Source organism: Coleofasciculus sp. (assembly GCF_046565525.1).
In the GTDB taxonomy this organism is placed as follows: Bacteria; Cyanobacteriota; Cyanobacteriia; order Cyanobacteriales; family Coleofasciculaceae; genus Coleofasciculus.
This window is the reverse complement of sequence record NZ_JBKHUP010000038.1, coordinates 1-57,671: the sequence shown is the minus strand read 5'-3', so window position 1 is coordinate 57,671 and position 57,671 is coordinate 1. Positions and strand designations below refer to the sequence as shown.

Genomic DNA, 57,671 nt, shown 5'->3' with positions numbered 1-57,671 from the left:
TGAAGCCAAACAGAATAACTTTATTGAAGGGTGGGGGCAATGCCTTGCGGAGTTAATTGCCGCACAGAAGATGAACCAGAATGAAACACAACCTGTCTATGGCATTGTTACCGATGGAGAATTATGGCAACTGGGGCGGCTTGTATTAGATACTTTTACCAAAGAGAAAACCCGAATCGCGATTACAGATTTAGATAAACTATTTGGCGCGATCGCGTTTCTATTAACGGCATTGAAACCGTAGGGGCGCACGGCGTGCGCCCTGAGATTAACGGCGTGCACCCTGACATTAACGGCGTACACCCTGACATTAACGGCGTGCACCCTGAGATTTACGGCGTGCACCCTGACATTAACGGCGTGCACCCTGAGATTTACGGCGTGCACCCTGGTACTAGATTGACACAGCTAAAATGGTGGATTAGATATGTCGATTTTATGGGCGCATGCCATGCGCCCCTACGGTTTCGGGGCGCAAGATTAATTGATCAAATAAGGTGTGCCGAGCCAATACCCTGACATTTTCAGCGATTAAACCGTGACGAAATTCGCCGCCGTGAGCGTGGTTGTATCCACCCCATTCAGGATAGCCAGAACATCACTACCAACCAGGATTTCATCGCCACTAAAGGTGAGAGAACCTAAGTCCAAACCACCAGAAAGACCAATCAAATCTGTAGTAACCTGGAAGTCACTAATCGTATCAGTACCTTCCCCAGGGGCGAAGACAAAGGTATCGCCACCCTTACCACCGGTTAACAAGTCATCCCCGGCACCGCCTGTGAGGATGTCAGCACCTTTGCCACCATCAAGAATATCGTTACCTGCACCGCCGTTGAGAATGTCATCGCCGCCAGCACCGATATTCAGATCATCTCCCAGTAGCAAGTCATCACCATTACCACCATTGACGACATCCCCACCCCTGCCACCGATTAAGGTATCATTGCCTGCCAAACCGTCGAGGGTATCTGCACCATTGCCACCGTTGAGAAAGTCATCCCCGGCGTCACCGCTGAGGGCATCAACGCCATTACCGCCGTCGATAATTAGTCCAGCAACGGCAGTCACTCCTACCGTCACCGCACCCGTACTACTTTCGATGCCATCGCTGAGGGTATAGTTAAAGCTAGCATCCCCGGTGAAACTATTATCTGGGCTGAAGATGATAAAGTCATCGCTAAAATCACCCACAGTACCATTATCATTGAGGGTGACAGTGCCGCCTACTGCGTCGCTAACCCCAGTGATGCGTAAATCCGAAGCTGGGTTATCGGCATCGGTGTCATTGGCGAGGAGGGTGCTGACGTCAATGGTGAGGGGGGTATTTTGAGCTGTGGTAACGCTGTCGGCATTGGCAACAGGAGCTAGTTCATATTGAAAATCATCATAGCCAATACCACCGCCATCAGTGATGGTGTTGATACTAATGCGGGTAATGTTACTAAATGAGGATAAATCGATAAGATCTGGGTTCAAGCCATTTCCATCGGTGACGAGATTAACGGTTTCAATCGATCCATCAGCCGTATAGACAGTAATCAGAGCTGCCGTACCATTGGTATCGTCACCTATTACCCTAAAGGAGAGATTATTAACGGGTTGCTCAAAGTCTAGGTAAAGGTTTTGGTTCGCATCAAGATTGCCACTTAGATTTGTTACACCGATGAGGTTTGGACTAGAGGTGTTGAAAAGAGGAGCTAAGCTGAGTGTCTAGACATTATAGCCTGATTCCGTTGAAAATGTTACTCCGTCGTACTGATCACTGACAACTGCACCAGCAGATAAATCGTCAAAATTGATTACTGTCGGCATGACTTATCACCTTTATCGTTAGTTTTTATTGTTTTGGAGTTGAACCGTTAGAACTACTCTAGCCAGATTACAGAACGAAAAAAACACATAAAGTTAGCTATTGCTCCTGCCCTAATCTTCACCAAATTTTCCCCACAAATTCATGGAGTCTTTACAAAAACGGGTTGACGTTTGACTGGGCTTTATTTATGAACAAGCATTGATTACATAATTTCTTTTTTTTGTCAATATATTAAATTAGCTAATTTTACCGTTCAAGTTAGCGACTTTAGGCGGGAGCCATGTGATATCCTAATATCTATTCAGGTAACAACCTTTTGACGGTATGTGGCGTCAAGTCAGCGTGAATGGTGTAGGGGCGGGTTTCACCACTATCTTTTCGGTTGCAACCATAAGTAACTAAACCCGCCCCGACTCAGGTTTCTAGACTTCCCATGACAAGTCAGATGCCCCTGAGTGAAGCAAAGGGTCAAAATTATCCCATTGGCTAGGGGCGGGTTTAGTCTTTAGTAATTCGCCATCTTCAACTAGAGGGATGGTTCAAATTATCCCATTGGCTAGGGGCGGGTTTAGTCTCATCGGGGTTAACAACGAAAAGATAGTCGTAAAACCCGCCCCTACAGTCAAATTTTACCTGTGAACTGTCGTTTTTTTCCTCAACACTGTTTCAATGGGTTGTGATATGCATTCTACTCAAGAGCTATTTGATTTCGCCCTGGAATCCATCAAAAATAAAACTCAAACCGAACTGAACTATATCCAGAAAATCTTACTCTGGGAAGTCCTGAATAATCCCCAAAAAAGCTATCGGGAAATTGCCGAAGAGCAAAATTATTCGGAGCGATATATTAGCCATACTATTGCGCCGCAATTATGGGAAAAGCTTACTTATGTCTGGGGAGAAAAAATTGGCAAAAAAAATTGTTACGTTCAGTTATCTAACCGACTCGCACAAAAAAAGCAACTCTACCCGTCTGAGTTAAGCCCAAACCAACAAGGGATTTCCTGCCAATTGCCCGGTAGCCCCATTCCCTTAGAGTCTCCGTTTTATATCGAACGCTCTCCCATCGAATCCAAGTGTTATCAAGAAATTCTCAAACCTGGTGGATTCCTGCGAATTACCTCTGCAAAAAAGATGGGAAAAACCTCTCTAGCGCAACGAATTATCAACCGGGCTAAACAGTACAACTTTCCCACAGTATACATCAGCTTAAACTTAGTCGAGAGTCAACTATTCAGTTCCACCGCAAAATTCTGGCGCTGGTTTTGTGCCAACCTGACTCGACAGCTTGAGTTAGCGTCTCAACTCGATGACTACTGGGATGAAGATATGGGCAGTTTAGTCAGTTGTACTGCCTATGTCCAAGACTATATCCTGCCAGCCATCGATTCTCCGATACTCCTGGTATTAGATGATGTGAACCAGTTGTTTAACTTTCCCTCCTTAAGCCATGACTTTTTAGCCGTGTTGCGTAGCTGGCATGAGCAAATAAACTACAATGTAATTTGGCAAAACCTGAGACTGGTACTCGTTAAGTCAACCGATTGTTATATTGCCTTAGATGTGAATAAATCACCGTTTACTGTCGGGTTATCCTTAAGTTTACCCAGGTTTACCGCTGATCAGGTTGAAGAATTAGCCCGACAGTATGGAGTTCAGTTATCATCAACGGAATTAGCCGAACTGATGAGTTTATTCGGCGGATTTCCCTATTTAGTGAATTTAGCGCTTTATCATAGCGTGTTTGACGATATCCCGTTAAGGGAATTATTCAGCACAGCCACCAGTGAAACCGGAATTTTCAGCCAATATTTGCACGAAGAATTAAACTATCTGCAAAACTATCCTGAGTTAGAGACAGGTTTTAAGCAAGTTTTGAGGGCGCAAGCACCTGTGGAATTAGAGCAAGTACTAGGATTTAAGTTAAAGAGTTTAGGTTTGGTGGATCTCAATGAAACCACGGCTACGGTGAGTTGTCAGTTGTATCAAGAGTATTTTAGCTATGCGACTCAATTGATCATTGGTTAGGGCGTCGGTTAATAAACCGGGTTATGAAAATGAAATGCTGATAGGAGAGTTGTTATTTTTACGAGAAACCCGGTTTCGGGGAATAATTGAATTAGTGAATGGGGCGAAAGCCTCCAATCTCTACTCTAAACAACTCGTTCATTGCCGCCGTCAATGGGAATATTCGCCGCTGTTGTTTTACTGAATAAATTTCCACAGAGTTCTACGGCTAATTCGGCGACATCATGGCTAGTTATTTCAACGTTGAGCAGATTATTGGTTTTATATTCGTCTACCGTTAAACCATAAGCAGCCGCACGAGACTTTAATACCTCTTCTGTCCAAATTCCGGTATCAAAAACGGCATTCGGATGTACAGAATTGATCCGAATTTTATCTTGACTCCATTCCAAAGCCGCCACCCGTGTCAATTGATTTAACGCCGCTTTAGACGCCGAATAAGCGGCTGCACCCACTCCAGGTGCATAGACATTTTTCGAGCCAATAACGACAACTCGACCGCCTTTGGGGGCTAATTTTAAAAAAGGATGACATTCTCTCATTAAAATTAAGTTAGCATCCAAATTAATAGTGATCACCTTTCGCCATTCCTGGGTCGATAAATCTTTAATCGGACACCCCCCTGGAAAGATGCCCGCATTGAGGATTAAGATATCTAAACCCCCAAATTTACGAATCGCTTTTTCTAGACTTTGAGTAATAGCGGTTTCATCGGTGACATCACAAGTTATGCCGATAAAGTCAGGACGATTATACAGGGTTTCAATATCCTTATTTATATCTAAACCCACAACAGCAGCACCTCGTTTTAAGAGAGAGTCTACACAGGCTTTACCAATACCCGACGCGGCTCCTGTAACTAAGGCAATTTCGCCAGTGAAGGCGGGTTCTTTTCCTCCTTTCTTTAATTTGGCTTGTTCTAACTCCCAATATTCGACGGCAAAGATATCTTGGGCGGATAGGGGTTTATATTCCTCTAAGTTGGTCGCCGTTTCGATGACATCAATGGTATGATCATAGATATCAGCGACAATATTTGCCGCTTTAATCGTTTTGCCAATGGTACAGAGTCCTAGTTCTGGATCTAGGATAACTCGGGGAATGGTATCTAATATAGTATGCTCAGGACTAGCATGAGTTTGGAAATAGTCTTGATAGGCTTGACTATAGGCTTCAACATCTTGACCGATTAAAGGCAGACGCTTGGTGCGAATCACATGATCCGGTGTCGCTGGACCTTGTTGAGAAATTACCCCAATATCTTCGCGTTGGGCAAACGCCATATATTTAGGCGATTGATGACTGGATAAAATAACCGGAAATCCGGTTATTGTTGAAAGTTTATGACGTAACTTTGCTAAGGGTGTAGCTAAAGGTTTTTCTTGCCAAACACTACTGGGAGACGGAGAATAAGCGTTATGGTTATGTAAATAGTCTTCCGCTGCACTAACCAGTGAAATCATTCGGTCATAAGACTCTTTAGCGGTATCCCCAAAGGAAAAAATACCATGATTCATCAAAACCATTCCGATAGTATTTTCATCGGCTTCTACTGGAAATTTCTCTCCACACAATCTGGCTAAATCGAATCCCGGCATAATATAGGGAATGATCACAACTTTCTCACCATAAATTTCCTTAATTCTCTGCAAACCGTTGGGAGTATTGGTAATGGTGACAATCGCATCGGCATGGGTATGATCCACATATTTGTGGGGTAAAATGGCATGGAGAATAGTTTCAACAGAAGGAGAAGGGGCTGTAGCAACAGTCATCTGAGTTTTCAGCTCATTGACCATCTGAGAATCAGATAAAGCGGGAAGTTTGGCTAATTTCAACAGATGCGCCATTCTCACGGGAGCAAACCCTTCTTTTTCAATCGTGGCTAAATCCCAACCACTCCCTTTGACATAAAGAATGTCTTCTCCTTCTCCGACTAGGTTTTTTTCGGTGATTTTGACCGAGGTATTGCCGCCTCCATGCAAAACTAAAGATGGATCTTTTCCTAAGAGACGAGATGTATAAACTCGCAGTTCTAAGTCACTTTGATATTGACTGGCTTCTTGAGGATTCCAGAGATTTTTCATCGTTAATCTGTATGTTGGGTTTGACACTCTCTTGTGTAAAAATAGCGGATACGGACACAATAGAGTTCAATCATTATACGGGTTTTCCGGTGTACAATGGCAAGGCGCGATCGCACCTGGGTTATCTGGATTGATCACGATTTCCATCGGTTCATCCATTCGTAGGGGCGCACGGCGTGCGCCCATGATGTCGGTGGTTGTCGCCATGGCGTTTCCTTTGTGTATCCTGGGGAGAAGCGATCGCGCTTAGGTTATCTTCAATTTACCCAGATTATCTGGATTAACCACGGTTTACGTTCATCCAGATTATTGCCTTGGGGTTTTTTGGGTGTAACATCGTCCATGCGATCGCGCCTGGGTTATTTTAAATGTACCTGGGTTATCTGGATTGATCACGATTTCCATCGGTTCATTCATTCGTAGGGGTGCACGCCAGGTAATGGGCGCACGCCATGCGCCCCTACAGTTGGCAACGGGGGTGGATTTAAACGGCGGGTGATTAGAATGGTAAATCTAATTCCATTGATTGATAATTGGGATCATGGTACGGGTTGTCTGCGTCAGATTCCCATCGACGGGGATTGTTGATAATGTAGTTTCGGATGTTGAATAATGATTTTTGATTGCGAATGATATGTTCGTAATAGTTCCGTTGCCAAATGGGAGTTCCAATTGATTGACGCATCAAGTTAATGCGTTTGGTGACAGTGGATTTAAACCCAGCAATAAATGAGGATAAGGAACGAGCTGGGCGATGGATGGGTAAATTGGATAAGGGTGTATCGGGTTGTTTCCCTGTGGGGGAAGTGTATTCAAATTGAGGAAACCCAGGGTTGTTTCCCTTATCGATTGGATCAATGGGATGATTATTTCTTTCTTTTGATGGGGTAATGATGACAATACCGTGGAGATGATTGGGCATAATTATCCATGCATCCAATTGGATTTCTTGGCGTAATTGAGCCGAATACAGCCATTCTTGGGCGACAATCTTACCAATTTGATTTAAACCCATTTTCCCGTTGCGAATTTCGCCAAACCAGCAGTGGCGTTGGTATGTGCAAAGGGTGACAAAATATGCCCCAGGTTGGGCGTAATTGTAACCCTTGAGGCGAATCGAATGGCGATGATAGTAATCTGGGTGAAAATTCATAACCAATTGGCGATCGCAAGATTATTTTACCGGAAAAGCGATGGGTGAAGGCTCCCACGCTCTTTAGCTGGGAGATGAAACCGAGCGAACCGTCTAGGTAGCGAATTTATTCGCCAGTCAAATAATTCGGATAACGTTCTACTATTGTGGTAATGTAAATACAAGTCGCGGGAGGGCATTCCGAGACTATAAACGGACGTGGAGAGGGTGTAAGACCTCATTTGGAGGCAACCTTCAGCGAAGCGTCAACCCCAATCAGCGACCACCCCTAAAAAGGTGGCGTGGTGAGGAATCCCCCGCGCTCTTTAGCCGGGGGAGGATGTCAACTGTCTGTCTGCCCATCCGTCCATCCATCGGTTCATCCATTCGTAGGGGCGCACGGCGTGCGCCCATCCCACGGCGTGCGCCCATCCATAATCTCAGGGGTTGTCGCCGTACCGTTTCCTTTGTGTATGATCGTCGATGCGATCGCGCTTGGGTTATTTTAAATGTACCCCGATGATCGGGATTGACCACGGTTTAATAGGCGCACACCAGGTAAAGGGCGCACGCCACTGGGTAATGGGCGCACAACCTACGCCCCTACGGGTTCCGCACCCGGTTTAAACATTGAACCGAAATAGCATCACATCGCCTTCTTGTACCACATACTCTTTCCCTTCCGCCCGCACTAATCCTTTGTCCTTCGCCGCATTCATTGAACCAGACGCCACTAAATCATCATAAGCAACCGTTTCCGCCCGAATAAAACCCCGCTCAAAATCAGTGTGAATCGCGCCGGCGGCTTGGGGTGCTTTCATTCCTGCTGTAATCGTCCAAGCACGGGTTTCTTTGGGTCCGGTGGTTAGAAAGGTGCGTAATCCTAATAAGTTGTATGTAGCGCGAATTAAGGATTTTAATCCCCCTTCTTCCACGCCTAATGACTCCAAGAAATCTCCCCGTTCATCTTCCGGTAACTCAACTAATTCCGACTCCACTTGCGCCGAAACCACCACGACTTCCGCTGTCTCAGCCGTGGCTACTTGTCGGACTTGTTCCACCCATTCATTCCCAGTCGCTAAATCATCTTCTGACACATTCGCCGCGTATATAATCGGTTTAGCACTGAGTAATCCAAAAGGCTTCACCGCCTCGGCTTCGTCTTCAGTTAAACTGATATTCCGCGCCGATTTGCCTTCATTCAAGCCCGCGCTCAACTTTTCCAAGGCTTCCAGTTCCAACTGCGCCTCTTTACTCGTGCGCGCCTGCTTGCGGGTGCGTTCCATGCGGCGTTCCACTTGGGCTAAATCTGCTAACGCCAGTTCCAGATTAATCACGTCAATGTCGCGCACTGGATCAACGGAACCGGAAACATGGATAATATTCTCATCATCAAAGCAGCGCACAACATGGACAATGGCATCTACTTCCCGGATATTGGCTAAAAATTGGTTACCGAGTCCCTCACCTTTACTCGCCCCCTTCACCAATCCAGCAATATCGACAAACTCAATCCGAGTTGGCACAATTGCGACAGAGGTGGAAATCTTTGCCAGCACGGACAACCGTTCATCTGGTACAGCAACAACCCCGACATTCGGCTCAATCGTACAGAAGGGGAAATTCGCCGCCTCTGCTTTAGCATTGGCGACGAGGGCATTAAATAAGGTAGATTTGCCTACGTTGGGCAATCCCACAATTCCGGCTCTTAACATGTCAGGACAATTTGGAAACGATTAAGGAGTTCTAAACGTGGTTAAAATTATCGGTCGCAAACCCTTGGGTACTCAACCAGTCTATGACATTGGCGTCGAGCGCGACCATAATTTTATGCTCTTCAATGGCTCGGTGGCGTCAAATTGCTTTAACAAGTCCCACTCCACGGCTTATGGATATGTTACCTATCAAACGGCTTATCTGAAAGCCAATCATCCGGTGGAGTACATGACGGCGCTGCTGACGGCTAGTAGTGGGAATCAGGATAAGGTACAGAAGTACATCGCCACCTGTGCGACGATGAACATCGATGTCTTGCAACCGGATATTAACCGATCGCAGGTCGATTTTACCCCAGTCTCTGGCAAAATCTTATTCGGACTCTCGGCGATTCGGAATTTGGGCGAGGGGGCGATTGACAATATCCTCCAGAAACGGGAAAAAAGAGGGGACTTTCAGTCATTAGCCGATTTTTGCGATCGCGTGGATTTGCGGGTGGTGAATCGTCGCACCTTGGAATCCCTGATTTACTCCGGGGCGTTTGATAGCCTAGAACCGAATCGCAAACAACTGATTCAAGACTTAGATGTGCTGATTAGTTGGGCGCAAGATCGAGCGAAGGATCGAGAGAGTGGTCAAATCAATATTTTTGATATGTTAGGAAGCGCTGATAATAACGACAGTGATGGGAATGATGCCTGGAAAGCCGCCCCAAAAACACCGAGGGTTGATGATTTCTCGGCTCAAGAAAAGCTACAGCAAGAAAAAGAATTGCTCGGCTTCTACGTCTCAGATAACCCCCTAAAATCCGTGCGTCAAGTCGCCAATCAGGTACTTATGCCGATTAACCTCAACGAGTTAGGCGAGCAAAGTAAACGCACAATGCTTAGTGCTATTGTCATGTTGGCTGAGGTAAAATTTCACAATACCAAAACAAGCGGCGAACGCATGGCATTTGTGCAAATGGAAGACCTTACAGGTCAAGCTGATGGCGTGATTTTTCCTAAAACTTTTGAGCGGATTAGTTGCTTAATTGAAAAAGATGCCCGTCTAATTGTTTGGGGCAAAGCAGATGAACGAGATGAGAAAATCCAGATGATCATCGAAGACGTCGAACCCATTGAAAAGGCACAAATGATTATCGTGGAACTGACCCCCCAGCACGTAAACAAAAAGACCATGGAATATCTGAAAGCGATTTTGCAAGAACAATCAGGGGAGAGGAAACCGCAAAAAGTGCCAGTTATCGCTAGGGTTGGGGCGTTAAATCAGAGTCAATTTGTGCGCTTTGATCCTAAATACTGGGTACAAGATTATGAAGGTATGGTTGACAGGCTGAAGTCGGCGGGATTTCAAGCTCGAACCAAGGCGCTGACGCCAACTAAATAATCAGGATTTATGCAAATTCCCCCATAGGCGCTACCTGTAGGGGACTCTTCCTGAACATCCGTGTCAACTTACTGTGGATAGGGTTGCTGCGTAAGCCCTGAAGTTGAAACCAATGAGAGCTTGCGCCCCCACCGATGTACCGCATCAGACGGGAAATTGCTATATTTATAATTTTTTTACAACAGAAAGTGCCATCTTTGCAATTCCTTCATATTCTTTCATTTAGGATGATCGACAGATACCAAATGATTAACTGGGAAAAGCAACATGCCCGAATATCAATGGAAGCTGGCTATCGTCGAACGCAACCTGTTGTATTCTAACTGGATAAAGTTGATGCCAGAGGCACAAGAGCGAATGTTAGAGGAAGCTGAAGAATTGATTAGGGAGTTACCGCTATTAGATAAGCAACGATTACTTGCATTTTTGGCAAGTCTTAAAAACTATACCGAAAAACATTTTCACCATAAAATTCAGCAGATTGTTAGCCATCATATCCGAATAAATTCACAAAATATTATCGGGATAACCTTGCTCTCTGGTAGTACCGTATAACGGATAGAATTGGATTGACATCCACCCAAAACCCTGTAGAGACGTAGCATGCTACGTCTCTACTTCCTCAGAGTGTCCCAGTTAGCGGTCGAGACTTTTTCGACACACAGTCTTACACTTGGATGTAAGGAAAGTTTCCTAACCGTCAGTAGTCGCAGAGGGAGTGAAAGACTGTATCCTCAGTCTTACCTATCTCTGGGATTAGTTTCATTAGGGTTATCTACCGTTAACGATTATGCTGTCACCATTTTTCATACTATTCCTCTATACTTCGCTTTGGGTTTGGTTTTTTGGTGGATTTACTGCCAAAAAACCAGATAAAAAAAAGACACCCGAAGAACAGTTGGGAGAATCATTGTCTAAATACCTTTCTTCCTTGGACATTCCTAAAAAGAGTTAACCGATTAAGTTGACAAATCTCCAATACCTTTAGACAGACCCCACCCTAACCCTCCCCTTATAAGGGGAGGAATCAGGGAACTCAAACGGCTTTGGTTTAGGGGGTTAATGTCACAACAGATAGGATAAAAAACTCACTGGACTTGTTAATTCACTCAAAATCAATTTCAACAAGTCGCTGTAGCAAGTCTGCCTCTTGAGTCATTGCCTGACGAATCCGGGCAATCATATACGAGGCAGTATTCTTATTGACTCCAATTTTCTTCGCTAACTGACGCACACTGATCCGTTCCAGAGGATTGAGAACCAGATAAATTGCCAGAACCCATTTTTCTAAGTCAACATGAGTTTTGTGAAATAGAGTCCCAACTGTAACGCTATATGAAGTAAAGCATTCGTTACATTGATATCGGCGTTCTTTTTTTAAGCGTCGAGAATGAGTGGATTGGCAATAGGGGCATTGGGGATACTTACCCCACCGGATTTGTTCGAGACGGGCAAGGTAATTCTCGTTTTTTTGGCTCATCTTTAGTTCCAAAATCTGATGAACCAAAGATGGATGATAAAACTAAAGTAAAGAGGTGTTTTACATCATAGAATGTTGCATAAAAATGCCCAGGCAATCTGCCTAGGCGCTAAATTGACTCACTCTAAAATTTCTGGGACTCAAGTGCGGAATATGGGATTTAAGTACCTGGAGATAAAGTATGTACGCTGTACTAATAAATGTTAAGAATCCTCAAATCCTGACTATTCCCCGTTCCCTATTAAGAGTTCCCTTGTCCTCATGCTCAACTTTAATTGTGTCCGACTAATTCAAGTGTGATGGGGTACTACCGTAAGGTATCTAGCCAAGCCATATTTGCTTCACTCAGGGCGGGTTCTGGCGGCATCGAATAGTCAATCACCAGGTCAAGGGCTGCTTCCTGGTAGGCTTGTTCAAGTAAGGTAGCTAAATCGATCGCAGGTTCAACGTCTACGGCGCTCAGGGGTAATAAAAACACGGGTATTGGCTCCCGCAGATTGAAGGGATAGCGTTCTGCAGCAGGTCTTTCATCGGCTCGACTGACCAGGATTTGATAGTCTGCTTTGCATCCACCTTGGACAGGCATGGGTTCACCGCTTCTGAGCAGATCAATTTCGACCAAATGGGTTTGGCTGCTGAGCAAGGTTTGACGCTTTTTTAGGTACTGCGATCGCCCTTCGCCGGATCGTTTATTCTTGGGTGATAGCACTTCAATAACCGTAATAACCTTGCGAGTAGCCACTTCGCGAATTTCCAAAAAGCGTTCAGTGACTTCTTCGAGCATGGGTACCGTCACGCGCTCAGGCTGGCTCAAAACGGCGGCTGAGGTAGAGGTTGTAGTGCGATTAGGCGTTTGCTGAACCACTGTTGTATCAGGAATACCGACTAAAACAGAATCCAAATAAACCCGCTTATCGACAGCCGCCCGATATTTGGGGTTAAGTACTGGGTTGAGTGTCCTCATTAATCCACTAATTAACCCATAATGGACTTCGGGCCAAATGTCTGGTCGTTCCAGGTAGGGGTTCATGCCAGGAAAATTAGGTTTACCAGTCATATCAAGTCCGGTAGATTCGGTTGTGTATAGTCTTACTTGTAAGTTTTGAGGGGTGTAGGGGCGAGTTTCACTACTATCGTCTCTTTTTGACCCAGATGCAACTAAACCCGCCCCGATTAATCCTTCGCTTCGCTCTAAGACATGGCGCGTGACCCTTCACTTCGCGCATAGGGCATGGTTTTGACTTAAATTTGCCTTTCTTTTACTAACTCCTGGGCTGTATTGGCGAGTTTTCTGGCTAAGGTAGAATCCCCTTGTTTGTCAGCAATAACTGCCATGGCTTGTAGAACCTCCGCATTCGTAACGCCGCGTTCCTGCATTCCTTTGACTTCGTTCTCAACGTCTTGGGCAGAAGGTATAAATTTGTTCACCGCATATCATAGCCAAATAGATTCGGATTAACGTCTCCCAATTCCAAATCATCTAAGCCATACTCGACCCAGCGCCGATCCACCATAGCGGCGACATCAGCGTCTGATTCCAATGGTGCACCCCATTCATGTTCAGTTTCGGGAGGAATTTTAGTCGTTGCATCAATCCCCATGCGTCCGCCTAAGCCAATCTTTTCACTGGCAAAATCTAAGCTATCAAAGGGCGTATTGGGCAGAATAAATACATCTCGCGTGGGGTCTACTTTGGAACTAATTGCCCACACCACTTGACGCGGATCACGGATATTAATATCTTTATCCACAACAATCACAAATTTGGTGTAAGTAAATTGGGGTAAAGCACTCCAAAACGCTAAAGCTGCCCGTCTAGCTTGTCCAGGATAGGCTTTATCAATGGAAATAATCGCGGCTTTGTAACTGAGGGCTTCCATGGGGAGGAAGAAGTCCACAATCTCGGATACCTGTTGTCGTAAAATTGGCGTATAAATCCGATTGAGTGCGATCGCCATCATCGCTTCTTCCTTCGGGGGACGCCCACTGAAGGTGGTGAGATAGATTGGGTTTTGGCGATGAGTCATGCAGTGGAAGTGAACCACCGGGGAATCTTCGACGCCGCCGTAATATCCCATGTGATCGCCAAAGGGTCCATCGGGTAATACTTCCCCCGGTGTGATCGTCCCTTCGAGGACAAACTCTGAGTCGGCGGGGACTTGTAAATCTAGCGTCTTGCACTTTGCCAGTGGCACCCCGGAACCGCCGTAGAGTCCAGCAAACAACCATTCGGAAAGGTCTACGGGAATCGGGGTGGCGGCTGCCATAATGATTAAGGGGTCAACCCCTAGCGCGATCGCAATTTCTAGTTTCTTGCCATTCTGCGCCGCTTTGCGTAGGTGTCTCGCCCCACCTCGTACTGATAACCAATGGACACTCATGGTATTACCCGATTGCAGTTGTAGACGGTATACACCCACATTTGGGATACCCGTTTCACAATCTTTGGTAATCACCAACCCCAAGGTAATAATTTTTCCCGCATCCCCTGGATAGGGACGAATTAGGGGCAGTTTATTTAAATCCAGGGCGTCTCCTTCCACCACCACTTGCTGACAGGCGGGGAAAAAATCTCGTCCCGGTTTGGCTTTGACGACATCAAATAAAATCTTGCCAAACTCCACCGCCTGGGAAATTTTCTTCGGCGGTTTTGGCTGTTGTAGCATTCCCAGCTTTTTCCCCAGTGTTTCCAACTCCTGGGGATGTTCCATCTTCATCGCCCAACACACCCGTTCCTCGGTTCCCATCAGGTTGATGGCGACGGGAAATGATGAACCTTTGACATTCTCAAACAGCAAGCCAGGTCCGCCTGCCTGTAGCATCCGATTGGATATCTCGGCAATTTCTAAATCCGGGTCAACCAACGCCTTAATCCGGCGCAACTGTCCCCGTTCCTCTAAAAGCTGAATGAATGCCCGCAGATCTCTCGCCATAGTTAAGATGTGTAAAGCTTTTTCTTTCTTTTATTATGGACGCATACGCTATCCTCTGTGCGATTTCGTGATATGTCTGATCCGTCCAGCGTGCCATTGGGAACTGATACAGTGACTATTGATCAAATTTGCGATCGCGTTTACCAAATCGTCCTGGATATCCAACAGCAGCATCCGGAACTCCTCAAAGAAAAGTACAGGACTACTCCTTGGCATACCCCGCACAATCAATCTGTCTTCATCAAGAAATTAAAAGCTAGACTGACTCAAGCTGAGGACGAGGAAGCCAAACTGATAAACATACGGCGTTTCCTAGAAATTTTACTCCTTCCCAGCTATTTTACACAACCCAGTTTTGGTGAATTGACTCAAACTCTACAGTCCTCAATTCCCCCACATTCCCCATCGCCGTCGCCGGAATTGGTCAGTTCAGATAGTTCGGAAGCTGTACCTTCTCCGGCTTCAGTGACCAATAATTCCCCAGGTATTGCCATTCTTTTACTAGACGCCGAGAACCTACAACTGGATATTGAAACTGAAAAATTTCTAGCAAAACTCTGTACCTATCCGATTCAAATTAAAGTCGCCTTTGCCAATTGGCGCAGCCTCGGCAAAAAAGACGCAGAATTCCACAGTCGTGGGTATGAACTGATTCACGTTCCACCAGGGAAAGATAGTGCCGATGTGAAAATGGCAACGGTGGGATCGTCAATCTTTATCCATTATCCCAATGCTAGGGAAATATTAGTTTGCTCCTCGGATGGAGTGATGACTCATCTTTATAATACACTTCGGACTCATGGCTTTACTGTTTATTTAGTTCGCAAACAAGGGGATACGATCACCGTTTTAAATAGTGATACGAACCAGACTCAAAGACATTGCCTGAGTCCGCCACCTGAAATTCCGGGTCTGGAAAAATTTATTGAGCAAATCAAAGCGATTATTAGACTTGAACAAACTCGCACCGGAAATCAGTGGGTTAAACTGTCTAAGATTTCTAGTTTATTTCGCCGCCAGTACCAGACAACAATAAGTTGCTTGGTTTCATACCACTGTCCTGGTAAAACGGTTCCAGATTTTTTTCTTGATTACCCGAATGAGTTTGTCTTACACAACTTACCGGAACAGTCAGGGTTGTATGTAACGTTGTTTGAAATGGATTCTTCAGTTATCGCTCCTAATCCGAGTGCCTCGACCGAATCTTTAGATTTAAATAGTTCTTTAAATACAACGATTAAATCCAAGGTTGAGTTAGAACAAAAATTAGTTAAAATAGTCAAAAGACTCATGACTGATTCTGGTCAAACCTCTGTTCCCATTTCCAATGTTGGTAGTGAATTTCGTAAACAGTATAAACAATCCATTACTCAGGTGCTTAAAGACTTGAGTAATGGCGATAAATTTATAAGCTTTTTGCAAAAATCCTCATTACTTAAGCTCAATAAATCTGGGAAATCTCATGAAGTTACAACTTGTAATCTAGCTGAACCAAAAACCGGAAAATCAATTAACTCCACTCAAATATCTATAAGTTCAGTCAAAGAATTAGAGAAGATTATCAAAGGAATAATTGAAACCCTAATTCAGGTATCTGGAACTAAGGATATAGCCGTCAATGACGTAAAGAAAGAGTTTCAGAATCAGTACCAAATGACAGCCGATGCTTGTGTGAAAAAGTTTGAACCAAAGTCGAGTCTGATTAAGTTTTTACGCAACCGTCCAACTATGTTCAATATGGCTTTAATTGACCAGGACTATCGAGTCGCGATCGCAAAAGAGTTAAACTGAAGATAAATCCCATTTTCCTACCCCATCTCCAATGTCTTCAAGAAGTCGGAGATCTAGTTCCTTACCTGTTGGACAATAGGTCTGTCGCGTTATAGTATAAAAGTTACCAGGGTTAATTTTGCGAAATTAGTCTGAGATTTCCAATGACAAGAGTCTATGATTTATTAATCCAAGGCGGTTTAGTAATGCTGCCCATTCTGGGATTATCTATATTAACGATATCCTGTGGGCTAGATCGTGCTTGGTTTTGGTTTCGATTATTAAGCCAAGAAGCTACCCTGGTGAACGATGTGCTAGCGGCGGCACAGTCTAATTTAGAACAGGCTAGAGACATAGCTGAATCGGCTCAAAACTTGCCCATTGGTCGCTTTCTCTATGCACCTCTCAAGCTGAAACAGCCAACACCAGAAACCTTTCGTTTAGCAATGGAAGCCGCTGGTGATAAAGAATTCATCAAAATGCGAAAAGGTGAAAAACTCCTGGAAACTATTGTGGCTGTTGCCCCTTTACTTGGTCTATTAGGAACAGTTACGGGTTTAATTAGTACATTCAATAACCTGAAAATTGGTGGGGGTGGAACAACAGTTGAGGCGACAAAAGTAGCTGGAGGTATCGGTGAAGCGCTAATTACCACAGCAGCGGGTATGATTGTGGCAATTATTGCGCTTTTAGTTCTCCGAACTATCGTCACTTTACACTCTCAGCAAATGGATTACTTTGCGGAAGTTGGGAGTGAGTTAGAACTTATTTATCGCCAGGTTTGGTACGAACCAACCCTCGCCAACCGTTCGTAGTTGCGCTGTCTTCTATAAATGCTGAAATTGCTAACTATAAACCTTTAAGTCAGTAAAATTATGAAATGATGGAATAGATTCTACATGGCTTTGGGTGCAAGCATTTCCCTAGCTTGGGAGAAGCGTTTAAGTAATTTTTGCAATGATAGGCTTCAAAAAATCTAGGATTCATGCACTTTAGAAACAAGTCAAAAAACTCACCAATCCCCGAAGTTAATCTGATTCCTTTAATGGATGTGATGATGTCAGTGCTAACCTTTTTTATTATCACATCAATGAGTTATACAGGTCAGCGCTTAGGGGACATTAATCTACCTGGTTTACCTGGTACGGGAACCGCTAGTGGCGAGTCAAATACTCGCAACACTCTAGTCATTGGCTTGAATCGCCAAGGCGAGATTTTACTAGATAATCAAGTTATTACTATTAATCAGGTGTCTGAAAGAATCCAGTCATACCTAGAACAAAATCAAAATGCTACAGTCGTTTTAAAAGCAGACCGAGATTTACCGTATGAAGATGTCCAAAAACTGTTAAAAGAAATGACAATAATTGGTGGCGATCGCGTTTCCCTAGCAATTGAGCGTCGTTAAAATGAACAATCTGTAGGGGTGACCCGCCTGCATCAACTTAAAACACCATTCTACTCAATTATAATGGGTTACCATAGTCTCAATTATCTGTCCCATAATCATGTTTATTTAAATCGTTAAACAATGCGTTTTAGAACCCAGCGAACTCAATCATCTATACCATCCATTCAGTTAATTCCTATGCTTAATGTGATCATGGGAGTTCTAGCTTTTTTCGTGATGACTTCCATGATGTTAACCACTCAAGAAGGCGTCAATGTTCAACTCCCTAATAATGAAAATAATCCAACTCAGCCGCAGGAAAATCCCGCTCCTTTAATTGTACAATTGAAGTCCCCAGGACAACTGGTCATCAGTAATCAATCGGTCAGCCAAGAGCAATTGTTTGAGCAAATGCAAACCTATTTATCTCAAAATCCTCAAGGGGCTGTCTTCTTACAAGCCGACAGTCAATTGCCCTACGAGCAAGTGATTCAGCTATTAGCTCAAATGCGGAATGTGGGAGGCGATCGCGTTTCCTTGGCTATTGAGAGTAATTGAGTATCTTGTTTTCTACTGGCGAGGATCATCTTCAGCTAAAATAATCACTGTGATCAAATTTTCTTTTTCATCTTTTGCAGGTGTCAAAATCAGATAACGTTCAAATCTATCCTTCTTTATTTTGTAAAGAGTTCCTCCGCCATACTCGCCATCTCCCGTTGGCGATAACGGCTCAAATTCTAAACTTTGCAGTTGTTCATTCAAGGTATTAGCAAGTTCTTGGGGGGATATCGGATGATCTGCTGTTGTTTTTCGTGCTATTGTGAAATCAAAAATTGCTCTTTTAAACTTATCGGCTTCAATAAGAGTATTTAAGTCATCTTCTACATTGAAATCTTTGAGTTTATATTGTAGTTTTAGAGTTTCAATAGCAGTACTTAAAGATGCCATAACTAAAAATTCAGCTCTATCTTCTGTTTTATTTTTGACTAATTCTTTTAGATCATAACTTTCGGATTCTAAATAAATAGAAGTTTTACTGTCTTTGTGAATTAAATGCAAATACTTAGTTTCATTGCCTTTCGTATTTGACACTTCATAAACTCTAAAATTACCCTCATTTTTTAGAGGTTTGGGTTGCTGAAAATCTTGATTAGGCAATAGTTCCTTCTCAAACTTAGACGCTACTTTTTCCAAGTCCTCTTCTATATGCCATATATACGTTGCTTCATCAAACTCTGGTCTAAGTACACCACCAGAGCCTTTCTCTGCCCCTGGATAACGAGGAAATATTGCGAAAAAATTAACCTCTTTTTGGGCGGGTTGGGGTGGGGTATAGTTTTGATCAGACTCGTCTAATGTATCTGAAGTTTTGTCCTGATCAGTCTGAACAACATTTGATGTTTCAGAAGTTTGCTGTTTTTTTGTCTGAGACAATTTAGAACTAACAGACGGTTGGTTAATTGGCTGATTAGAAGACGGATTTGCCGGAGACTCCGGACGATTGATAATGATTTGAGAATTAGTCTGACGCCTCTGAGGAGTTTGGGCAAGAGTGACTGGACTCCTTTGAGGAGTGACTCTAGAAGTCGATTTCGGGGAGGGAGAGGATTTAGGAATGGAAGGAGAAGGTAATTTGGTAATTTTAACCGTTTCCTCTTTTTCAGGGTTCTCAGATTTTCTCAGATCATCGGAAATCGGTAGCATTAGCACAATACCGTGCAACACCAAGGAAATCAGCAACATGGGTCGCAACACTATCTGTGCAGGAGTTGATAAGTTTTTCAGCAACTCAGACGATTTCATAAAAGAAAGCACAGTTAAAAGCAGCAAGGATTTAATTCCAATCGAGTTTCATTGTGACACATCTGAAAGTAGAGACGCGGCAAAAAAACTCGTCTGTCAATAATTGGGTTAGTAGGGGCGGGTTTTACTATTATCTAGTGCAAAAAACTTCCCCGGTAAGTAAACCCGCCCTTTTCCTAAGTGTCATTCATAGAAGAATTGTCTTTCCCACCTTATCTTCCCTTGTTCCCAGAGAAGGGCGGGTTTAGTCAAGTTATCTGATATCGACAAAAGGTTATTGGTAAAACCCACCCCTACAACCGGGCTTCCCCTGTGTCTCTATCCCTTGTTGGATGAGAACTCGGTAGATTCTCAGTCTGCTTAACCCATTTGTCGTATAAATCAGGGCGACGTTCCCGGGTTCTGTGAATCTGTTGGTCTTTGCGCCACTGGTCAATTGCCTGATGATTGCCCGATAATAAAATCTCTGGGACTTGCCAACCGCGAAATTCAGCAGGGCGTGTCCACTGAGGATAATCCAATAATCCGGCTTCAAAACTTTCTGATTTGAGGGATTCCACCTTCCCCACGGTTCCGGGGCGTAATCTCACCACCCCATTAATCAGGGCGAGTGCGGGAATTTCACCGCAGGTTAAGACAAAATCCCCTAAGGACACCTCTTTCGTTACTAAATGTAAAACTCGTTCATCGACACCCTCATAATGCCCACAGATGATCACAATCTGGTCATAACCTGTCGCCAAATCCACCAACAGTGGCTGATTCAGGGGTTGTCCCTGGGGCGTCATCAGAATTACCTCTCGCCGAGGTAATATGGGCAACGACTCCACAGCCGCAAAAATCGGTTCGGGTTTCATTAACATCCCCACGCCACCCCCATAAGGTTCATCGTCAACCCGTCGGTGTTTATCCGTGGCAAAATCACGAGGATTGACCAGGTGCACTTGGGCGATTTGTTTGGTCAATGCCTTACCCAGCAGTCCTGACGCTAGGGGAGAGGAAAAGAAATCAGGAAACAGTGTTACAACATCAAAACGCACAAGGATTGGGTCGTTCTCAAGACAAAAAGGGTCAATCTTATATCATAGTATAAGTAATTATTGGTATAATTTGCCATGATGACTGGGAAACGCCAGACTTCCTCCGCACGGCTGAGTGCCGTGAGTAAGCGTTCTTCCGTGGCTAAACAATTAACGATTTCCATCGAGTCACCGCATTTAGGCGGCTGTAGAGTGCATCTGATGAAAGCCAAGCGCGATGGTGTTTAGTTGTGGTGAAGCTTACCAAGAACAACCTAAATCAGTAGTTGAGCTAGGGTCAAAATCATAATAAAGTAGACAGTCCTAGCCCTAGCGCGATACTCAAATATTGAACTCACCTTATGCTCGAACTCGACAGTATGCTGCAGTTAGACTCTCAATTCCAAGTGACGAAAATGCCTCAATCGACAAAAACCGCAATCATTGTTATTGGTGGTGCGGAAGACAAAGTTCATGGACGGGAGATCCTGCAAACCTTTTTTCGTCGATCGGGTTCAGGTGAGGCGAGAATTGCGATTATTCCATCCGCGTCGCGAGAACCAGCGCTTATTGGCGAGCGCTATCAGCGGATCTTTGAGGATATGGGGGCAAAGGAAATTAAAGTCCTTGATGTGCGCGATCGCGCTCAAGGTTCGGATGCTGAGCTACAAGAGTATGTGGAAACCTGTACGGGTGTATTCATGACTGGTGGGGATCAACTGCGCTTGTGCGGTTTGCTCTCCGATACCCCTTTAATGGAAAAAGTCCGTCAACGGGTACATTTAGGGGAGATTACCTTGGCAGGAACCAGTGCAGGTGCGGCGGTAATGGGTCATCACATGATCGCAGGCGGTGGGAGTGGTGAGTCGCCGAATCGCTCCTTAGTCGATATGGCAACGGGTTTAGGGATTATTCCTGAAGTGATCGTCGATCAGCATTTTCTGAATCGAAATCGCATCGCCCGCTTGATGAGTGCGATCGCCATGCACCCGGATCGCTTAGGGATTGGGATCGATGAAGATACTTGTATTATCTTCGAGCGAGATGGTTGGTTACAGGTCATGGGCAAAGGTACGGTGACGATTATTGATCCCACAGAAGTGTCTCACACCAATCAGGTGGATATTGACAGCACCGAACCCATTAGTCTGCATAACCTCCGGGTGCATATTTTTTGTCATGGCGATCGCTATCATGTCTATAAACGGGCATTAATGCCAGTCAACCCCTAAGACTCAATCCAACGGCTCCCAAGCAGGCTGAAATCGCCAATCGTCCCAGCAAAATGTTCATGATGAACAGTTTGATCCCTTTGAACAGTCGGAAACTAGATAAGATTTCCCATCCACTCAAAGCGGGTAAATCCCGTCTGGGCAAGAGTAAACGATTCCCCCCCTACTACGTGGAGGACTTCTGAGAACCGCGAAAAATGTTGACGAGAAAATGTAAGTAGCGATACTTGGACGCCTACGCCTTAATAGGCGAGATTCAGCGTAGGAGAATGTCACGTAATGTTACAGAAATTCCTAAAATAGATTTTGCACAGTTGCTAGTTTGTGTTTCCTTGCCGACGTTGTGAACCATCCCCGATTTCATCACTATGAGAATTCTAAAAATCCAGACGTTACGCGGTCCCAATTACTGGAGCATTCGACGCCAAAAACTCATTGTCATGCGTCTTGATTTGGAGGAACTCATTGATAAACCCTCCAATGTACTTCCGGGATTCTACAAGGGACTGGTGCAGGCGCTACCGAGCCTGGAAGGGCATTTCTGTTCTCCAGGTGTTCGAGGTGGGTTCTTAAGTCGGGTCAGGGAAGGCACGATGATGGGGCATATTATCGAACATCTGGCGCTCGAACTTCAGGAATTAGCGGGAATGCGCGTCGGGTTTGGTCGGACGCGGGAAACCGGGACAGCCGGAATTTATCAAGTCGTCTTTGAGTACATTGATGAACAGGCCGGTCGCTATGCAGCCAGAGCAGCCGTGCGCTTGTGTCAAAGTATTATCGATACCGGAACCTATCCCCAAGGTGAGTTAAACCAAGACATAAAAGACCTCACCGAACTCGCTCGCGATGCGGCATTAGGACCGAGTACAGAAGCCCTGGTCAAAGAAGCCGACGCCAGAGGCATCCCCTGGCTTCCCTTAAGTGCCAGAGCCATGATTCAGCTTGGCTACGGGGTGCATCAGAAGCGAATACAAGCCACCTTGAGTAATTACTCCGGAATTTTAGGGGTGGAATTAGCCTGTGATAAAGAAGGGACGAAGAAGATTTTGTTCGATGCGGGTGTTCCGGTTCCCCGAGGCACAACGGTGTGTTATTTAGACGAATTAGAGGGCGCGATAGAAGAGTTGGGGGGCTATCCGATTGTGATTAAACCCCTAGATGGTAATCATGGGCGTGGGATTACGATTGACATTCGCACCTGGGACGAAACGGAAAAAGCCTATGACCGCGCCAAGGATATCTCCCGTGCAGTGATTGTCGAGCGCTATTATCCCGGCTTTGACCACCGCGTCTTGGTGATTAACGGGAAAGTTGAAGCCGTCGCCCAGCGGATTCCAGCACGGGTAATTGGGGATGGTAAGTCTACGGTTGAAGAACTGATTGAACAGACGAACCGCGATCCCAATCGGGGAGATGGACATGATAACGTCCTGACGAAAATTGTCGTCGATCATACGAGTTTGAGTGTACTAGAACGTCAGGGTTACAGTTTAGATACAGTCCTCAAAGAAGATGAGGTTTGTTATTTACGGGCAACGGCTAATCTGAGTACGGGGGGTATTGCCATAGACTGCACGGACGATATCCACCCCGAAAACATTTGGTTAGCTGAGCGTGTGGCTAAAATTATTGGTCTGGATATTGCCGGGATTGATATTGTTACGCCCGATATTGCCAAACCCCTACGGGACATTGACGGCGTGGTTGTGGAAGTGAATGCAGCACCGGGATTCCGAATGCATGTTTGTCCCTCTCAAGGCTTACCGCGCAATGTCGCCGCTCCGGTGATGGATATGCTGTTTCCGCCCGGACAACAGAGTCGCGTTCCCATTCTGGCGGTTACAGGGACGAATGGTAAAACCACAACCACTCGCTTGCTTGCCCATATCTATAAGCAAACAGGTCATGTTGTGGGGTATACCACCACCGATGGGATCTACATTGGCGATCATCTGGTGGAAAAAGGAGACACCACCGGACCCCAAAGCGCTCAAGTGATTCTCAAAGATCCGACGGTTGAGGTGGCGGTATTGGAAACAGCACGAGGCGGGATTCTGCGATCGGGTTTAGCCTTTGATGCTTGTGATGTGGGCGTTGTGTTAAATGTCTCGGCGGATCATTTGGGAATTGGTGACATTGATACCCTCGACCAGATGGCGCATCTCAAGAGTGTGGTGGCTGAATCCGTGAGTCCATCTGGCTATGCCATTCTAAATGCCGAAGATCCCCTGGTTACAGCGATGGCACAGCGCGTCAAAGGGCATCTGGCATTTTTCTCCATGAATCCCGACAACGAGGTGGTGCAAGCTCACACCAGGCAGGGGGGTTTGGCGGCTGTGTATGAAAATGGCTATCTGTCATTAATCCGAGGTGAATGGACGCTGCGGATTGAGAAGGCGGAAAATATGCCTGTAACGATGAGAGGAATGGCACCGTTTCAAATTGCTAATGCTTTAGCCGCTAGTCTCGCCGCTTTTGCTCAAGGTGTTCCTATTGAGGCAATTCGTGACGCTTTAACCACATTCCGGGCGTCTGTGGCTCAGACACCGGGACGGATGAATTTATTTAACCTGGGTGATTATCATGCCTTGGTGGATTATGCCCATAATGCCGCTAGTTATGAAGCTGTGGGCGGCTTTGTCCGCAATTGGTCTGGGGAACGGGTTGGCGTCGTCGGTGGACCTGGCGATCGCCGGGATGAGGATTTCATTAACTTAGGACGACTCTCAGCACAAATTTTCGACCGGATCATTATTAAAGAAGATGCGGATCGACGGGGACGTCCTAGTGGTGACGCGGCGGAGTTGATTCGCAAGGGAATTTTGGCGCAAAATCAGGATAGCAATTATGAAATTATTCTTGATGAAACCGAGGCGATTAACACCGCGTTAGACGGAGTGGCGTCCGGTGGTTTGGTGGTGATTTTCCCGGAAAAGGTGAGTGGTACGATTCGCTTGATTGAGGAACGACGCCCTCTCCCAGAGAATGGGTATCAACCCATGGGTGATTCTCAAGTGGATTTAGAGCCATCGGTGGCGAACCCGATTTAAGGGGGTTGGGCAAGGAGATGCTGATGCGATCGCGGATTCCCCTTGCCCAGTTTTTGCGATCGCATCAGCACAAAAATACCCCAAGGTCAATCCCGTCTTAAATCTCCCCGATCGTCACTGGGATCATTGAGCATTTGCGGTGCTACGGCTGGATTGTTTACAGTTTCCTGGGCGTCGCGATCGGCAATATAACCGGGTTTCATCGCTAAATCCTTTGGGTCAACGGTTGGAGTTTGCTCTGGAGCCTTTTCCTGTTCCGGTGATGTGTTATTTGGGTCTGAACTCATTAGGTTGGGTAGAGCGATAGCGTTACCCAACAGGCTAACGATAGCTTTGGGTTTCGTTCCTAGAACCCAACCTACAAAGGTGATTTAGATTTAGCCAGTTAGGGGTTGTGCGTCACCGTGACGGGGAACTGCAGGAGCTTGGCGACCACTTGATCTGGCGCGCCTACAGGCGCGAGTTCAACAGGTTCTTGCAGCCGATAAACGTCACCCTGCGGTGGAAACTGTTTCAAGTTGTCGTTGAGTAGCTGGGCTGTCTTCGTGGTCGATAACACCAAGGGCGGACCGCCACCCGGTGGCTTCTCGATGGTTACAGTGAAATCCAGAAACATCGCCTGCCGGAAAGTCGGCGGCAGAGTCTTGGTGAGTTGAAGCAGGCTGAGCGGCGTCACGTCAATATCAGCCTGACTGATGGTAACTGTACCGAGAACATCACTATCAGCCGAGACCTCGTGACCGATCACCCTGAGCCGGACACCGCCGAGACCTTCACGGAGGTTCCCCTCTACTCGCACCGTGATCCCTCCTTTGAAGTTCAGCGTAACGAGTCCGAGGACGTTAACCTCCAAGGGGACGTTGGTCGCGTAGCAACTGCACGGAATCTCCACACCGATACTGGGCAATAAGCCACCTATACCGAGTACCATGACAATCTCCATTTAATTAGCTTCATTTGGGGATAATAACCGCACAGAGCAATTATTATTTTCCCCTGGTGAATTGTACCAGGTTTTAAAGTGAAAAATTAGGGTTTAAATAAATTTACTTTGATTGATTTTTATATAAAGAAATATTTAATAATTTTGACTTAAATGTGTGTTATGTGCTGCAAAATTTAACTCAGACCAAAATAATGTAAGTAAATTGAAAATATTTATTTTTGTTGAGTTTCTTATTTTTTTCTAAATAGGTCTTGCCAGAGATAAAAAATAAAAGTACGATTCATCCAGTCAAGCATTCTTAGTTCAAAGAGAAATTGTGTGCTATTTTTATCGTTGATCAGAACCGACCAGACATTCTCATACCTCAGCTAAATTGGATTGAGTCTGAGTCTCGCTGGTTTTGGTTTGAAGTAGATTGTTTATACTAGAAACTATTAACCGGATCAGCGTCTCGCAGTTTCTGCATCGCAATTGCCCCAGAAATTACACACATTAATGTGGTTAAGCCAAGAACAAATGCAGCACGGCTCAGGTTCATCGCAATCGGTAAAAGTGTCGCACTTTTGACTAGACTATAGAGACCTAAAGAAATAGCAAGACCTGGAATATAACCAAAACTGGCTAAAATCAAAGCTTCTTGAAAAACTACCTTTAATAAATAGTTGTGGGTATAACCGATCGCTTTTAGTGTGGCGTATTCCGAAAGGTGATCTGAGACATCCGCATAAAGGATTTGGTAGACAATGACTGTGCCAACGGTAAATCCGACGACTGCACCCAGATCGAAAATAAACCCAATGGCTGTACTGGTATTCCAATAGTTTTTTTCAAATTCAATATACTCTTGCTTGGAGAAAACTTTAACGCCATCACTTAAACTGCGCTTCAATTGGTTTAAGACACGGTTGGGATTTGCCTTAGGATTGAGCTTGATTAAGCCAATATCAATTAATCCATCAACGCGATTATTAAAAACTCGTAAGAAGGTGTAGTCACTCATAATTAAGTTGCCGTCGGTGCCAAAGGAGGTGCCAAGTTGGAATAACCCGCCAATTTTCAGGCGATGACCCCTGACTTCAGCAATGACGGTTTCTCCCTGATTGAATTCCTGTGCAATGGGTCCAAATTCTGGTCGAGAGGCTTGATCGAATAAGGCAACGTCTTCTCGTTTAATTTGATTAATATTTTGTTGCACTCCAGGCAAATTTAACACCTGATCCGTGGGATTGATGCCAATGACAAAGATGAGACGAGCGCGACGAGCTTTTAAGTTTTTCCAGACGGCAAAATCAACATAGACAGAACTAACTGATTCGACGCCAGCATATCCTAAGGCTTTATATAAGTGGCGTTGGGAAAAGCTTTCCATGGCAATGGATGCTGTGGAAAGGGGACTCAGCAGGATAATGTCAGCCTCTAAACTCCGATGCAGGCGCACCGCACTGTCAAAAAGGGCATCCCGGAGTCCAAGTTGCAGAAACATCAGCATCACGGCGAAGCCAATTCCCATGAGTGCGACGAAGAATCGCATCTTTTTATAGGTGAGTTGCAACCAAGGCAGAGGGATTTTCAGAATCATTCTCAATATTTGGAGCGTTGGGGAATGTGGGAATGGCTTGATGAATGTAGATTTGTGGCAAAATCCTTAGTCCAGCATGGCGGAATATGAAGATTGAGTAAAGCTGAGTATAAAGATTGCCTTAGACTGTTCAGTTACTTTACCTTATGAATCGCTCACCTCTCACTGTGAAGCCCAAACAATCAAGCATAAGTTGTGGTCAGGCTTTTTGGCGATCCCTTTAAATAAGTTTACATTTATTGATTTTTATACGAAAAATAGGTTGACTTTTATCAAATCATTCGGGTGTAACGTTACATTATGCAACTTTTACAGTTAATAGGCGTTTACATCCATAAATGTAAACGGAATGTAACTTTATAAAGATTATGTAAAGACGATTGCTTTTTCTTGAATCTATCTTTAAATTGACCCTGTGGTTATTCAGTCAAGACGAGAACAATTCTGAATAAGCATTTTTACCAATTACATATACATAGAAAAGGAGGAATCAAGTGGCAATTGCTTCATGGTCAAGACAGATTCTGGGCAAAGCGACACCGATAGTTGGAGCTGCAACGTTAGGTGCGATCGCGCTGGTGGGTGTGCCAGAGTCGGCGCAGGCAGCAGCTGATTGTAGCTTAGGCAAAGATGGCGTGAATTGGGTTAATGAATGTCCAGAGGGACGTGATTATTTCCCCAATAGCTGGGCTTTCATTGATTTGTGGCTGGATGTACCCTTGTTAGAGGAAATTCTGCAACAAGACATTTTTCCTGAGAATTTCACAGGGCATCGTGTCGGCGATAATGCACTAATGCTTTCTGGTCCAGTTGTGGTTGATCGAGAGGAAGGAGAAAATGGGATAATTAAAACTGTACTCAATCATACCTTAACGGGTAGTGATAATTTTTTAGGAGACATCAGCCTTTCAGCATCGGGAACAGGGAAAATTCAAGATCTAGATGGGGACGGCATGGCGGATAGTTTCTTTGATGTTGATTTTTCAATCGATGCGGGATCTTTGTCTCTCTTCGGCAGTACGACAATAGTTGGCGATCGCCAGCTGAAGGGGGTTTCTCCAGACATGGTAGAAAATGGTGCTGTAGAGATTGAATGCCCTCATGCTGATCTGTTTCCCGATGCAGCAATTACCTATTGTGGTGATGGATTACTCTTTACAGAAGTAGATGGCATTGTTTATCAGGTTGGTCAATTAAATGAAACTCACATCGTTCATCCAGTTCCAGAACCTGGAACCGCGATCGCGTCCATCTTTGGACTAGGGGCAATCCTGGGATTTACTAAGAAGCGGCTAGCGAAGCAGGATAAGTAACGGGTAATCGAAAAAATGCGCTCCATCCAGATAAATTGGGGCGCTTAACCTCTGTGATTAACTCCAAAGACTGCATCGTCAGAACTCAGGAATATTTTATGCTGCAAACCTTAACAAAACCCAAAACCAATAGAATTCCTTCACTAAATTCTCTTCGCAAATCTCTCTTTAGTATTTCCCCAGAGGAAGCGACATTTGCTCGTCGTGGATTTCAATGTAACGATGCTCAAACCCAGCAACGGTTAGAAAAAGTGGGGCGTATCTTTTTGCAAGGCTATCATGGCGCGATCGCATACGACTGCTCTAACCTTCTTCTTGCCCAACTCAACACTGTTTCCCTTGAGTGGCGCGGGTTTGCGTTTGAAGGGGCGGCGATGGGTTTAGCGCTGTTGGATGGACTAATTCCCTGGAAACGGAATCGTGTAGAACAGTTTCTCGGAGAGGCTGGGGCAGATCATACCTACATGGTACATGTTGGTGTCGGCTGGGCGATCGCGCGATTACCTTGGTTGAGGGATAATTATTTAGCCAAACTTGACCCGTTGCTGAGTTGGTTAGCCATTGACGGGTACGGCTTTCACCAAGGGTATTTTTACGGACGAGATTTTGTTAACAGGATAGCCATTCCTAAAAAACTCTCAGGGTATGCTGGCAATGTATTTGACCAAGGCTTAGGTCGCAGTATTTGGTTTGTCAATGGGGCAAATGTGACTCGCATTCCCCAAACTATTCAGAATTTTCCCCCAGTTAGACGCGCTGATTTGTGGAGTGGGATTGGTTTAGCTTGTACTTATGCAGGCGGCGTAGACAGTGACGGGATTGCGGCGTTAAAGATAGCGGCTGGAGAGTATCAGCCGGAATTGCTTCAGGGCGCGGCGTTTGCGGCTAAAACTCGGTTGCGAGCGAGGAATTTAACCGCACATACGGAAATGGCTTGTCAGATTTTATGTGGGATATCGGCTGAGGCGGCGGCTGAGATTACAGATATTGCACTCCCAGATTTACCAAAAAGTTCTCCAGCCAAGTTGAAAGGAAAGCCAGGGGATATGTTACCCGCGTATGAAATCTGGCGGCGACGCATTCAAGCTCAATTTAGTTCGTAGTGCGTAGGGTGTGTTAGCGAAGCGTAACGCACCATGGGTTCTGGAAGCGCTAAAGCGCTTACTACAAACTTAAGCGAGTTTCAATTTAAAACAGTGGAATACAACTATGAGAACTTTTAACAAGTTGATTAAACGCCACGCTAAACGTTTAGTGGCAATTGCGATAATTATCGGATTATTTGGCTTGACTCGCTTACCCGCATTGTCAGCAACTGAGCGGAATGTGTTGGCATCTCATTTTAATTTCACTACTACGCCATTACCGGAATTAGCGGGATATCCCCGGAAATATATACGCTCAGTTCATCCCAGTTTAGAACGTCATTCGGGCTGGATTTCGGCTGTGGGTGCAGCAGTAGCGCTGAATGATTTGGATGGGGATGGTTTATCGAATGATAGTTGTTATGTTGATCCGCGTACTGACCAAGCCATTGTTGCTCCTGTACCGGGGACATCTCAACGGTATGAACCGTTTGGATTGCAGCCTGCTTTAGCTTACGATTCCTCGACAATGGCACCGATGGGGTGTTTACCAGGGGATTTGAATGAAGATGGGGTGATGGATGTTCTGGTTTATTATTGGGGACGCACGCCGATTGCGTTTCTGAGCCAAGGTACGTCGTTACAAAGAGGAAATTATGTCCAACGGGAGATCGTTTCAACAAGTGAACGGTGGTACACGAATGCGGCGACGTTTGCGGATTTAGATGGGGATGGACATCAGGATCTGATTATTGGTAATTATTTCCAGGATGGGGCAGAAATTCTGAATGTGAATGGTACGGGTACGGAGGCGATGCAGCATTCGATGACTCGTGCTTATAACGGGGGAAAAAATAGAATTTTGCGTTGGGTGGGGGCAAGTGTAGGAACTCAGCCAACGGTGAATTTTGAAGAGGTTGAGGGAGTATTTGATCCAATTATTGCTCACGGTTGGACGTTAGGGGCTGGTGCGGCGGATTTGGATGGGGATATGTTACCGGAACTCTATTTTGCTAATGATTTTGGTCCGGATCATTTGCTGCATAATCGTTCTCAACCGGGGCAGTTGGAGTTTGCGGTTTTGGATGGGGAGAAAGGCTTGACGACACCTAATTCTAAGGTATTGGGGCGTGATGGCTTTAAAGGGATGGGTGTCGATTTTGGTGATGTGAATGGAGATGGCTTGCTGGATATTTATGTGAGTAATATTGCCGCAGAATATGCCTTGGAAGAAAGTCATTTTTTGTTTACAAGTACTGGCGATACTGATAAGATGAAACAAGGAATCGCTCCCTACGTTGACAGCAGTGAACCCTTGGGTTTATCTCGTAGTGGTTGGGGTTGGGAAACCAAGTTTGGCGATTTTGATAATGATGGGAATTTGGAGGCGCTTCAGGCGACAGGTTTTGCTAAAGGTGAGGTTAATCGCTGGCCCGAATTACAGGAGTTGGCGATGGGAAATGACCAATTATTGAGTCGTCCGAGTAGTTGGTTTCAGTTGCAAGCTGGGGATGATTTAAGTGGTCATCAGCATAATCCGTTTTTTGTGCAAGCCGCCAATGGTCGTTATTATGATTTAGCCCCAGATTTGGGACTGGATAAACCTCAGGTGACGCGGGGAATTGCGACGGCTGATGTGGATGGGGATGGAGATTTGGATTTTGCTATTGCCAATCAATGGGATAAGTCTTATTTCTATCGCAATCAGAGTCAAAAAGTAGGCGAGTTTCTGGGGTTGCATTTGGTGCGAGAGATTCCGGGAATGATTGGGGGAAATTCTCCGGCGATTGGTGCGGCAGCGACGGTTTATTTGCCCGATGGACGGGAATTGGTGGCGCAGGTGGATGGGGGTAATGGGCATTCTGGAGTACGGAGTCCGGAGTTGCATTTTGGGTTGGGTGAAGTGGCTAAGAATACAGTAATTCCGGTTGAGTTGAAGTGGCGAGATAGTAAGGGTGATGTGCATGAGGAACGGTTGGTTTTATCACCGGGTTGGCATCGGGTTGTGTTGGGGGATTGGGCGGAAGTAATGGGTTAACGTTTAAGGATGAGTTTGTGATGAGTCAATATCAGATTTTTTTTAAACGCAGAGGTTCGCAGAGGTTGGCGCAGAGGGACGCAGAGGTTTTGGCATAAAATGTCAGTTCTGTTACAGAGTAAATACAGATATTGTATTGATGATTTAGCTACCGGAAGACACCCGGAAAGTGACGCCTAAGGATGAGTTTGCGATGACTCGACATCAGAATGTAAGTCCTGTAAATGGCTGTCTGAGCCTAGGAATACGAGATTTTAGGTCTGGGAGTGTCAAGTATTGGTTGTGTGAATTTGGAGTGTTGACTTATGAGTTTTGTTGGTAAGACTGCATCGGTTTTTGGGGTTGTTGGGTTGAGCGCGATCGCGACTTTGGGTGTTGTGGAGTCTGCTGAAGCTGGAACAGTTGTTTTAGGTTCTGATTATTGGGTGACTAAAGATAGTTCATCTTTTAATTTTCCTGGTTTTGGTTCAGTTGATTTCGTCGGCAATCCTATTGGAGAATTTAATGGAAACAAAGTAGGAAATGCCGATACAATTGTAGAACGAACACAAGATTGTATTTTTGATGATAATGGTTCATGTGATACTGGTATTAAAGTAGTAGCTCTATCCTTAAAAAGTAAAAATCCTGTAAATGGATTTGATATTTTTGTTAACCTCAATGAGAACGAAGAGTTGCCAATAGGGACATTGACTATCAAGGAGGACAAAACATTTACATCAAATTTCACAGTCAATTTTACGGCAACATTCAAAAACGCAGGTGAAGAAGAGGCTGTAGATTGTCAAGGGGACAACTGTAACTTGCCTGCAAACTTTGGGACAAATTCTGGAGTCTGGAGTCCGATCTTTCCTGGCGGACCAAAAGTTGAGGGTAAAGTTGGAGATCAGGCTGCCAATGTTCACACAGATCTCACAGATGATCAAATGGATTTCTTTGCTGGGGTCAAAGAAATTGTTGATGATAATGGTAATCCTGTTCTCGACGAAAATGGTGATCCTAAGATCGAGATTGTAGTTATTGAACATGATGCGAGTGGAGCTGGTCATCATGACGTGTCACCAGCAGAAAACGTCCCTGAACCCCTTACCATCCTTGGTTCAGCCACGGCTCTAGGTTTTGGTGCATTATTGAAGAAACAATCTTCAAGAAAGCGTAACAAAAAAGATGTGTCTTAAGTCCATCACCTGAGTCCTTAAAGCACTGGGCTATGTAGGAAATTTTACCAAAAATAATTAGTAAATCTGCCTACATAGCACTCACTAAGCAATTGATTGCAAGAATAAGGAGTAAATAGATGAATTTTGTCAGTAAGACTACGTTGGCTAAAAGATGTATCAGTCAGACGGCGTCGGTTTTGGGGGTTGTTGGGTTGAGCGCGATCGCGACTTTGGGTGTTGTAGAGTCTGCTAGTGCAGAATCGTTTCCCGGAATAGGTGACGATAATTTTGAGAGTATATTTGACGCAGAGTTAGAGATTTTGGTGGGTCCATTAGCTGGAACTAAATTTCAGGTTAATAACCTTTTAGATCCTTCACAAGTCGTTGCCAGAAGTTCTCCTTTTGTTGATGGTGGTATAGGCGTTGATGATATTGGCTACTTTGACCTATCACCTGATTCTGGTTTGCCAACTCAGATTAAAGATTCCGATTTTCCCGCTATCCCAGATGGATTCAACGGCACTTTTCAAGAAACAATTCATCTACAAATTACTTCTTTAAATGCTGTTTCTCCCGATGGACAATTTCGTCTACTAGCTGGTAAACCTCTTCAAGATGAGTTTCCAGAATTCTTTCAACCCTCTTTGGGAATGGTAGTTTCCGATGGTAGCACTGGATTTCCTGCACGTAGCTTTTTTGTTCCCTACACATTAATTGCCACTCCTTTTGGGAATTTAATTGCCAACCACAAACAATATGCTAATCCGATTATTGCGGATAAACCTCTGACTCAACTACCACCGATTGGGATAACTTATGAAACGAACAGTCCCGATTTTTTGGTTTGTGCTAATAATCTTGACGGACTTCCTGTGGCTACTTTTAGAGATCTTCGTCATCATGTATCAGATGTATCAACATCACCTCCGCTCTCCCCTCCTGATCTTTCTAATTTAGGTAGTATTTGCCCATCTCGATCTAGTACTTCAGTTCCTGAACCTTCTGGTGCTATGGGATTACTGGCATTAGGATTTTTAGGTAGATTTTATATCCTAAAACAACAGAATAAAGCTTGAAATTACTAGCAAAAAATTAAAATTAATTGTATTGTGTAAAGAGGAGAAATTCAACCAAAATAACTAACATTAAAGCCAGGTGTGTTAGCGATAACGCACCCCACTAAACTCAATCAGGATTTACATGACCACGCATTTGACTCAACTGAACCATCAATCATTGTGATGAATTCAAACACTAACTGGTATAAATCAATCCGTCTCGCCGGATTACGCCGCTTCGCGATCGCGATTACTTTCCTCAACCTATTAGGACATACGGTTTTAGGCTTTGAACAATCCTGGGCGCAACCTTTAATTGCTCTATTCACCGCCTACAGTACGGAACTAATTCTAGAACTAATTGACGCCAAAGTTAACCAACGTCCCCTCCATTTTGCTGGCGGAGTCCAAAATCTGATCGATTTCTTGCTCCCTGCCCATATTACTGGGTTAGCCGTGGCTATGTTACTCTATGCTAATGACCAACTTTTCCCGATTGCCTTGGCGACATCGGTGGCGATTGGTTCAAAAGCGATTTTTCACGCCCCGATTGGTAACCGTAGCCGTCATTTCCTCAACCCTTCTAATTTTGGTATTACCCTAACCCTATTACTCTTCCCCTGGGTGGGTATTGCTCCCCCCTACCAATTCACCGAAAACTTAGATGGAGCGGCGGATTGGATTTTACCGGGAATTATTGTAATTTCGGGTACGTTTCTGAATGCTAAATTCACCCGTCGCCTTCCCCTAATTGGCGCTTGGGTGGGAGGGTTTGTGATTCAAGCCGTGCTAAGAAGTTTAATCTTTGGTACGCCAATTATGGCGGCGTTAATGCCGATTACCAGTGTGGCGTTTGTTCTGTTTACGTTTTATATGGTGACTGATCCGGGGACAAGTCCAATTGCTACCAAAGATCAAGTTTTATTTGGTGGTTCAGTAGCGGCGGGGTATGGGGTGTTGATGTTTTTTCATATTGTGTTTGGCTTTTTCTTCTCTCTCACTACTGTTTGTTTAGTGCGCGGTTTATGGATGTATGCTCAAGCGTGGATAGGGAAGATTTATACAGCGAGAGTAGCGATGCCGACACCGATGACGGTAGGGGAAATTTAAGACCTGTTTTACCATTGGTGCTGGGGGTTGGGTGAAGCATTTGGGAAGAAAGGTTGGTAGCGTTTGGCAAAAGATAATCCCCCAAATGCTTCACCCCTACAAACCAAATAACAATTGACAAATGACGAATGACAAATGACGAATGACAAATGACGAATGACAAATGACGAATGACAAATAATAAAACCATGAATACTATCGCTATTGTCGGCATTGCTTGCCAATACCCTGACGCTAATTCCCCAATCCAACTTTGGGAAAATGCTCTCAGCCAGCGTCAAGCGTTTCGCCAAATCCCATCAAAACGTCTAAATTTAAACGACTATTTCTCCCCTGATCCAAATACCCCCGATCGCACCTATACTAGCCAAGCGGCTGTAATTGAAGGCTATGAGTTTGATCGGGTTAAATTCCGCGTCCCCAGTCATACCTATAATTCCGCTGATTTAGCCCACTGGTTGGCATTAGATATCGCCAGTAAAGCCTTAACCGATGCCGGATTTGCTCAGGGTGAGGGCTTACCCCATGATATGACTGGAGTCTTGGTTGGCAATAGCTTAACTGGGGAATTCTCTAGGGCAAATTTAATGCGCTTGCGCTGGCCCTATGTGCGCCGTGTCCTGGATTCTGCGCTGATTGAACAAAATTGGACAAAGGAGGAGCGTCAGGATTTCCTAGCGGGCTTAGAAGCGAAATATAAACAACCCTTCCCCGAAATTGATGCCGAATCCTTAGCTGGGGGTTTATCGAATACGATTGCTGGACGTATTTGTAATTACTTTAACCTCAAAGGTGGTGGCTATACCCTAGATGGCGCTTGTAGTTCCTCGCTTCTGGCTGTGGCAAATGCTTGTTCGGCTTTAGTGGCTCTTGATTTGGATGTCGCCCTAGCTGGGGGTGTAGACTTAAGTCTCGATCCCTTTGAACTGATTGGTTTTGCCAAAACCGGGGCGTTAACCCCGGATAAAATGCGGATTTATGATACTCATTCCGCCGGATTCCTCCCTGGTGAAGGTTGTGGCTTTATTGTGTTGATGCGCTACCAAGACGCGATCGCACAATGTCGGAAAATCTATGGCACAATTCGAGGTTGGGGCATTTCCTCCGATGGCAGTGGCGGGATTACTCGCCCAGAAGTTGAGGGACAACTTTTGGCATTACAACGCGCCTATCGTAAAGCGGGATTCACTCCCGATACGGTTGCTTACTTCGAGGGACATGGTACAGGAACCCCAGTAGGCGATGCAACAGAATTAACTACAATTTCTCGCGCCATCCAAGAAAGTCAGTCGCAACACGGCAAATCTAGCAAAAATGAAACCTTACCCCCGGCGGTAATTAGTTCAATTAAAGCCAATATTGGACATACCAAAGCGGCGGCGGGTATTGCTGGATTAATTAAGGCAACGATGGCAATTTACCATCAAATCTTACCCCCAACCACGGGTTGTGATCACCCCCATCCCGCGTTAATTCACGATAGGCAAGCAGGGGAAGCAGGGGAAGCAGGGGAAGCAGGGGAAGCAGGGGAAGCAGAAATTAGCGCCGATGTAGGGGCGGGTTTTACTGATAACATGGTGTCAATGTCGGATAACGTGACTAAACCCGCCCTTGGGGAAACCCCAGTTTTGCGGGTATTAAAACAAGGGGAATCATGGTCTGTTGATTATCCCCTAAGAGCGGGTGTAAGTGCTATGGGGTTTGGTGGGATTAATACTCATATCGTATTAGAAGGGATTAGCCGTCATCCGATTGCCGATAACGGGTATAATCCGACATTATTGTCTACTCAAGATGCAGAATTGTTGCTTCTGGGTGGTAAAGATATCTCTGATTTGCACCAGCAGATTACTCATCTTCTCACCCTAGCGCCTCAACTTTCTTATGCAGAAATCACAGATTTGGCGGCTGAATTAGCCAAAACAGTGAATAGTAAAGGAATTAGGGCGGCAATTGTCGCATCAAGCCCCCAGGAATTAACCACTCGCCTAGAAACCCTTTCCACCTGGTTAAACCAAGGGATTACCTCTCGACTGGATCAACAATTGGGACTATTTCTGGGTGCGGGCAATACTCAACCCCGCATTGGGTTCCTGTTTCCCGGACAAGCTTCGCCCACTTATTTTAATGGAGGGGCGTGGAGTCGCCGTTTCCCAGGGGTAAAACAGTTATACGAACAAGCCAATTTACCTGTAGGGGATACTCAGAATACCGCGATCGCACAACCTGCCATTGTCACCGCATCCGTTGCTGGATACCAAACCCTAAACCAATTTAACATCAACGGCGCGATCGCGATCGGTCATAGTTTAGGCGAAATCACCGCTCTGCATTGGGCTGGTGTCTTTGATACCCCAACCCTATTACAACTGGTGAAAATCCGGGGGCAAGCCATGGCAGAATTAGGACATCCCACGGGTAAAATGGCAAGTATTCGTGGCGATAAACGTACCGTCGCCCCCTTAATCAAAGGAAAACAAGTTGCAATCGCGGGATTCAATTCTCCCCAACAAACGATTATATCCGGAGACGCCCAAGCAATCACCACAGTAATTAACCGCGCCACTAATCAGGGAATCAAAGCCATCACCCTACCCGTCTCCCACGCCTTCCACTCTCCCCTCGTCGCCGCCGCCACACCCCCTCTGGCTGATTATCTGGCGACACAAACCCTTCATCCCCTGCAACGTCCAGTTATTTCTACAGTTACGGGTGATAAAATCACACAGGATACCGACGTGCGATCGCTCCTGTGTCATCAGATTACCGCCCCCGTGCGATTTATTGACGCTGTTGATAAAGTATCCGATGAGATTGATTTGTGGCTAGAAGTGGGTTCCGGACAAATTCTGAGTGGACTCATGGGTGATTTTGTCAAGACCCCAACTTTTTCCCTGGATGCCGGTGGCACTTCTCTGAAAGGTTTACTCAACGCCATCGGTGCTACCTTTGCCCTAGGAACCCCAATTAACACCCATGCCCTCTTTGCCCATCGATTCACGCGACCCTTTAAATTAGACTGGCAACCGCAATTCTTTGTCAATCCCTGTGAAACCAATGTAGAGACGTGCCATGGCGCGTCTCAGTGCAGCAATGTAAAGGAAGCAGAGGCTGTAGGGGCGGGTTTTACCGATAACCTGCTGTCGATGTCGGATAACTTGACTAAACCCGCCCTGCTAAGGCAAACAGGGAGAGAAAATACGTCCTCATCTCCCAGACATTCTACCGAAAAACAATCCCCTCTAGAAACTGTCCGCCAATTAGTAGCGGAACGCACAGAACTCCCCATTAGTGCCATAAAAGCAGACAATCACCTGTTACGCGACTTACATCTCAACTCAATTACCGTCAGCCAACTCATCGCCGAAGCCTCTCGCCGTCTCGGTTTATCCGCCCCCGTCGCCCCCACCGACTATGCCAATGCCACAATTGGGGAAATGGCGCAGGCGTTAGAGGATTTGGCACATACTGGCAATCCTGAATCCAATCAGGAGAATCAACAACTTCCCTCTGGAGTAGAGGCTTGGATTCGCACCTTTACGATTGAACTCGTAGAATCTCCCTTACCCCGTCGCCTTCCCCCATCTCCCACCCCTAAAGGAAAATGGCAATGCTTTGCCCCAGCGAATCATCCCTTAGCCTCCAAGTTAGAGGAACCCTTAAATAACTGGGGCGGCGTGGGTGTGATTATCTGTCTTCCTCCCAACCCTGACGAACATCATTTACCCCTACTTCTATCTGGTGCAAAAGCTGTACTGGCGGACAAACAAACCACTCACTTCATTCTCGTGCAACAAAGTGGCGGTGGTGCGGGATTTGTGCGTACCTTACACCAAGAAGTTCCCAACCTTACCACCTGTATCATCGACTTACCCCTAGATCATCCCCAAGCCGCCGCCTGGGTACTTGCTGAAGCGCAAGCGGCTGTGAGTTATAGTGAAGCCCATTATGATACCAGTGGTATTCGTCGCCAACCGATTCTCCAGGTATTACCGCTGACTCAGGAAGATAGAGATGAGGGCGGGTTTAATAACCTAAAGGTGACAACCAATGATAATCGTGAAACCCACCCCGACAAAATTGGCGCGACTGATTTATTATTAGTCACGGGCGGTGGTAAAGGCATCGCCGCCGAAAGTGCCTTATCCCTTGCCAAAGAAACGGGAATACGCCTCGCTATTTTAGGCAGATCCCAACCGGAAACGGATCGCGAACTTGCGGCTAATTTACAACGACTTACTAATGCCGGAATCCCCTTTTGTTATCACGCTACCGATGTAACCAATGGATCAGCCGTGCGGGAAGCGATCGCGCAAATTGAATCAGAGTTTGGTACAATCACCGCCATCTTACACGGTGCGGGTACGAATATTCCCCAACTCCTCAATTCCCTCGACGAAGCCGCCTTAAAACGTACCCTAGCGCCCAAAGTTCAGGGATTGCGAAACATCCTCGCCGCCGTTAATCCCCATCATCTGAAACTCCTAGTTACGTTTGGTTCAATTATTGCCCGTACTGGGTTACCGGGTGAAGCCGATTACGCCCTGGCAAATGAATGGTTAACTCAGCTAACCGAAGACTTTAGTCAACACTATACCAACTGTCGCTGCTTAACGATAGAATGGTCAGTCTGGTCTGGTGTGGGTATGGGAGAACGATTGGGACGAATCGATACCCTGATGCGTCAAGGGATTACCCCAATTCCCCCAGACAAAGGTGTGGAGATTTTACAGCATTTAATTCATCAATCATTAAAGACGCGATCGCTCCCTAATTCAGTCATTGTAGCCGGTCGATTTGGTCAAGCCCCAACCCTCAAATTTAACCAATCCGAACTTCCCTTCCAACGGTTCTTAGAACATCCACGAGTCTATATTCCTGGTGTGGAATTAGTCGTGGATAGTGAACTCTCCCATACCACCGATCCCTATCTTACCGATCACCAAGTCCAAGGGGAATATCTCTTTCCTGCTGTTATGGGATTAGAGGCGATGGCGCAGGTAGCCATGGCGCTGATGGAAACAGAATCACTGCCCATTTTTGAGGAGGTAAAATTCAATCGTCCCATCGTCGTTCCCCCAAACACCCCCGTCACAATTCGTGTTGCTGCCTTAATTCGGGATACCAACCAAATAGAAGTGGTTCTCCGCACAGAAACAACTGGATTTGGCGTTAACCATTTTCAAGCAATCTGTCGATTCAATACCCCAGGAGAATCTTGTAGAGACGTTCCGGTGGAACGTCTTCCGGTGGAACGTATTTCCCTTCAGCCCAAACGGGATTTGTACGGCAGTATTCTCTTCCATGAAGGACGTTTTCAACGCCTAAAAAAATATTATAAACTCAGAGCAAAAGAATGCTGTGCGAAAATTGAATTGAATTCTCAGACCAACTGGTTTAGTCACTATTTACCTGCCCAATTAGTATTAGGTGATCCCGGTGCCAGAGATGCCGTCATTCATGGTATCCAAGCCTGTATTCCCCATCGCACCCTTTTACCCATTGGCGTGGAAAAAATCGTCTTCGGTTCAGTATCTCCAACCGATTCTTGGTTCCTCCAGGCGACGGAGAGAAGGCAACAAGGAGATACCTTTATCTACGACGTAGACGTAACTAACAAAGACGGTGAACTCATCGAACACTGGCAAGGATTACACCTAAAAGCCGTGCATTCCGTAACACCTGATACCTGGGTAGCCCCCCTATTATCTCCCTATATTGAGCGTCGAATCAAAGAACAAATTCCCCATATTTCCCTAGACATCGGTGTACTAGAAGATTCGACACTTGAACGTCAACAGAGGAGCGATCGCGCCATTCAACAACTGATTCAAACAACACTGATGCGGCGTCCTGATGGCAAACCAGAAACTACCGGAAATCAAGCAATATCCATAACCCACGCCGGGAATATCACCCTCGCTTGTGCCAGTTTAAATCCCATCGGTTGTGATATCGAACCCGTTGTCCCCAAAACAACCGCTGTATGGCAAGATTTACTAGGAAAAGAGCGGTTTAATCTAGCTTGTGCGATCGCTAAAGAAAGCCAGGAATCCCTCGATATCACCGCCACCCGAATTTGGAGTGCCAGTGAATGTTTAAAGAAAGCTGGCGCCATGGTAAACTCCCCCCTAGTATTCCTGGAAACCCCTACAGATGGGGAGGTTTGGCTGGAATCTGGGAAAAGTGCGATCGCCACCTTTGTTCTGTGTTTACGAGACATTGAGCAACCCTTAGTCTTTGCCGTATTAGTGCAACCAACGGATCACTCAACATCCCAAAATTTAGAAAAGCGCGATCGCTGGATTAATCATTGGCAACCAATCCCCAATCACGAGATAGTATCTACCATTTACAATGGATGAATCCTGACTCAAACCTGACAAAATCCCTCTGCGTACCTCTGCGTAAACCTCTGCGCCCTCTGCGTTAAAAAAACATCATCTCCCCCCAACATCCAACCATGCGAAACTATGAATACCAACACATCGTCAGCTTTGAAGAAACCAACCTAGTTGGCAACGTCTACTACGCCAACCATATCCGTTGGCAAGGGCGTTGTCGAGAAATGTTCCTCCGAGATCACGCCCCAGAAATCCTCACCCAACTCTGCCAAGACTTAGCCCTCGCCACCGTCAGAGTCTCCTGTGAATACTTCAGTGAACTTTACGCCTTCGACACCGTAGCCATCCGGATGCGTCTCGATTCACTCACTCAAAATCGGATTACCATGCTCTTTGAATACTGGCGAATTACCGACAAGGGAGAAGAACTTATTGCCAAAGGCGAACAACAAACCGCCTCAATGCGACGAGACGGAGACAAACTCGTACCAATCCCCGTACCCACTGAACTCAAAGAAGCCTTAGAACTCTATCGTTAAACAGGATAAAAATTTCGCGATTCTCTTACAACCCTTACCAATGACAAATGACGAATGACGAATAAACAAACAACTGTTGGGCTAATTGCGATCGCGGTTTGGACAACATGGCTAACCCTACTTACTCCCAGTCAGGCATTGAGCCATCTAATCAACCATTGGCAAATCGCCATAACCATGATGTTTGGTTCCATGATTGCAGGTGGAACCAGTCTCGGTGGCGGTGCTGTGGCATTTCCCGTCTTTACCAAACTCCTGCATATCTCCCCCCACGACGCCAGAATATTTTCCCTAGCGATTCAAAGTATTGGCATGAGTGCAGCGACAATCGCCATTTGCTTTACCCGAATTCGCGTCGAGTGGCGGATAATCTTTTGGGGAAGCCTAGGCGGTTTCCTCGGCATTTTTCTCGGTGCTGGTTTTCTCGCCCCGATTATACCTGCACCTGTGCTGAAAATGGTTTTTACGGCAATTCTAACCAGCTTTGCTGTTACCTTATTTACCCTAAATCAAGGAATTAGAACCTGCCATTTAACCTTGCCAATCTGGACAGTTAAAGAACAAAGCGTCTTATTTATAGCCGGATTCCTAGGCGGAATCATGAGCGGTTTAGTCGGCAATGGCATTGACATCTTTACCTTTTCCGTAATGGTACTTCTATTTCGCCTCAGTGAAAAAGTAGCGACGCCAACCTCTGTCATTCTCATGGCGATTAATGCTGTAGCTGGATTTGCCTTACAGGTTTTCGTCTTCAATGACTTTACCAATCCAGTACAAAGTTACTGGCTAGCTGCCATTCCCGTTGTTGTTGTTGGCGCTCCCCTCGGAGCCATGTTTTGCAGTCGCTTACATCGTCAAACCATTGCCAATATTTTGATTGGACTCATCGTTATTGAGATGGTTTCCTCGATTCTGCTGATTCCCTTAAGTCCAATTGTCATTTATTCGAGCTTCATCTCACTGATTATCTTCTCAGCCCTGAATTATTGGATGTATCGTACCCAACGATATGAATTACCCAACCCCCCAATCCATTTGTAAACAGACAGTGCTTACACAGCGAATCTAACTCTAAGTAAAATAGCACTGACTTCAGGCTGGTGGGCAATGCCCACCCTAGGGCAAAATCTGTCACAATATATTAAGTAGACGTTCCCATCAATGCCGTTATGCGCCAAACACACATCAGATTTGATTGGGCGATTAAAAAATTACTGAGAAACAAAGCTAATTATGGTGTTTTGGCAGGTTTCTTGAGTGAGTTATTGGGGAAACCAATCAAGATCCAATCAATACTCGAAGGTGAAAGCAATCAACAAGCGGAGGATGACAAGCTAAATCGAGTCGATATTCTGGCTGAAAATGACCAGGGGGAATTGATTCTCATTGAAGTGCAAAACAATACAGAGCAAGATTATTTCCATCGGATGCTCTATGGCACTGCGAGATTAATTACTGACTTCCTGGAAAAAGGGGAGCCTTATGGGAAGGTCAAAAAAGTTTATTCAGTGAATGTCGTATACTTTTCTCTGGGACAGGGAGATGATTATATTTACAAAGGAAAATTAGATTTTTGTGGTCTTCACTTAGAAGACAGGTTGGGTCTATCAATAAACCAGCAGAAGCTGTTTAATATCCAAGAAGTCTATGAGATTTTTCCAGAGTATTATGTGATTAAAGTCAACAATTTTAACGACATAGCAAAAACAACCTTAGACGAATGGATATATTTCTTGAAAAAGAGCCAAATCAAAGATGAATTTACAGCCCAAGGTTTAGCGGAAGCGAAGGAAAATTTACTCGTCGATAGCTTGAGCGAAGAAGAAAGAGCGAACTACCTGAGATTTATGGAGAATCAGCGTTATGAAATCAGCCTGATAGAAGGTTCGCGTTCAGAGGGAAGATTAGAGGGAATTGAGGAGGGTATAGAGCAAGGCAAACAGCAAGCAAAGATTAACATAGCCAGAATCTTAAAACAAAAAGGGACTGATATTGACACAATCACAGAAGCAACAGGACTTACTAGAGAAGAGATTGAGAAACTGTAGCGCTTCTGTTTAAGAGAATAAAAGGAAACCTCTAGTAGGGGCACGACATGTCGTGTCCCTACAGATAGCGCATTTTGAATAGGTGGATACCTAACGCGCCGCTTTAGCTCTAGATGTCTCCTGCGGCATACTCTCCAGACTGAGGGGTACCATATCGCCGTTAAACGTCAGTCCTAATAACATCGGTTCCTGGGGTTGAATAAATTTGCCCGTGAGTACACACCGCTCTTCTTGCTGCGCGGTAGCCGGAATGCTGACTCTGATATCAGATTCGCAAAAGTTGGGTCGATAATCCCCCGATTTATGCTGGACATAATTCCAGAGGATATCTCGAATCAGGGCTTGATAGCCTTGGTTGCCAGAAAGATCTTTGAGCTTCTCCTTTAACTCCCTCTCCAAGCGGATGCTGGTTACTTCCATGTCAGTGGTTGAAGTCCTAGGAATGGCACGTATCATGTTTTTTTCCTCAACTATGTGGACAGGTTCGTAATACAAGTGTAGTATTTAAAAAGCAGTATTGAAACAAATTACCTTCTGTGAGCCTTCATCTATCCATCTCCACCACTTGCCCTGATACCAGTCGCCTCGGCGATTGGCGCTCAGCAGGTTTGTCGGTGGAGTTTTTTATTCGGGATGGATATCGCTCGATAGAACCAGGTATAGCCCGAATCGGCAACCTATTTAATTTTGACGCCGAGCATTTAACAACCATCAATCCAAAACCGGATCACAAAAGCGGGAGGTACAGGCGCATCCAAGCCGTACCGATATAGGACAAGAAAACCATAACGTTTTTCCAATCCCCCGCTCTGACTCAAACAGCAGCGGGGTTTCTTATCCCAAGGAGTAAAAAGCGTGACGAGTGTAACTGAAAGATTAAGGCGCTCAGTGGTGGTTTTCTCTAAGAACTACCTACCCCTGAGTCGAGTCAACATGAAGCGGGCGGTGACGCTCCTGGTTACTGGGAAAGCCGAACCGCTAGATTGGTGTAATGGTCAAGGATATCCAGTGCATTCACCGAGCTTAGTCCTACTTGTCCCTGAACAGATTCGCTTGACCAAAGCTAATAGCGATCGCGTCTGGAAAGTACCCCCTGTGAATCGCCGTGAAGTCTTACGCCGGGACAAGCATCGTTGCCAATACTGTGGTAGCCCCAAACGGCTCACCCTCGACCACGTTATCCCCCGTTCTAAGGGCGGAAACCATCGTTGGGACAATGTAGTTACTGCCTGCGAACAGTGCAATAGTCGAAAAGGCGATCGCACACCTGAGCAAGCGGGAATGACTCTACTCACCCAGCCTAAAGCGCCCATGCATCCCACTGTGGCTTTTGCCGAACAGTTCTGGCGCGAACAGCACGTACACCTGGAATAATAGGAGATATCAGGTCATGCTGAAACTTACTTATACTGAAAATGGCTTTTACCTGGAGCGTCTAGCGGGTTCTCTAGAGGAATGGGTGACTTGCCGAGTCATGTTGGCGCTGCGAGCCGCATCCAGCCTCTGGGTTGAATCTAGCACTGCTTCGTTTTTACTGCCTGCCGATATGCCTCAGTTGGCTGACTTAGAAAAGGCGGTTCGGCAACAAACAATCGATGACATTTCCCTATCGATTTGCGATGCCGATTTTATCGAAGTCACCCTCAAAGGCAACTGGATGACATCCAATCCTAATGGTGAAGAGGGTGTGTTTGTAGTCAAGTTGAGCGATCGCACCGAGTTTTTTCTCTGCAAGCTGTGGCAGGATTCTCAAACTTATGCCTCTGTTACTAATGAATAACCGAGGGCGCACTACCAACAGTGCGCCTTTTTTGTATTTTTGTATGAGTCTTTTTTGGGCTAAAGTGAAGCTGATAGCCTTGCTAAAGGAATAGAACCGTGAATACCAAAGTACTACTCCCATTCTTGATCACCACCTTGCTGGTGAGTGACTCTTTAGTACCGGAAATCGGGCATGCTGAACCCCCGATTCAAGTCGCCCAATCTATCTGGAAACCCTTCTCCTCAGCCGCAGGCAATTTCACGGTCTTAATGCCCGGTACACCTAGCCAAGAACAGGATACAGTTAACACTCAGTTCGGTTCACTGAACTTAAATGGATTTAGCGTTGAACGTCCTAATGAGGCGATCTATTGGGTAGCTTACTTTGATTTACCTGGGGAGTTGAGCAATAGGATTCAAACCTCTGGTCAAATTAACGAGTTTTTAACTGCAGTCGTGCAGGGATTATCAGAAGGTGTGGAAGGTCAACTATTAAATCAGCAAACGATTACTTTAAATAATTATTCGGGAAAAGAATTTAGAACCCAGCATGGTGAAGGTGTTGTGGGTAGATATCGGGTTTATTTAGTCAATCAACGTGTCTATTTATTAGGAGTTGTCACGTCCAAAGAAAACTATTTACAAAAAAGTATTCAGGGCTTTTTTAATTCCTTCCGACTCGCGGGAGGCGCAACAGGAACAGTCAGTCCTCCTCCCCCTAACCTCAATGCCCAGTTACAACAAGCTGTCTGTAACCAAAACTGGTCACAAGCGATGAATGTTGTCAATCGAATGATCGGTCAGACTGACTCCCAAGAGGTTCGGCAACAGTTATTTGATTATAAACAAAAATTACAAGGCTTTGCCAATTCTAATGCAGTGGTTCCAGCGAGTGAGTTAGCCGATTGTTCTTAGGTTTTAGTTTAACAATTAAGAATCAATGATGAACCAATTTCACTTAATATGCAGCTTATTGATCACGCTTTGAACAATTGCCTCTGGAGATTGGGAAGCGTCAATGTAAATTGCTTCAGAGGGAGTCGGTTCTTCCAATGTTTCAAATTGACTTTGCAGCAGGCTTTCATGCATAAAGTGGTTTTGGCGATGTTTGAGCCGTTCATCAATGAGTTGAAAGCTACCTTGCAGGTAAATAAACTGGACTCGTGAATCTTGAATACCTAAAATTTGACGATAACTTGACTTGAGAGCCGAACAGGCTAATACTGTATTTTCATCTGCCATTAGCCACCGATCCATTGCCGATCGTATCGCCTCTAACCAGGGTTGTCTGTCTTGATCGTTTAGGGGTATGGCTTGTTTCATTTTCTCTTTTGCGGCTTGAGTATGAAAATCATCAGCATCCCGAAATTGCCATCCCAAGCGTTGAGCTAAAGTTTGACCCACCCTAGATTTGCCAGAGCCAGAAACTCCCATCACAATTATAATCATTTCTCAGTTCTAAGAAACCGTGGAGCTAGGTAAAAAGGAGAGTTATTGCGATCGCATACTGTATAATTCACGGATTTATCCAGGTTTTATCGGTAAGCTGACGACAAACTCTGAACCCTGACCTAATTCTGAAATCACCTCAATTTTTCCCTGATGTTTGTGAATAATCTGATACGAGATAGCTAGACCCATTCCCGTTCCTTGTCCCACCGACTTGGTTGTAAAAAATGGATCGAATATTTTAGGTTTAATTTCTGGAGGAATCCCAGAACCTGTATCCCGGATTTTGATTTCAACTTGATTATGATCAACGTGCTGGGTTTGAATAATAATCTGCCGTTTGCTCAATCCTGGCTCACTGCTTAGTTGATCAATAGCATTGTTTATAATATTCATAAAAACTTGATTGAGCTGAGCCGGATAGCATTCAATTAAAGGAATCTGCCCATAGTGTTTAATCACTTTCATATCCAGACTTAGGCGAGAATTTAGAATTAAAATTGTATTATCAATGCCTTCATGAATATCGACTTGTTTCATGTCTGCTTCATCTAGGCGAGAGAAATTTCGTAAGGATAAAATAATTTGGCGGATGCGTTCAGTCCCCACTTGCATGGAATTCATGATTTTGGGAAAATCTTCACAAATAAACTGCCAATCAATTTGATCAAGTTTAGTTTGAATCTCTGCTGAAGGATGGGGATAATGCTGCTGATATAGATGCAACAGTTCTAGAAGATCATGAGTATAGTCTTGGGCATAGGTTAGATTACCATGAATAAAATTCACCGGATTATTAATTTCATGGGCAAGTCCAGCTACCATCCGTCCCAAGCTAGACATTTTTTCACTTTGAATCAGTTGCGCTTGGGCTTGCTGTAAGTCGTGAATTTGGGTAGCGACTCGTTGAATCAGATGATTGAGAGACGTGGCTAACACTCCAATTTCATCCTCAGTTGTCACCGAGGCTTGCAGGTGAAAATTACCGTCGTGAGTGGCTTGTTCTGCAATGCGGGTTACGGCTTGAATCGGACGTGCGATCGCGCGACTGGTATAGATGGCTAAAACTGCCGCAATTCCTATCGATAGCATCATACTCCCAGCAATGATGCTAGCCCGTAATATCTTAGCGTCCTTAAATTTAGCCTTTGCCTGCTGTTGTTGAATTTCAGTTAAGCGAACGAGCTTGTCTAAACTTGCTGATATTGTTTCAAACTGGGGAATCAGTTCGCTTTTAAAGGTTGTTACCAAAAAAGGTTGAATCGTTTGAATTTGACTGGGAGTAAGCGTTTCATAATTAAGTCTTTCTAAAATAGAGCTAACAAGCTGATGATAGGTGTCTAAACCCCGATCACAATAATTCAATAGTTCTTTTGAGGAGTTCCTATAATCCCTTGGTAATTGACGATGATTTTTTAAATGAAATTGTAATTGTTCGAGTTGACTATTGCTTTTTATTAAAGTCTCATTTAATTCTATAAGATTATCCGCTTCTAAAAGCTGATTTTCTGATAAATAGGTTAGTCGTTCTTGGTACAATTGAATAGTAAAAAAAGATTTTTCTAAATTCCCCAACATACCCAGTCGTTCCTGGGTAATTTCTAACAACGCTCTGGCGCGATCATCATAATGTTCTCCAACGATTAATCCCGTCGCCGTTCCTAAAACAGCAATGCTTACCGCTAAAAAATAGCCAGAACCAATTTTTTGATGAATACTCCAACGACGGCTGATACGATTGATCCAGAGTCCAGGATTAGCAAACAGACGGAAGCGACGCGCTGGCGTGGAAGGAGTCGCGATACCTGGATGATGAGAAATAATACCCGATTCTGAGTGATGCATAAAACAAACACAATACCGTCATTGTTCTACTCTAGACAAAACACCCTTTGCCCATCTCAAGTATAATTTTCAGATGTCAATCCTTTGACACTCCCCCTTTTAGAAAAAGGGGGATTCTGCGGAACTCGCATTCCACATATCCTGAGAAAACAACTCTAATTGTCTTCCCAGGTTCCCAGGCACACGACGTTTACCCTTGCGGGTGTCGTGTTCTCTCCCTTTAGGCACTGTTAATTCAGTGCTGGGCGTTTCAAACAGACTTAGCTGCTTGGGTTTCCCACAGTCCGTGGGTACCTTTTTTATTACTAATTTCAAGCCATATTCAGCAACAGCTTTACGCTTGATATTTCGTGCCGCCTGCTTGTCTGCATGGTCGAAGTGTCCACACCTGGTACAGATAAAACGCTCTCTGTCCCGGTTGGCTTTATCGATATGACCACAGGCGCTGCACTCTCTGGATGTATCTCGCGGGTTCACTTTGAGCAAGATCTTTCTCGACTTCACAGCCGCATACTCAATCTTGGAAATTAACTCTCCCCATGAGGCATCCGAAATGGAACGATTTAGACCTCGCTTGGCTGATTGACCACCATCCAAAAAACGTCCGGTTCCTTCATCTGGTTTGGGTTTACACCGCCTCACCATTCCTTGAATGTTGAGATCTTCTACTACAACGGCATCGGCTTTCTTGACCAGTTTATTGGCAACCTGCCACTGGTAAGCATTTCTGCGATTTGTTATTTTGCTGTGTAGCTTGGCTACTTCAGCAGCCCGTTCCTTGCGCCTCCCTGAACCTTTTTTAGTTCGACTGACACGCCGTTGGCGAATCTTCAGGGTTCGCTTAGTCTTCTGATTAGTGGCAAACCTGGGGTTGGGGATATCACTCCCATCGGAGCAATGCACCAACTTAGTTAAGCCCATGTCCAGCCCAACCGCCGTTTTTACTTCGGAAGCGGGGCGGGGTATAAGCTCTGGAATTGATTTGTCCTCCAGGCGTACCGAAATGAACCATCCATCGGTTCGGCGACGAATTGTAACGCTTCTAACGGCAAACCGATCAGGGATGGGGCGGGAATTGAAAAAGCGCATCCAACCGATTTTAGGCATATAGACTTTGCTCCCCTTGAACTTGACCCGACCTGGCTTGTACTCGAACGACCGGAAATTACTGCGGTTTTTGAATACTGGGAATCCCCCCCCATCAAAGAAGTTTTTATAGGCAGTGTTCAACCTGGCAATATTGCGTTGCAATACGTCTGAGTCGATCGATTTATACCAGGGACGGGCAGCTTTCAGGTCTACCAGTGCGGCATCCTGAATCGTGCCAGCATTACGTTTTTTGCCGTTGTTTTTCCAGGGATTACCCGTCGCACCGTTTTTAACGATGCAGCAGGTTAATGGGTAAGCCTCGGCTTTAGTCCTTAAACTGCAATAGGGTCCCTGAATAAAAGAGTAATGATAAGTTTCAATCCGGTCAGCTAAACACCAGTTGTAGGAGGCTCGGAGCATATCAAGCCACGACTGCATCTTGGCAGATTGGCTGCCAGATGGACGCAGTTTATAGACGTAGCTTAATGTCATACTTGGCTGATGTTAGGTTGATTTATACTATCAGTATACCAATAAGTAGGTGGATTTAGGCAATGACCTTCAAGAAAAACCATAAGCTAGGAGCAAAAAAAATACTACCCTTCCCTTTGGACGATCAGCCAATATGTTTCAAGGGGTACAAAGGGCAAAAACTACAACTTAAAGCCGTCCCCAACTGGCAGGAACGACTAAGGGAATACGTGGCTCAACTTATAACTGAATGCGAATAAAGAAAGCCGCGTCGAACTTCAACTGTGAATTTGATGTTTCAGTCATAACACAATTACAGATGGGAAATATTCTCCCTATCTCCCCATCTCCTCTATCTCCCTCATCTTACCGTCTCCCATGTTGCTTAACAAAGGACGATTAAACCGCTAAAAACCGCTGAATCACTTGAGGACTTAGTTCACGGGTTGAACCCGATGCGACAATACCTCCCTTTTGCATCGCGTAGTACCAATCCGCTTGTCGCACAAAATGCAGATGCTGTTCCACCAGAAGCACAGAAATCCCTGTAGACTTGACAATCTGACGGATAGCGGCTTCAATTTCTAAGATAATCGAGGGTTGAATTCCTTCTGTGGGTTCATCCAACACCAGTAATCGAGGTTTCCCCATTAAAGCCCGCGCGATCGCAAGTTGTTGCTGTTGTCCTCCACTTAAATCTCCCCCCATGCGAGATAGCATGGATTCTAAAACGGGAAATAAGCTAAAAATCTCTTCAGGAATCTCAGCTTTGTTCCCTCTACCCTGACGACAGGCTTCCAACCCCAACAACAGATTTTCTTTTACCGTTAAGCGAGGAATAATCTCCCGTCCTTGGGGAACATAACCAATTCCTAATTTTGCTCGTTGATCGGGGGATTTATGGGTAATCGGTTGCTCGGCTAAGGTAATTGTACCCGTTCGCGGTTTGAGCAACCCCATAATCGCTTTCAGTAACGTTGTTTTTCCCACACCGTTGCGTCCAATCAGACAAACCATTTGTCCAACGGGTACAGTTAAATCCACATCCCGCAGGATGTGACTTTCGCCATAATACACATTCAAATCCCTAATTTGCAGCATGAACTGAGTTGGGAATTGATGATCGATTTTAGATATAACTTGCTCAGTTGGACTCATACCTAGAAGCCTTGAATTAGTATTCTTAGTTTAGTGCAGCATAACTCAAAAGTTGTTGAGGAGTGCTAAGTTGAGGAACTGTTTTAGGTTGGATATAATATAAGCAAAACTTTTCATTTCCTAGTTTGAGTTTTGATTTTACAAAGATGATAGAATTTTGACCCGGCAGCAGCAGTCCCTGGCAAAGCCTAACTTGACGTTGTTTTTTAACTGTAGTATGATTTATGAAATTTTGTAAATGATGATAAGATAGGCTATTTATAGGCAATTTTTAATAAAACCTGGCTTAAACCCTTAATATAGCGTCATTTTTTTCCTTAACGTCGGCAAAATTCAAATAATACAAGCATACCCCAACGACCAAATTTTCTGTACTTGATCAGAGATTGATTTGACAAAAAACACATTTAATGAATTGAATTCTCAATCACAACGACTTGGGGGTATCTACTTCCAAGCGATTGATAACTGCTTCCGGTAAATCCAGAAGTTTCACCAGTTCTTTATAAGCGGCTGCTTCTTGTGCATTAATCATGGGTTCATTAGGCGTGCGGGCGCTAACATTAATCACCTCATAACCCAACTTTAGAATCAACTCCCGTTCTTCAGGACTTTCAATTTGAGCAACCAATTCATCAATATCAACATTTGCCGCTAGATAATCCCGTAGTTCTGTTTGTAATTTTTCCTGTTCTTCACTATCAGGCGAAAACAATTGACTCAATCGAGAGATAATTAACTGGGCTTCTGCAGGCGCTAAATCCCCATCAGACCAAGCCATCGCTGTCACAATTCGCAGCAGTTTCATTTGATGGGCGCTAATCGAGGACTCTCGTCCTAAATACACCTCAATAACACGAGGGTCATTATGCACCTCATCGATACTCCCTTCACATAATACCGAACCCTCATGGAGTACCGTCACCTTACGGGCAATCAGCCGCACAAATTCCATATCATGTTCAATCACAATAATCGAATGACTTTCAGCGAGGGCGATTAGCAATTCAGCGATATTTTCCGTCTCTTCATCCGTTAACCCAGCCACAGGTTCATCGACAAGCAATAAATCCGGGGATTGCGCCACTAACATGCCAATTTCTAACCGTTGCTTTTCCCCATGGGAGAGTAAATCAGCTTGTAAATCGGCTTTGGGAACTAAACCAATCGTTTCTAATAATCCTGACACCCTGCGTTGTTCCGATGCAGCAGGACGACCAAAGAGAGTCGAAAAAACATTTTTATGGCGATTACAGACTAAATCTAAATTCTCTCGAACCGTTAGATTTAGATAAACTCGCGGCGTTTGGAATTTACGACCAATACCCATCTGCACAATCTTATGTTCAGATTTGCGCCGCAGATTTTGTCCTTTAAATAAAACTCGCCCCCGGGTTGGTTGTACTTTTCCCGTGATCACATCGAGAAACGTAGTTTTTCCCGCACCATTGGGTCCAATAATCACCCGTAACTCTCCAGTATCCATACTGAAGTTGAGGTTATTGAGTGCTTTAAAGCCATCAAAACTAACGGTTAAATCTTCAATTGCCAAGATTTGTTGATTCATGTTTTGCCGGAGTTGAGGTGACGAATGAGTAATGACGAATGACTAAGGACTAATTTCTTCTCGTTCTCGCTGCACCTCTGGGTCTTCTTCTAAACTGGGATAGGTAATCACTTCTTTGCGCTTACCGAATAAACTAAGCAACCCCTGATAACCGGAATACCGCCACCAACCGACAATTCCATTTGGCAATACCGTCACCACCAGCAAAAATAATCCCCCTTGGAAAAATAGCCAACTTTCGGCAAACTTTTCACTTAAAATGCTTTTAGCAAAATTGACTACCAGCGCCCCTAAAATTGCCCCCACGAGTGTGGCGCGACCACCAACCGCCACCCAAATCACCATTTCAATCGAGAAGGCAATATCCATCGTCGTCGGTGAAACAATACCCGTTTGCAGGGTGAACATCGCACCAGCGATTCCCGCCAACCCCGCAGAAATAGCAAAAACTAGAACCTTAAAACCTGTGGGATTGTAGCCCGAAAATCTTACCCGACTTTCATCATCGCGAATCGCCACCAGTAACCGTCCAAAACGACCCTGAGTCAGCCAGCGACATAAGGCATAAGAGATTATCAGCAACAGGATTGTAATGGTATAAAATATAAACTGGGTTCGGTCGTCATTCACATTAGCACCCAGCAAGGTTTGGTAATTGGTTAAACCATTTGCACCATTGAATAGTTTCTGCTGACCATTGAATAAATTGAAAAATATAATGGTTGCGGCTTGGGTGAGGATGGAGAAATAAACGCCCCGAATCCGGTTACGAAAGACGAGATAGCCAAATAAGCCCCCGACGATAGCTGGAACAACAATAACGGCAAAAACAGTAAACCCAAAAGAATTAAACGGTTGCCAAAACCAGGGCAATTTCTCCACACCGTAGAGCGTCATAAATTCCGGCAAACGACCCCCTTCTAGGGGGGCTAATTGCAGGTGCATTGCCAAAGCGTAACCCCCCAGGGCAAAAAAGATGCCATGACCCAGGCTCAAGAGTCCGGTATAGCCCCAAATCAAGTCAATTGCCAAGGCTGCGATCGCCAATGCCAAAAATCGCCCCAGAAGGTTCAGGCGAAAGTCAGACAGCGCCAACGGTATGACAATAATCAACACCAGTGCGATTAGAGTAACCACACCCACTTCAATCAGCAGTGATCGACGACGCTTTCGCCGTCGCTCTATTCCAGGAATTTCAATTACTGAGTCAGATATCATTTGTCATTCGTCATTACAATTCATAGGATCGTCCCTTCTGTGGGAAAATACCGCCCGGTCTAATTTGCAGGAAAATAATAATTAGGGCAAACACCATCACCTTTGCCATAGTGGTGGTGGCAAAAAAGGTAAACAAATCAAATAACGGCTCAATGGGCTGAAATAGCAAAGCCAGTATTCCAGAACCAATTAGGTAATTAATTGTCCCAATCGCTAACGCCGCCACAATCGAACCTACCAATTTACCAACGCCGCCAACCACCACCACCATGAACGTATCGACGACATAATTTTGACCCGTATTGGGACTCACTGAACCCAGCAAACTAATCGCACAACCCGCCACTCCTGCTAATCCCGAACCAATGGCAAAGGTTAAAGCATCAACCTTACCCGTAGGAATACCCAAACAAGCGCTCATACTCCGATTTTGAGTCACAGCGCGAATTCGTAATCCCCAAGCTGAACGCTGTAAGAATAGGTAAATTCCCGTAATGCAAAGAATAGTTAGCCCAATAATAAATAGTCGGACATAAGATAACTGAAAACTGCCTTCGGGTAACTCAACTAACCACCCTCCCCGTAACCAGGTTGGTGCAGTTACATCGACACCCTGAGTGCCAAACCAAGGCTTAGTCGTCGCCAGGGCAAAGGTTTCACCTAAAACCTTCCCAATGGTAAAGACAATCCCTAAGGATAGTACCAGCATTGTTGGTATTGCCCCAGAGCGAATCCTCGGAAAATCTGCCCGACGAGACAGCACCCACATTGCCCCAAAAAACAGCAGGCAAAATAGGACAATACCAATTGCCATCACCCAATTTACGCTGCGGATAAACTGCTGCAAAATTAGGCTAACACCCCACGTTGCTAGCAAAGTTTCCAGGGGACGCCCGTACAGAAAACGGATTACGCCCCGTTCGAGAACCAATCCCACGGCGGCGGTAACCAGAAACGCGATCGGTATGGCAAAGATGATATAAGCTTCAAACCAGGGTGCCCCCAGAGACTTGAACCCATTTTGGACAACAAAGGTCGTATAAGCACCCAGCATCATCAACTCGCCGTGCGCCAAGTTGATCACACCCATGAGTCCGAACACAATGGCTAATCCTAGAGCTGCAATTAAGAGAACAGCGCCAATACTGATACCGCCATAGAGACTATCTAACAGTCCTGCTAGCACAATTTTCTACTTTGATTATTGATGGTTGATTTTTTATTGTGTAGGGGTTCTTTTCACTATTATCGTTTCTTGCCTCACCAAGGAGGGGACTTGCGCCCGCCCCGACTCCCCTATCTTTCCTGTTCCTTGTCTGCCTGTTCCAGAGGTTATACGTCTTTTAACTTGTATTTGCCACCCTTACTCAGGTCAGACCAATCACAACCATACCCTTTAGTTTCAGCCACAAATTGATTCCAGGGAATCGGTTCAACAGCCGCTTCTGTCTCATTGACAATTTCAAACAAACCATCGTCTCCCACTTGACCAATCCGCACCACTTTCGAGAGGTGATGGTTAGGATTCATGGTCACCATACCTTCTGGGGCTTCAAATTTCTGACCATAAGCCGCTTTGCGGACAGCTTCTAAGTCATCAGCCGTTCCCGCTTGTTCAACCGCTTGCTTCCACAAGTAAACCCCAATATAGGCGGCTTCCATCGGGTCGTTGGTCACTCGGTCTTCACCATATTTTGCCTTAAATGCCTTGACAAACTCCTGGTTTCGTGGTGTGTCAACGGTTTGGAAGTAGTTCCAAGCCGCATAGTGACCTTTGAGGTATTCGGGCCCAATCGCCTTGACTTCTTCTTCAGCGATACTGACAGACATAACCGGATACTTGTCAGGTGTCAAACCGGCACCCTGTAGCTGTTTGAAGAATGCCACATTACTATCCCCGTTGAGGGTATTGAAGATAACGCCCCCTTCTGGTAACGCGGCACGGATTTTAGTAATAACTGGGGTAACTTCTGTATTTCCCAAGGGTAAGTAATCTTCGCCAACCGTCTCGCCACCGAGTTCTTTTAGCTGTGCCTTAATAATTGTGTTGGCGGTACGAGGGAACACATAGTCAGAACCAATCAGGAAGAATTTTTTGCCCTTATTCTCCAGCAACCAATCCACGGCTGGCTCAATCTGCTGATTGGGAGCAGCGCCTGTATAGAAGATGTTGTTAGAACACTCCTGACCCTCGTACTGCACAGGATACCAGAGCAGATGTTTTTTCTCTTCAAAGACGGGCAATACCGCCTTGCGGCTAGCCGACGTCCAGCCGCCAAAAACGGAGACTACTTTATCTTGGTCAATTAGCTTTCTAGCTTTCTCAGCAAACGTGGGCCAATCTGAGGCACCATCTTCCACAATCGCTTCAATCTGCTTACCGAGAATACCACCGGCGGCGTTGATTTCCTCAATGGCGAGTTGTTCAGCATCGACAACACTTTTTTCACTAATTGCCATTGTGCCGCTCAGGGAGTGGAGAATCCCAACTTTTATCGTCTCGCCACTACTACCACCTGCTGCTGAGTCAGGCGTTGTCGCATCTACGGTGGTATCCGTTGCTGGCGGTTCACTACAGGCTTTGAGGAGAAGACTGGTTCCTAACGCGGCGGAGCCATAGATCAAAAATTTACGTCGCCCTAATCGTCTAACCATTTTTATAAAGATTCCTCAGGTAATTCCGTTCGTTGATAGAGATAAACAAGGTTAAGCTGCGATAATAGAGCCAGCTTAGCCGAGTAATTGTTATTTCTGATACCAAACGCCCAGATGGAGGAGATTTAGCAGATGGGTGAGATGGTGCTACTACAAGGGATAGGCAAGTAGAGACGTAAGGCGTGGAACCTCTGTCTGGAAGCCGGGGTGTAGAGGCGGGTTTTACAGCATTGGTGTCAACTTAAGCGCTAAAAGCCGGGGAAGCAGGGGGAGCAGAGGGAGCAGGGGGAGCAGGGGAAGCAGGGGGAGCAGGGGAAGCAGAGGGAGCAGGGGGAGCAGGGGGAGCAGAGGGAGCAGAGGGAGCAGGGGGAGCAGGGGGAGCAGAGGGAGCAG

At 45.3% G+C, this 57,671-nt stretch carries 49 protein-coding genes (1 of these 49 running past the window's edge); 25 read left to right on the top strand and 24 right to left on the bottom strand.

Annotated elements, in window-relative coordinates:
• Nucleotides 1–244: the 3' end of a hypothetical protein gene (locus ACLGGO_RS15400; protein WP_446367931.1), read on the top strand. 353 nt of this gene lie to the left of the window's left edge; the window shows 244 of its 597 coding nt (coding positions 354–597); the start codon falls outside the window, past its left edge; the stop codon is at nt 242–244.
• Between the two features lie 287 nt (nt 245–531).
• On the opposite strand, the gene ACLGGO_RS15395 is transcribed toward ACLGGO_RS15400, so the two are convergent.
• On the bottom strand, nt 532–1,479 hold the full coding sequence (locus ACLGGO_RS15395) for a calcium-binding protein (protein WP_446419953.1): 948 nt from the start codon (nt 1,477–1,479) through the stop codon (nt 532–534).
• A gap of 1,018 nt (nt 1,480–2,497) precedes the next feature.
• Here ACLGGO_RS15395 and ACLGGO_RS15390 point away from each other — a divergent pair.
• Nucleotides 2,498–3,844: an AAA-like domain-containing protein gene (locus tag ACLGGO_RS15390; RefSeq protein ID WP_446419952.1), complete on the top strand. Its 1,347-nt coding sequence runs from the start codon at nt 2,498–2,500 to the stop codon at nt 3,842–3,844.
• Between the two features lie 125 nt (nt 3,845–3,969).
• Here ACLGGO_RS15390 and ACLGGO_RS15385 read toward each other — a convergent pair whose 3' ends face one another.
• From ACLGGO_RS15385 to ychF, 5 genes are all read right to left on the bottom strand, one after another.
• Nucleotides 3,970–5,931: a bifunctional aldolase/short-chain dehydrogenase gene (locus ACLGGO_RS15385; RefSeq protein WP_446419951.1), complete on the bottom strand. Its 1,962-nt coding sequence runs from the start codon at nt 5,929–5,931 to the stop codon at nt 3,970–3,972.
• Nucleotides 5,932–5,997: 66 nt separating this feature from the next.
• Entirely contained in the window at nt 5,998–6,138 is a 141-nt protein-coding gene (locus ACLGGO_RS15380; RefSeq protein ID WP_446419950.1) for a hypothetical protein, read from the bottom strand.
• A 292-nt stretch (nt 6,139–6,430) separates the two neighbouring features.
• Nucleotides 6,431–7,084 (bottom strand): transposase, encoded by a 654-nt coding sequence (locus ACLGGO_RS15375; RefSeq protein WP_446419949.1) that lies wholly within the window; start codon nt 7,082–7,084, stop codon nt 6,431–6,433.
• 255 nt (nt 7,085–7,339) lie between these two features.
• Nucleotides 7,340–7,600: a hypothetical protein gene (locus ACLGGO_RS15370; protein ID WP_446419948.1), complete on the bottom strand. Its 261-nt coding sequence runs from the start codon at nt 7,598–7,600 to the stop codon at nt 7,340–7,342.
• Between the two features lie 86 nt (nt 7,601–7,686).
• On the bottom strand, nt 7,687–8,778 hold the full coding sequence (gene ychF, locus ACLGGO_RS15365) for a redox-regulated ATPase YchF (RefSeq protein WP_446419947.1): 1,092 nt from the start codon (nt 8,776–8,778) through the stop codon (nt 7,687–7,689).
• Between the two features lie 37 nt (nt 8,779–8,815).
• Between ychF and ACLGGO_RS15360 the strand changes: the two genes are divergently transcribed.
• Together ACLGGO_RS15360 and ACLGGO_RS15355 are read left to right on the top strand one after the other, a co-directional pair.
• Nucleotides 8,816–10,168, top strand: coding sequence for a helix-hairpin-helix domain-containing protein (locus ACLGGO_RS15360; protein ID WP_446419946.1), 1,353 nt, complete (start codon nt 8,816–8,818; stop codon nt 10,166–10,168).
• 267 nt (nt 10,169–10,435) lie between these two features.
• Nucleotides 10,436–10,723 carry a hypothetical protein gene (locus tag ACLGGO_RS15355; protein WP_446337663.1) on the top strand — a complete coding sequence of 96 codons (288 nt, stop codon included), beginning with the start codon at nt 10,436–10,438 and terminating at the stop codon, nt 10,721–10,723.
• 550 nt (nt 10,724–11,273) lie between these two features.
• Here the strand turns inward: ACLGGO_RS15355 and ACLGGO_RS15350 are convergent.
• The 4 genes from ACLGGO_RS15350 to ACLGGO_RS15335 form a co-directional block, all read right to left on the bottom strand.
• A complete protein-coding gene (locus ACLGGO_RS15350) occupies nt 11,274–11,648 on the bottom strand; it encodes a transposase (protein WP_446337664.1) in 375 nt (124 codons plus the stop codon).
• A gap of 307 nt (nt 11,649–11,955) precedes the next feature.
• Nucleotides 11,956–12,705, bottom strand: a complete 750-nt coding sequence (locus ACLGGO_RS15345; RefSeq protein WP_446337665.1) for a DUF4058 family protein — start codon at nt 12,703–12,705, stop codon at nt 11,956–11,958.
• Between the two features lie 185 nt (nt 12,706–12,890).
• Nucleotides 12,891–13,076, bottom strand: a complete 186-nt coding sequence (locus tag ACLGGO_RS15340) for a hypothetical protein (RefSeq protein WP_446337666.1) — start codon at nt 13,074–13,076, stop codon at nt 12,891–12,893.
• Complete coding sequence (locus ACLGGO_RS15335) at nt 13,073–14,581, bottom strand: UbiD family decarboxylase (protein ID WP_446337667.1); 1,509 nt, start codon at nt 14,579–14,581, stop codon at nt 13,073–13,075. Before ACLGGO_RS15335 ends, ACLGGO_RS15340 begins: the two co-directional genes overlap by 4 nt.
• Before the next feature lie 111 nt (nt 14,582–14,692).
• Between ACLGGO_RS15335 and ACLGGO_RS15330 the strand changes: the two genes are divergently transcribed.
• From ACLGGO_RS15330 to ACLGGO_RS15315, 4 genes are all read left to right on the top strand, one after another.
• Nucleotides 14,693–16,372 carry an NYN domain-containing protein gene (locus ACLGGO_RS15330; protein ID WP_446419945.1) on the top strand — a complete coding sequence of 560 codons (1,680 nt, stop codon included), beginning with the start codon at nt 14,693–14,695 and terminating at the stop codon, nt 16,370–16,372.
• A gap of 143 nt (nt 16,373–16,515) precedes the next feature.
• Nucleotides 16,516–17,166 carry a MotA/TolQ/ExbB proton channel family protein gene (locus ACLGGO_RS15325; RefSeq protein WP_446419944.1) on the top strand — a complete coding sequence of 217 codons (651 nt, stop codon included), beginning with the start codon at nt 16,516–16,518 and terminating at the stop codon, nt 17,164–17,166.
• Between the two features lie 170 nt (nt 17,167–17,336).
• On the top strand, nt 17,337–17,759 hold the full coding sequence (locus tag ACLGGO_RS15320; RefSeq protein WP_446419943.1) for an ExbD/TolR family protein: 423 nt from the start codon (nt 17,337–17,339) through the stop codon (nt 17,757–17,759).
• 123 nt (nt 17,760–17,882) lie between these two features.
• On the top strand, nt 17,883–18,299 hold the full coding sequence (locus ACLGGO_RS15315; protein WP_446337671.1) for an ExbD/TolR family protein: 417 nt from the start codon (nt 17,883–17,885) through the stop codon (nt 18,297–18,299).
• Nucleotides 18,300–18,311: 12 nt separating this feature from the next.
• On the opposite strand, the gene ACLGGO_RS15310 is transcribed toward ACLGGO_RS15315, so the two are convergent.
• Nucleotides 18,312–19,571 carry a hypothetical protein gene (locus ACLGGO_RS15310; protein ID WP_446419942.1) on the bottom strand — a complete coding sequence of 420 codons (1,260 nt, stop codon included), beginning with the start codon at nt 19,569–19,571 and terminating at the stop codon, nt 18,312–18,314.
• Between the two features lie 266 nt (nt 19,572–19,837).
• Entirely contained in the window at nt 19,838–20,584 is a 747-nt protein-coding gene (gene trmD, locus ACLGGO_RS15305; protein ID WP_446419941.1) for a tRNA (guanosine(37)-N1)-methyltransferase TrmD, read from the bottom strand.
• A gap of 75 nt (nt 20,585–20,659) precedes the next feature.
• Between trmD and ACLGGO_RS15300 the strand changes: the two genes are divergently transcribed.
• The 3 genes from ACLGGO_RS15300 to cphA all read left to right on the top strand — a co-directional run bounded on the left by ACLGGO_RS15300 (nt 20,660) and on the right by cphA (nt 24,845).
• A complete protein-coding gene (locus ACLGGO_RS15300; protein ID WP_446419940.1) occupies nt 20,660–20,812 on the top strand; it encodes a hypothetical protein in 153 nt (50 codons plus the stop codon).
• A 131-nt stretch (nt 20,813–20,943) separates the two neighbouring features.
• On the top strand, nt 20,944–21,795 hold the full coding sequence (locus ACLGGO_RS15295; protein WP_446419960.1) for a cyanophycinase: 852 nt from the start codon (nt 20,944–20,946) through the stop codon (nt 21,793–21,795).
• 368 nt (nt 21,796–22,163) lie between these two features.
• Nucleotides 22,164–24,845 (top strand): cyanophycin synthetase, encoded by a 2,682-nt coding sequence (cphA, locus tag ACLGGO_RS15290; RefSeq protein ID WP_446419939.1) that lies wholly within the window; start codon nt 22,164–22,166, stop codon nt 24,843–24,845.
• 86 nt (nt 24,846–24,931) lie between these two features.
• On the opposite strand, the gene ACLGGO_RS15285 is transcribed toward cphA, so the two are convergent.
• The 3 genes from ACLGGO_RS15285 to devC form a co-directional block, all read right to left on the bottom strand.
• Entirely contained in the window at nt 24,932–25,132 is a 201-nt protein-coding gene (locus ACLGGO_RS15285; protein WP_446419938.1) for a hypothetical protein, read from the bottom strand.
• 98 nt (nt 25,133–25,230) lie between these two features.
• Nucleotides 25,231–25,788 carry a hypothetical protein gene (locus tag ACLGGO_RS15280; protein ID WP_446419937.1) on the bottom strand — a complete coding sequence of 186 codons (558 nt, stop codon included), beginning with the start codon at nt 25,786–25,788 and terminating at the stop codon, nt 25,231–25,233.
• A 427-nt stretch (nt 25,789–26,215) separates the two neighbouring features.
• Nucleotides 26,216–27,370 (bottom strand): ABC transporter permease DevC, encoded by a 1,155-nt coding sequence (gene devC, locus ACLGGO_RS15275; protein ID WP_446419936.1) that lies wholly within the window; start codon nt 27,368–27,370, stop codon nt 26,216–26,218.
• Nucleotides 27,371–27,864: 494 nt separating this feature from the next.
• On the opposite strand from devC, the gene ACLGGO_RS15270 reads away from it, so the two are divergent.
• The 10 genes from ACLGGO_RS15270 to ACLGGO_RS15225 all read left to right on the top strand — a co-directional run bounded on the left by ACLGGO_RS15270 (nt 27,865) and on the right by ACLGGO_RS15225 (nt 44,065).
• Nucleotides 27,865–28,683 carry a hypothetical protein gene (locus tag ACLGGO_RS15270; protein WP_446419935.1) on the top strand — a complete coding sequence of 273 codons (819 nt, stop codon included), beginning with the start codon at nt 27,865–27,867 and terminating at the stop codon, nt 28,681–28,683.
• Nucleotides 28,684–28,781: 98 nt separating this feature from the next.
• Nucleotides 28,782–29,786 carry a DUF1702 family protein gene (locus tag ACLGGO_RS15265; protein ID WP_446419934.1) on the top strand — a complete coding sequence of 335 codons (1,005 nt, stop codon included), beginning with the start codon at nt 28,782–28,784 and terminating at the stop codon, nt 29,784–29,786.
• Nucleotides 29,787–29,892: 106 nt separating this feature from the next.
• The gene (locus ACLGGO_RS15260) at nt 29,893–31,806 is read left to right on the top strand and encodes a CRTAC1 family protein (RefSeq protein WP_446419933.1); all 1,914 of its coding nucleotides are present in this window, start codon (nt 29,893–29,895) and stop codon (nt 31,804–31,806) included.
• A 305-nt stretch (nt 31,807–32,111) separates the two neighbouring features.
• On the top strand, nt 32,112–32,984 hold the full coding sequence (locus ACLGGO_RS15255) for a PEP-CTERM sorting domain-containing protein (protein ID WP_446419932.1): 873 nt from the start codon (nt 32,112–32,114) through the stop codon (nt 32,982–32,984).
• A 119-nt stretch (nt 32,985–33,103) separates the two neighbouring features.
• Entirely contained in the window at nt 33,104–34,042 is a 939-nt protein-coding gene (locus ACLGGO_RS15250) for a hypothetical protein (protein ID WP_446419931.1), read from the top strand.
• A 165-nt stretch (nt 34,043–34,207) separates the two neighbouring features.
• Nucleotides 34,208–35,134 (top strand): enediyne biosynthesis protein UnbU, encoded by a 927-nt coding sequence (locus tag ACLGGO_RS15245; protein ID WP_446419959.1) that lies wholly within the window; start codon nt 34,208–34,210, stop codon nt 35,132–35,134.
• 170 nt (nt 35,135–35,304) lie between these two features.
• A complete protein-coding gene (locus ACLGGO_RS15240) occupies nt 35,305–41,499 on the top strand; it encodes an SDR family NAD(P)-dependent oxidoreductase (RefSeq protein ID WP_446419930.1) in 6,195 nt (2,064 codons plus the stop codon).
• 98 nt (nt 41,500–41,597) lie between these two features.
• The gene (locus ACLGGO_RS15235; RefSeq protein WP_446419929.1) at nt 41,598–42,017 is read left to right on the top strand and encodes an acyl-CoA thioesterase; all 420 of its coding nucleotides are present in this window, start codon (nt 41,598–41,600) and stop codon (nt 42,015–42,017) included.
• Nucleotides 42,018–42,071: 54 nt separating this feature from the next.
• Nucleotides 42,072–43,058, top strand: a complete 987-nt coding sequence (locus ACLGGO_RS15230; protein WP_446419928.1) for a sulfite exporter TauE/SafE family protein — start codon at nt 42,072–42,074, stop codon at nt 43,056–43,058.
• A 128-nt stretch (nt 43,059–43,186) separates the two neighbouring features.
• Nucleotides 43,187–44,065 (top strand): Rpn family recombination-promoting nuclease/putative transposase, encoded by an 879-nt coding sequence (locus ACLGGO_RS15225; RefSeq protein WP_446419927.1) that lies wholly within the window; start codon nt 43,187–43,189, stop codon nt 44,063–44,065.
• A gap of 90 nt (nt 44,066–44,155) precedes the next feature.
• On the opposite strand, the gene ACLGGO_RS15220 is transcribed toward ACLGGO_RS15225, so the two are convergent.
• Nucleotides 44,156–44,518 (bottom strand): hypothetical protein, encoded by a 363-nt coding sequence (locus tag ACLGGO_RS15220; protein ID WP_446337707.1) that lies wholly within the window; start codon nt 44,516–44,518, stop codon nt 44,156–44,158.
• 83 nt (nt 44,519–44,601) lie between these two features.
• Here ACLGGO_RS15220 and ACLGGO_RS15215 point away from each other — a divergent pair, with 83 nt between their 5' ends.
• The 4 genes from ACLGGO_RS15215 to ACLGGO_RS15200 all read left to right on the top strand — a co-directional run bounded on the left by ACLGGO_RS15215 (nt 44,602) and on the right by ACLGGO_RS15200 (nt 46,741).
• On the top strand, nt 44,602–44,838 hold the full coding sequence (locus ACLGGO_RS15215) for a hypothetical protein (RefSeq protein WP_446419926.1): 237 nt from the start codon (nt 44,602–44,604) through the stop codon (nt 44,836–44,838).
• Nucleotides 44,839–44,920: 82 nt separating this feature from the next.
• Nucleotides 44,921–45,439 (top strand): HNH endonuclease, encoded by a 519-nt coding sequence (locus ACLGGO_RS15210; RefSeq protein ID WP_446419925.1) that lies wholly within the window; start codon nt 44,921–44,923, stop codon nt 45,437–45,439.
• 16 nt (nt 45,440–45,455) lie between these two features.
• Complete coding sequence (locus ACLGGO_RS15205) at nt 45,456–45,845, top strand: alr0857 family protein (RefSeq protein WP_446419924.1); 390 nt, start codon at nt 45,456–45,458, stop codon at nt 45,843–45,845.
• A gap of 98 nt (nt 45,846–45,943) precedes the next feature.
• Nucleotides 45,944–46,741: a hypothetical protein gene (locus ACLGGO_RS15200; protein WP_446419923.1), complete on the top strand. Its 798-nt coding sequence runs from the start codon at nt 45,944–45,946 to the stop codon at nt 46,739–46,741.
• Between the two features lie 39 nt (nt 46,742–46,780).
• Here ACLGGO_RS15200 and ACLGGO_RS15195 read toward each other — a convergent pair whose 3' ends face one another.
• The 8 genes from ACLGGO_RS15195 to urtA form a co-directional block, all read right to left on the bottom strand.
• A complete protein-coding gene (locus ACLGGO_RS15195) occupies nt 46,781–47,275 on the bottom strand; it encodes a gluconokinase (RefSeq protein WP_446419922.1) in 495 nt (164 codons plus the stop codon).
• A gap of 75 nt (nt 47,276–47,350) precedes the next feature.
• A complete protein-coding gene (locus ACLGGO_RS15190; RefSeq protein ID WP_446419921.1) occupies nt 47,351–49,120 on the bottom strand; it encodes a sensor histidine kinase in 1,770 nt (589 codons plus the stop codon).
• Between the two features lie 99 nt (nt 49,121–49,219).
• Entirely contained in the window at nt 49,220–50,701 is a 1,482-nt protein-coding gene (locus ACLGGO_RS15185) for an RNA-guided endonuclease InsQ/TnpB family protein (RefSeq protein WP_446419920.1), read from the bottom strand.
• Between the two features lie 378 nt (nt 50,702–51,079).
• Nucleotides 51,080–51,781 carry an urea ABC transporter ATP-binding subunit UrtE gene (gene urtE / locus ACLGGO_RS15180; protein ID WP_446419919.1) on the bottom strand — a complete coding sequence of 234 codons (702 nt, stop codon included), beginning with the start codon at nt 51,779–51,781 and terminating at the stop codon, nt 51,080–51,082.
• Between the two features lie 484 nt (nt 51,782–52,265).
• Nucleotides 52,266–53,405, bottom strand: coding sequence for an urea ABC transporter ATP-binding protein UrtD (gene urtD / locus ACLGGO_RS15175; protein WP_446419918.1), 1,140 nt, complete (start codon nt 53,403–53,405; stop codon nt 52,266–52,268).
• A 42-nt stretch (nt 53,406–53,447) separates the two neighbouring features.
• Nucleotides 53,448–54,623 carry an urea ABC transporter permease subunit UrtC gene (gene urtC / locus ACLGGO_RS15170; protein ID WP_446419917.1) on the bottom strand — a complete coding sequence of 392 codons (1,176 nt, stop codon included), beginning with the start codon at nt 54,621–54,623 and terminating at the stop codon, nt 53,448–53,450.
• Nucleotides 54,624–54,636: 13 nt separating this feature from the next.
• A complete protein-coding gene (urtB, locus tag ACLGGO_RS15165) occupies nt 54,637–55,809 on the bottom strand; it encodes an urea ABC transporter permease subunit UrtB (protein ID WP_446419916.1) in 1,173 nt (390 codons plus the stop codon).
• A gap of 146 nt (nt 55,810–55,955) precedes the next feature.
• Complete coding sequence (gene urtA, locus ACLGGO_RS15160) at nt 55,956–57,278, bottom strand: urea ABC transporter substrate-binding protein (RefSeq protein WP_446419915.1); 1,323 nt, start codon at nt 57,276–57,278, stop codon at nt 55,956–55,958.
• Nucleotides 57,279–57,671 lie beyond the last annotated feature (393 nt).

Coding starts and splice junctions, on each gene's coding strand:
- ACLGGO_RS15390 (WP_446419952.1), top strand. CDS start 2,498: ATGCATTCTACTCAAGAGCTATTTGATTTCGCCCTGGAATCCATCAAA.
- ACLGGO_RS15385 (WP_446419951.1), bottom strand. CDS start 5,931: ATGAAAAATCTCTGGAATCCTCAAGAAGCCAGTCAATATCAAAGTGAC.
- ACLGGO_RS15380 (WP_446419950.1), bottom strand. CDS start 6,138: ATGGCGACAACCACCGACATCATGGGCGCACGCCGTGCGCCCCTACGA.
- ACLGGO_RS15375 (WP_446419949.1), bottom strand. CDS start 7,084: ATGAATTTTCACCCAGATTACTATCATCGCCATTCGATTCGCCTCAAG.
- ychF (WP_446419947.1), bottom strand. CDS start 8,778: ATGTTAAGAGCCGGAATTGTGGGATTGCCCAACGTAGGCAAATCTACC.
- ACLGGO_RS15355 (WP_446337663.1), top strand. CDS start 10,436: ATGCCCGAATATCAATGGAAGCTGGCTATCGTCGAACGCAACCTGTTG.
- ACLGGO_RS15350 (WP_446337664.1), bottom strand. CDS start 11,648: ATGAGCCAAAAAAACGAGAATTACCTTGCCCGTCTCGAACAAATCCGG.
- ACLGGO_RS15345 (WP_446337665.1), bottom strand. CDS start 12,705: ATGACTGGTAAACCTAATTTTCCTGGCATGAACCCCTACCTGGAACGA.
- ACLGGO_RS15335 (WP_446337667.1), bottom strand. CDS start 14,581: ATGGCGAGAGATCTGCGGGCATTCATTCAGCTTTTAGAGGAACGGGGA.
- ACLGGO_RS15325 (WP_446419944.1), top strand. CDS start 16,516: ATGACAAGAGTCTATGATTTATTAATCCAAGGCGGTTTAGTAATGCTG.
- ACLGGO_RS15320 (WP_446419943.1), top strand. CDS start 17,337: ATGCACTTTAGAAACAAGTCAAAAAACTCACCAATCCCCGAAGTTAAT.
- ACLGGO_RS15315 (WP_446337671.1), top strand. CDS start 17,883: ATGCGTTTTAGAACCCAGCGAACTCAATCATCTATACCATCCATTCAG.
- ACLGGO_RS15300 (WP_446419940.1), top strand. CDS start 20,660: ATGATGACTGGGAAACGCCAGACTTCCTCCGCACGGCTGAGTGCCGTG.
- ACLGGO_RS15295 (WP_446419960.1), top strand. CDS start 20,944: ATGCTGCAGTTAGACTCTCAATTCCAAGTGACGAAAATGCCTCAATCG.
- cphA (WP_446419939.1), top strand. CDS start 22,164: ATGAGAATTCTAAAAATCCAGACGTTACGCGGTCCCAATTACTGGAGC.
- ACLGGO_RS15285 (WP_446419938.1), bottom strand. CDS start 25,132: ATGAGTTCAGACCCAAATAACACATCACCGGAACAGGAAAAGGCTCCA.
- ACLGGO_RS15280 (WP_446419937.1), bottom strand. CDS start 25,788: ATGGAGATTGTCATGGTACTCGGTATAGGTGGCTTATTGCCCAGTATC.
- devC (WP_446419936.1), bottom strand. CDS start 27,370: ATGATTCTGAAAATCCCTCTGCCTTGGTTGCAACTCACCTATAAAAAG.
- ACLGGO_RS15265 (WP_446419934.1), top strand. CDS start 28,782: ATGCTGCAAACCTTAACAAAACCCAAAACCAATAGAATTCCTTCACTA.
- ACLGGO_RS15260 (WP_446419933.1), top strand. CDS start 29,893: ATGAGAACTTTTAACAAGTTGATTAAACGCCACGCTAAACGTTTAGTG.
- ACLGGO_RS15255 (WP_446419932.1), top strand. CDS start 32,112: ATGAGTTTTGTTGGTAAGACTGCATCGGTTTTTGGGGTTGTTGGGTTG.
- ACLGGO_RS15250 (WP_446419931.1), top strand. CDS start 33,104: ATGAATTTTGTCAGTAAGACTACGTTGGCTAAAAGATGTATCAGTCAG.
- ACLGGO_RS15245 (WP_446419959.1), top strand. CDS start 34,208: ATGAATTCAAACACTAACTGGTATAAATCAATCCGTCTCGCCGGATTA.
- ACLGGO_RS15240 (WP_446419930.1), top strand. CDS start 35,305: ATGACAAATAATAAAACCATGAATACTATCGCTATTGTCGGCATTGCT.
- ACLGGO_RS15235 (WP_446419929.1), top strand. CDS start 41,598: ATGCGAAACTATGAATACCAACACATCGTCAGCTTTGAAGAAACCAAC.
- ACLGGO_RS15230 (WP_446419928.1), top strand. CDS start 42,072: ATGACGAATAAACAAACAACTGTTGGGCTAATTGCGATCGCGGTTTGG.
- ACLGGO_RS15225 (WP_446419927.1), top strand. CDS start 43,187: ATGCGCCAAACACACATCAGATTTGATTGGGCGATTAAAAAATTACTG.
- ACLGGO_RS15205 (WP_446419924.1), top strand. CDS start 45,456: ATGCTGAAACTTACTTATACTGAAAATGGCTTTTACCTGGAGCGTCTA.
- ACLGGO_RS15195 (WP_446419922.1), bottom strand. CDS start 47,275: ATGATTATAATTGTGATGGGAGTTTCTGGCTCTGGCAAATCTAGGGTG.
- ACLGGO_RS15190 (WP_446419921.1), bottom strand. CDS start 49,120: ATGCATCACTCAGAATCGGGTATTATTTCTCATCATCCAGGTATCGCG.
- ACLGGO_RS15185 (WP_446419920.1), bottom strand. CDS start 50,701: ATGACATTAAGCTACGTCTATAAACTGCGTCCATCTGGCAGCCAATCT.
- urtE (WP_446419919.1), bottom strand. CDS start 51,781: ATGCTGCAAATTAGGGATTTGAATGTGTATTATGGCGAAAGTCACATC.
- urtD (WP_446419918.1), bottom strand. CDS start 53,405: ATGAATCAACAAATCTTGGCAATTGAAGATTTAACCGTTAGTTTTGAT.
- urtC (WP_446419917.1), bottom strand. CDS start 54,623: ATGATATCTGACTCAGTAATTGAAATTCCTGGAATAGAGCGACGGCGA.
- urtA (WP_446419915.1), bottom strand. CDS start 57,278: ATGGTTAGACGATTAGGGCGACGTAAATTTTTGATCTATGGCTCCGCC.